The following is a 56,525-nucleotide window of genomic DNA, read 5'->3' as shown; positions in this document are numbered from 1 at the left end:
TCAGATACAATGCCTTTAATATCGTGAAATATTTTAAACTGAGTAAAATCAGGTTTTTCTGATTTGGTAACCCTGTAGCCTTTAATATCTTCCTCTTTTACATCTATTTCATTCGCAATTTGTTTCAATGTAGGCTTTTTCTTCTCTTTGAACACATTTTCAATAATATGAAACTTTTCATGATACTCAAGCTTATGATTTTCATCCCTGTTAATTACAAGGTTATTCAGATCATTCAGAGCATTGAACAAGTCTGCAGAATAAGTGTATTTCACACTACGGAGCTCGTCCGGGAAATATGTACAATAACCCATGAGCATCTCGTACCATTTTTTCGGGTCCTGCCCCCAGCCGTACTCACTGCCTTCTCCCGGTCCTTCATAGTATTCTCTTCTGGTACTCAATAGCTCGATATATTTTTCTACAAACTGTTCATCAATCCCGTGGAACTCTTTCTGAGTCGAGAGCAGCTTTTTTGCTTCTTTAATGTAATCTTCCGTCCGGAACCTGTTCTTCTCCCCCCGTATTTTTTCTTGCTTTGCAACCGTTCCAATTGGAGTTCACAAATGTATTTGGTTTCCAGCTGTTCGGCATTTTTCCTTAACTGTTCTTTTGTAGATAGTTCACTCCCTTTATCATCACCTTCATCTACGGCTTCAACATTGTGGATGCCCCGCCGTTTTGCCAGATGCAGCAAGCTTATGGCCAGTTCATCTTTACCCAGCTTTTCTGATAAACCTTTGACTCTTATCTGATATGGATTGGTACTAGTCGGTATATTTGCTTTATCGATCATACGGTATTCCTCGAGCAAATGTTTAATCCTGTCCAGTCTATGTATCTTTCTTCTTTTCAATCTTCTTGAACCCCTTTTTGCTCTGCGTCCTTCATTGTTTTCAACATTGGCTTCTTTAAATATATTAGTTCCCGCACTAATGATATCCCTGCTATTATAATCAATAATTCCATATCCAACTGATGCTATACCGATATCAAGACCTAGAATGTAATCTTTTTCCTCTTTCATGAGTAGACACTTCCTTCCAGCCAAAGATTTACATATATCCATTATACTTTATTTTTAATTATTATTTGAACATTCAAATAATAATTAACATAAAAAATCCCGCCATTAAAATGACGGGATGAATACGGCATAAAGCTTGTTTTAGTAGATTCTACAGTTTTAGGTATAAGGTTAGTAAGAATCTTGTACTTATCATATTATTATTTATTAGAATATTGTCAATATTATTTCAAAAAAGATAATCAAATAATTTTTCATAAGAAATCTGGAAGCTTTATACTCTCTAGGTTATCGGTGATATAACGTTATGTTTCTCTTCTATATCTCAATCTCCCAGTTGTTTTTCTCCTCTTTTCTCATGTTTTCCGCCGTTTCCTCCGGATAAGCTGTTCGGAATTTATGATGATCCTTCGGGATGGTTTCCACCATCTTGTCGATCATCAATTGAGGATCGAGCTGATTTTCCAGCCCTCTTTCACTTTCTTTCAGGTTTTCAACTGAAGTACGATGCTTGTCTTCATCGAACCATTCCCATTTCTCTTCCACTGCACGATCATTGAAGCCGGTATCAAACGGGCCTGGATTGATTGTAGCAACCTGGACATTGAATTCCTCCATCTCCTGTCTCAGCGACTTGGCGATGGCTTCCAGTGCGTGCTTGGATGATGCATAGAGCCCTTTATAGGCAGAGGCCATAGATCCCGCCATGGAGGACATGAAGACGATTTTCCCCTGTTTCTTCCCAACGAAATGCTCCGCTGCAATACGTGCGGTTTCGAGTGTACTGAATACATTGACTTCGAACAGTTGCCTCAGGGCCGACATCGGCACTTCCCATATCGGTCCACCTTCATTCACCGCAGCATTCGCCACGAATACATCATAGTCATACCGCTTCATGCGTTCCCGGTCATCCGGATTTGTAATGTCCATCTTGAAAATCTCCAGATTTTCACCTGCGTCCTGTGCCGCTTCTTTAAGCGAGGTGATCTGTGGATGATTCTCAACAGCAGCGATGACCTCATGACCCTCCTTCGCCAACGCGATCGCCGTGCCTTTGCCCAGTCCGGAACCTGCACCTGTTATCATAATGGTTTTAGCCATCCTTAACTGCCTCCTCGGTTTTTAATGATGCTTATCATTTTCCCTTTCCGGATTATCGTAAACGGAGGGCAGAATTAGAAGAGCTTTATAAATATTATATCTCAATCTCCCAATCTTTCTTCTCCTCTTCTCGCATATCCTCTGCGGTGGACTCGGGGTAGACCACCCGGAATTTATGATGTTCCATCGGTATGATCTCCACCATCTTATCAATCATCAGCTGCGGATCCAGCTGGTTATTCAGGCTGTTCCCACTGGCTTCCAGCTTATCTTTTGGAGTATGATGTTGATCCTCATCGTACCATTTCCAGTTTGCTTCGACCGCCCGGTCGTTGAATCCCGTGCCGAACCGTCCCGGATTGATGGTCGCAACCTGTACATTGAATTCTTCCATCTCCTGCTTCAGAGCTTTCGCAATGGCTCCAAGGGCATGCTTGGAGGATGAATACAGCCCCTTATAGGCGGAACTCATCTTTTCTGCCTTGGATGACATGAAGATGATTTTCCCCTGCCTCTTTCCGACAAAATACTCTGCTGCGATACGCGCCGTTTCGAGTGTGCCGAAGACGTTTATCTCGTACAACCTTCTGATATCATCCATCGGCATCTCCCAGATCGGGCCGCCCTCATTGATCGCCGCATTGGCCACGAATATATCATATTCATAATCCTTCATGGCTTCCCGGTCGGATGGGTCCGTAATATCCATCTTGAAGATCTTCAAGTCTACATCCTCATCCCGGGCTGCATCCCTCAGTCCATCGGCCTGAGATTCATTTTCAACAGAGGCAATGACCTTATGCCCCTCTTGTGCCAGCCCAATCGCTGCACCTTTGGCGAGACCCGAGCCTGCGCCTGTGATCATGATGGTCTTAGTCATTCGTAACTGCCTCCTTGGTTGTTGGTATTGCTTGTCATCTTCCCTTTAATGATAAATGCAAAACGCATTGATACATATCACCAACCTGGAAATCTTCCAGTTTACTCATACGCATCCTCCACTGCCGGCTGTGAATTTTTCAAATGGCAGGCGAGTTGAATTTTAAGCATATCCTGGCTGTCATTCAAATCAATGTCCAGCAGTTCTTCAATCGTATGAAGACGCTGATAGAGTGTATTGATATGGATGTGGACCAACTTTGCTGTCTTTCCCGGTGAACGGTTCGTTTCCATATAGGCGTCAAGTGTTTTCTCCAGCTCCTTATACCGGCTGTTCTCTACTGTCAGAGGAGACAATGCCTCCTGGATGAAGTGATTAATATCTTCTGCCGGCTGATTGAGGAATAAACGGTTTAGCCCAATATCCTCATACAGAATCACTTCCAGACTGTCGCGGCCGGCCAGATAGGAGATGATTTTGTTGGCTTCATCATAGCATTTGTTTATATATTCGAGCCCTTTATAGACACTGCTTATCCCTCCGCGAACCAGGGTGGATTCCCTCGTTTGTTCCTGGACGCCAATCTCGTTCAGTTCATCCTTTATGTCGTATACCTCCTCTGTGCTCGAGAGGGACAGGAGCAGGATGATCTTATTATAAAATCCATACACTAGCTTTACGCTCTCACCCAGTTTTTTACTGAGCCGGGAAGCTAACTGATGGATGTGGATTTCTAAATATTGAAGATTGTTTTGAGCATTTACAATTTCCAATACCACAACGGTCCAATACCCTTTTAGATCCAGGTTCAATTCCTTTCCGTATTCAGCTAATTGTTCATTATCGTCATAAGTAAGCAGTTTACGGAACTGTTCATAAACCCTGCGATGATAGATTTTCGTCGCGGTCTGCCAGTTGACCAGTTCCAATGCCAAAACAGTGCTGCCCTGCTCAATCGTAATCCGCTCGATTTCCGTCATGGGCCTGTCCAAGAGAATGATTAAACACCCTATAAAAATCTGTCCGTTAAATATTGGATATAGGTAATAGTTATCTCCTTTGTCCGTTACCGTGTAGAAATCCCTGCGGCGTTCCAGGCACAACGCTTTGATTTCAAAAACGCTGAAACAAGCATTTCCATTCTTTCCCGGGGAGTAAAAATCATTTTCCAGCCCATTGAAAAATATCAGTTCCAGATCAATCATGTTCTGCATGCCGTTCACCACTACATTGATACCTTTATGCTGTATGGAAAGCATTGTGAGCGTATGGTGGACTTCCTGACGCTTTTGCAGCTGGTTATTTTTCTCTTTCAACTGTCCGCTCAAGTCAGTAATCTGTTGCAGACGCTCTTCAGTTTCTGTATGGTATTGAGCATTTTCAATGGCTATTGCGGCCTGTCTCGCGAATGCTTCCAGTAATGTGACGTCTTCCTGATCAAGTCGTTTTTTCATCCTCCCCTGATGAATGATCATCACACCAATTCTTTTCTCATCGATGGAAACAGGTACACAGATTGCCCCGTCCACCATACCAGGGGTTCCAGTCGATTGGAGAATACTGTCATAGTTTTCAGGTAAAATGTTGTGTGCACGCATTCCCACGATTAATTCATCAAAGGAGTTATATACTCTGCTGCTGCCATCTTCGAACACTTTCCCTGTAATGGATTCGCCCACCTGTGTTTCAAACTGGTAAATCCGCTCATTGAACCCTACCTGCACTTTTGGTATCAGCTTTTGTTTATACGAATCGTACAGCATCAGGAAGCCTGCATCTGAAGTTGGAATCACATTCAAAGCATGGCGGATGATTGTTTTTAATACTTGGTCGAGTTCAAGACTCGAAGAAATGGAATGCATACTCTCAATCATCACTTGTTGTTCACTTGTCTTCATTTTCAGATCATCTTCCAGTATGATGGAATGCAGACTATGGTACAGATGCTCCATCACCCATTCATCCACTACGTTGATGTGCTTGAATATACGCAGCACGATGCCTTTCTGGTTCAAATAATAGAAATGCAATTCAGTGATTGCATCGTCCCTCTCCACATAATATCTTCCACTATCAGGTTTACATTGTGGCAGCCTCCCGTTTTCCTGGCCGCCGTAACCTTCCAGTATTTCCGCCCTCTCCCCGCTGCCTCTGAACTTCCATATCTGGTGCTCTGCATCCCCAAATTCCTCAACGATAAAATGCCCGATATACTTTTCCAGATTCATGGCTCCACCCTCTCTATGTATGAAACTCCATAATATTGATGATAAGTATGTTCATTTACATATTGTAAACGTTTTCTACCACATTATATACTATAGTAAATTATCTGAAAAGTTAGTCTTTCGTTCTGATAATGTGTTTCCAACATAAAGGGGGAAAAGCAAATGGACATTGTAATGGAACTTGCGAACAGTAAAGTCATGTGGCTCGTGGCTTCTCTTGTCATTGGCCTTGTCATTTTCCAAAGTATTAAATTCATCCAGCTCGCCTCCAGGGCAAGTGAAGATGTCGGGATGAGCAAAAAGGAAGTAAGGAGTGCAGTGAAAACCGGTGCAATCGCTGCAATAGGCCCATCTATCGCCATAGCGATTGTGGCTATTTCACTGATTGCCTTCATCGGTAATCCACTAACAATGATAAGAATCGGTGTAATCGGTTCTGCTCCGATCGAATCTCTTGGAGCAAGTCTCGCAGCAGAAGCATCGGGTGCAAGACTCGGGGGAGAAGGTTATGACAAAGCTGTGTTCACAGCAATCGTCTGGGTCTTATGTCTCGGAGGAATGGGTTGGCTGCTGTTTACTGTACTGTTCACTAAATCGCTCGGGAAAATTCAGGACAAGGTGACCCAAAAAGGGAACGGTCAGAAATTGATGGGGATTTTCGCCACTGCTGCGATGATTGCAGCTTTTGGAAACCTTTTAAGTGCAGAAATACTTAAAGGACTGGCTCCCATTATCGTAATTATAGCTGCCGCAGGAACGATGATCATTTCCATGAAGCTGTCAGATAAGTACAATCTCGCATGGCTGCGTGAATGGGCCCTCGGCTTTTCCATCATAATCAGTTTATGCTTTGGCTATTTCGTTATCTGAAGTAAACATTGATGGCGGGTGTTTATGCTTCAAAACAAAAAGGAGGATTCCTTATGTACACACAAAATGTAAACGAAATCAATGCAGATACTACCATGAAAGACGAAGTGGATACAAAGACATTTACCATGGCAACTTTCCATGAGAAATCACACTTTTGGGGAAGGCTGACAATATGGTCTGTCATTGTTCTAACCGTATTGCTTCCTGCATATCTGTCATTTGGCCTGGGCTATCACCCAGGATGGCAAATCATCCTCTCCGGACTGGCTGCCTACGCTGGTGTGATTGCAGTAGTCTGGGCACTTGAGCCCATCATGTATTTCCCCATGCTTGGTGTTTCTGGAACCTATATCAGTTTCCTGACCGGCAATATCAGTAATATGTGCCTTCCTTCTGCTGCTGCAGCCCAAAGTGCAGTCGGTGCTGAACCGGGTACGGCAAAAGGAGAGATTACAGCAACGCTCAGTATAAGTGCCGCCTCCCTTGTAAACAAACTCCTTCTCATACCGATAATCATCGGCGGCGCAATCATTGTCGCTAACATGCCACCGCAGATTGAAGCAGTATTTCCACTTGTTCTACCTGCAATATTCGGTGCGGTTTTTGCACAGTTTGCAATGAAAAAACCCATCTATGGGGCTATCGCTTTAATCATCGGTATATGCGTCAATCTGATTGCCTTACCCATTTACTTGAAAAGTCTGACGTGTATTGTACTTACAGTCCTGATCTGCATACAGCTGGAAAGAATGAAAGAGAAAAAACTATCCAAATCATAGGAGGAATCAGAAATGAGCATACAGATAAGCAGCAAAGATACTATAATTGAATGGTTCGAACAGAATAAGGAAAAATATGCACAGATGGCGCGCGACATTTGGGAGCATCCACAAACGGCGTACGAGGAGACGTATGCGAGTGAACTTCAGCAAATGGAGCTGCAAAGCCAGGGATTTACGATTAAAAATGACATCGACGGCCTCGATACAGCTTTCATAGCTGAATACGGACAGGGAAAACCGGTCATTGGCATCCTTGGAGAATTTGATGCACTGCCAGGTCTTTCCCAAACCGCGACTCCTACGAAAGAAGAGGTGACTCCAAATGGCCCCGGACATGGATGTGGCCACAACCTCCTGGGCACTGCCGGAGTAGAAGCTGTAGCTGCGCTGAAAGAAATAATGGAGAAGGATGGACTTTCTGGTACGATTCGTTATTACGGATGCCCGGCAGAAGAAGTGCTGAGCGGAAAAACACATATGGCGAAAGCAGGTGTTTTCGATGATCTTGACAGTGCATTGACCTGGCATCCGATGATGGGGAACGCCCCGATGCATACAAGTACACAATCCATGGTCTCCATCAAGTTCCATTTCAAAGGAAAGCCGGCTCACGCTGCCGCTTCCCCGGAAGCTGGCAGAAGCGCACTCGACAGTGTGGAAATGATGAACATCGGGGTAAATTATCTGCGTGAACATGTACCGGACGGCACGCGTATGCATTACACGATTACTGATGGTGGCCTGGCACCTAATATCGTACCAGAAACAGCAAGTGTCTGGTACTTCCTCCGGGCAGGATCGAAGGAAGAGGTGGAAGGAATCCTGGGAAGGGTACAGAATATCGCAAAAGGCGCTGCTCTCATGAATGAAACAGACGTCGAATCTGAAATCATCGGATTTCCTTATGAATCATTACCAAACGACCCTTTAAATGAAGTAATGTACCATAATATGCTAAAAAGTACTCCGCTTGAATATACAAAAGAGGAACAATCATTTGCAGAGGAGCTCGCACAATCATTACCGACAGCCGGCAAATCTGCTGATGAATTACTGCCCGCCTCCATCTCATTCCATCCTTATCAACCCGATGTATCTTCGCCCGGTTCCACCGATGTCGGTGATGTGAGCTGGATCGTACCAACCGGTTCCATCACGACAACATGTACTCCATTAGGTACGGCTTTGCATTCCTGGCAGGCAACAGCTGCATTCGGCACTCAAATTGGGTACAAAGGGATGCACCTGGCAGCAAGTTCAATGGCACTTACCGCATATGATTTGCTTACTGACAGGAATGATATCCTTGAAAAAGCGAAAGAGACATTCGATATGCTCCGTGACGGAAGAGAATATCGCCCTGGAATTTAGAAAGAAACAGGCTGTTATATGACAGCCTGTCTTTATATATTCAAAATACATTTTTGGTATTTTGCGAATGCGCTCCTGTTCGTTGATTGACATACCAGTACACCAATTGAATCTTTTTGCACCTGCGGCCGTTAAGTATAAAATATAGTTGACAGACCATTGAAGGGGGAAAGATATGAATGGCTAAAATTGAAGGCAAGTCTGCAATTGTTACTGGAGCAGCGTCAGGGATGGGCAAGGCGATTGCGAAACTGTATGCAAAGGAAGGTGCAAAAGTCATCGTCGCGGATTACAATGCCGAAGGTGCGGAAGCTGTCAGCCAGGAGATCACTTTTGAAGGCGGAACTGCAAAACCTGTGACTGTGAATGTCGCTGACGCGGGACAGGTCGAGGATATGATCGACGCAGCAATCAGTCACTTCGGCGGGCTTGACATCCTCGTCAACAACGCTGGCATCATGGACAGCTTTGAGCCGGTCGGCAAGATTACCGACGAGAAATGGGACAGGATTTTCGATGTGAACACCAAAAGTGTCATGCGCGCCACGCGCAAAGCGGTAAACTACTGGTTGGACAATGACAGGGAAGGTGTCATCGTCAATACGATTTCAACAGGCGGATTGAACGGTGCCCATGCCGGCGTCGCCTACGGCGCATCGAAGCATGCGGTCGTCGCCCTGACCAAGAACACCGGCTATATGTACGCCAAAAAGGGCATCAGGGTGAACGGCACTGCACCGGGTGCCGTCGAAACAAACATCAGCTCCGGCATGGAGAACATCAGTGAATTCGGCATGGAACGCGCCGGACTGACCCAGGCCCTCATACCAAGGACCGCAAAACCTGAAGAAATCGCAGAAGCTGCACTGTTCCTCGGATCGGATGAATCAAGCTTCATCAACGGCGCTGTCCTCACTGCCGACGGCGGCTGGACAGCCGGATTCTGATACTATTACCCCCCCTGTCCCAGCACTTACGGGACAGGGGGGGATTTTTATCAATGCATGCCGCTAGCTCTCTTTCACCGGCCACGTCTCCATATTTTCCGCCATGTCCCAGAACATATATTCGAACATACTTGTTTTATAGATGATTTCCTCCAGCTCGGCGAGCTCCCTTTCCGGCTTATCTTCAGCCAGTGTGTTCATCAATTGTTTACAGCTTTCCGCAAGATCTGTGAATTCTTCTGATGAGTATGTCTGTATCCAATTGCCGTACAGCTCATGATCCAGAGCCCCCTCAATCTGTGACAGCTTCAGGCCTATGAAATTATAGCTCCACGCACATGCCAGCACCGTGGCGGCAACATGCTCTATGCTCCCCCGCTGCGCCACATTCAGCATGTAGCTAGTATAAGCCGTTGTGGTAGCTGCCGCACCCGTATTTTCCAGGTCCTCCCGGGAGATTCCGAATTTTTCCGCATATCCCCTGTGCAGATCCATTTCCATGAAAAGCGTACCGTGCAGCAGCTTGGAAAATTCATTCATCGTTGCGAGATTGTGTGCTTTGGCACTGCCCAGAGCGAACAATCTCGAATAATCGATCAGGTAGACATAATCCTGTTTCAGCCAATGCCTGAATTTCTCTTCCTCAAGCCACCCTTCCCCGAGCCCTTTGACAAAAGGGTGCTCCAAATAATTGTTCCATAATGGCTCCACGCGTTTCCAGATGCGATCTGTGAACTGACTGTTCATCATAATTTCCCCTTCCTAATTTCACCGGGGGGAAAAGCAGACAATCCCACAACCTGATATGGCCGTGGGATTGTCGATATATACGAATTTCATTTTCCAAGTATCTTCACTCCACTTTCCTACGCCGGTATTACCCGAATCAGGTTCAAAGGGTCGATTGCTCTCTCAGCATCTGCATGCTCCCCCAGTCGAATAAGAATCATATTATATTGTATCTTACACCCACCATCATACATAGGAAAGCAGAAATAGGCAAACAAACATGGCCGGATTAAATACTGTAGCCCTGGTCCAGTTCCCCAATTTCAGATATCACCCTGCACGTCGTTTCAATTCCTTTATAGAAATGCTCCACAACCAGGTTTTCATTCGGTGAATGGTTTGCTTCATCGATATTCGCGTAAGGGACAACGACTGAAGGAACACCCAGTATTTTCGTCCATACTGCATCAGGCAGACTGCCGCCTAAGCTCGGCTGGATGAAAGCTTCCCTGCCGAATGATTTTTCTGCGGACCTCCTTATCGGTTCGATGAACTCAAGTTCCGAGGAAGTCCGCGACGGCTGCATTATGCCGAGTTTCTCCACTTCCACGTCCGGAGCATGCTTTTCCACATGGTTTCTGAGCCTCTCAAAAATCTCATCGGGATCCTGGTCCATGACCAGGCGCATATCCATCTTCACTTTCGCTTCGGCGGGGATGATCGTCTTCGCACCTTCCCCGCCATATCCGCTCGTAAATCCGGCGATATTGAAAGTCGGTTCAAAACAAAGCGCACGATAGTAGTCCGCCTTGGTGAATTCTATACTGTCATCACCGATGTTCCTGCTCACATCATCAAGGTCAAACGGCAGCCTGTCAATCAGTTCAAGTTCCTTCTCCGTCGGCGGCAATACGTTATCATAGAAGCCTTCAATCAACACTCTGCCGTTGTCATCCTTCATCGTGCTGAGCAGATTCATGAGTTCCCAGGCAGGATTGCGGGCGATGTTGCCTTTGTTGCCCGAATGGTTATCGAACTGTGAGCCTCTGGCAGTGAGCTCCACATAGAGGAGTCCCCGTACACCGAGGAGTACAACCGGATGACCGTCCGCAAGCATCGGTCCGTCGGAAGTATAGACGAGATCTGTCTCAAGCTTTTCCTTATGCTGTTCAACAAACGCCGGGAGGTTCGGACTCCCCGTCTCCTCCTCGCCCTCGATTACGAACTTCACGTTGATCGGCAGACTGCCTTCCGCTTCAATATACGTCTTTACCGCAAGTATCTGGGCCATGATCTGCCCCTTGTTGTCCCCTGCACCACGGGCATAGACCCTGCCGTCTCTGATTGTGGGTTCGAATGGCGGGCTCACCCACTCTTCCAGCGGATCGGGCGGCTGGACATCGTAATGGCCGTATATGAGCATTGTTTTCGCATCATCAGAAACATGATATTCACCACAGACCACAGGATTGTATTCTGTTTCAATGATCTCAACGTCTTCTATCCCTGCGCTTTTCAGCTTGCCGGCCATCAGTTCCGCACACTCCGGAATACCCCTGCCCTCGGCACTGATGCTTTCCTGCCTTAATACTTCGAACAATTCCGCCATATACGTTTCCCTGTTTTCATCAATGATTCTTTTGAATTCCATGAAGTTCCCTCCTCATATTTCAGCTTTTATAATTTTCCATCACTTTTATGATCCCTTCTGCTGCATCCGCCATATTTTCATATGAAAGTTCAACAAATGGAGCATCACACATTCCACCCTTCAGTTCGACCTCCCCACTTTGCTTCCCCGTCTGCTCGCGGGCGCATTATCCGCATTCAGTTTTTCAAACAGATCCTCGATCTCTGACACTGTACCTCTCCTCTCTCCATCATTTTTAATGCATACTTTCAAAATACATCAACGTTCTGAATATTTCATCAATATGAATTTGACGTAACATTGAACTAGCCGGGCAATCGGCTTTAATAATGAGATGATGGTCTGTTAAACTTTATTTATATGAAATGGACATCCGACAGAAGCGGGGGCATAAATGATGACAGACACAGGATTGGTTCTTGAAGGTGGCGGCATGCGCGGCCTCTACACAGCAGGCGTACTGGAATACTTCATGAGTAAAGACCTCTATCTCCCCTATGTGATCGGCGTTTCGGCAGGTGCCTGCATGGGCGCTTCATACCTTTCCAGGCAGCCGGGCAGGAACAAAAAGGTCAACCTGGATTTTGTAGAAGACAAACGGTATATCTCACTGGGGAATTATATAAAGAAACGTGAACTTTTCGGCATGGACTTCATCTTCGATGAGATACCGAACAGACTCGTCCCATTTGATGTAAAGACACTGGTGGACAGCCCGGAGCAGTTCACGATCGTCACGACCGACTGCGGAACCGGAGAGCCGGTCTACTACAAAAAGACGGATAACCAGGATCACATTGCTGAACTGCTGAGAGCATCAAGCTCCCTGCCCTTCGTCGCCACCAGCGTGCAGTATGACAACCGTCACCTCATGGACGGCGGCATCTCCGACCCCATACCGGTCAGAAAGGCACAGAGCGACGGATTTGAGAAGAATATTGTCATACTTACGAAACCCCGGGGATACTTCAAAAAGCCGAGCCGGATGTCGAAAGTCATCAAATATAAAGACCATCCGATGATCCATGAAAAACTCGGCGTCCGCTACAGACATTACAATGACACACTCAAATACCTCTATGACCAGGAAAAGAGGAACAATGCATTCATCATAGCACCGAGCAAACCTTTGAAGATAAGCAGGACCGAAAGAAATAAGAAACGTCTCGAAGACCTCTATGAACTCGGCTGGAGGGATGCCGAAGCGCAGTACGGGAAACTGCAGGCGTTCCTTGAGTCAGACTGAATATATGCAAAAATACCGCAGACCGTCGTTTCGGATGGCTGCGGTATTTTATTGCGCTGTGATTCAACTTATTGAGATTGACCAGATGCATTTATCAGAGGGCTGTGATGCCGCCGTCCAGTACGAACTCGGAACCTGTTGCATACGTGGAGTCATCCGACGCAAGGAATACGATCAGATTGGAAACTTCCCCGACTTCCGCCACTCTTCTCATCGGAATCGTCCTGATGAACTGTTCCACCTGCGCGCGAACGTCTTCCTGTTCGAGCATCGGTGTGCGAATGACGCCCGGATGGACGGAGTTGACCCTTATGTTATGCGGAGACAGGTCTTTCGCAGCCGCTTTCGTCATGCCACGCACCGCGAATTTCGTATCCGTATAGCCGGCAGCACCGCCGACCAAGCCATTGATTGAAGAAATGTTGATGATGTCGCCGCTTCCCTGCGCCTTCATGATTTCCGTCACTGACTTGATGCCGAGGAATACAGACACCTGGTTGATATTCACCACTTTCATATAGTCTTCAAGAGACAACTGGTCAATCGGTGAATACAGTGTGATGCCTGCATTATTGACAAGACAGTCGATCCTGTCCCACTTTTCCTTGACTGTACTTACAACATGGGCCCAGTCCTCCTCACTCGTTACATCGTGTTTGATGAACAGTGCACGCTCCCCGAGTTCTTCCGCTGTCTTGATCCCCGCTTCTTCGTTGATATCGGTAATGACCGCGAATGCGCCCTCCTCTACACATTTTTCGGCATGAGATTTCCCCATGCCCTGCGCGCCTCCTGTGATTACGATTACTTTCCCTTCAAGTCTTGTCATTTAGCTCACTCCTATATAGTTTACAAGTATATATCTTAGTAATAAGATAATTTTCGTAAAGCATAAAGTCAAATTTAATGGATTGAGGTGCACAATGGATAAAGATACATTACTCGAACTGATTCACACAACCGAGATGATAAACAACGAGACGGTACTCAGGTTCATGAAGCGTTTCGACGGCAAACTGAATATTTCTCAGATCATGGTCCTGTATCTGCTGAGAAAGAACGGGGCATCCATGCCGTCTAAGATTTCCAAAAGTCTCGGCTATACGACGGGGGCCATGACGGGCATTTCGGACAGGTTGATAAAGGATGGCTACGTGGTGAAAAAGACGAGTCCCGAAGATCGCCGCGCCGTACTGCTGGACATTACGGACAGCGGTATAAAGCTTTTGGATGATGCCCGGGAACATGGTCAGAAAATCAGCGAAGAGATCTTTTCTATCCTGTCGGATGAAGAAGTCCGGCAGTATACGGAAATCCAGAAAAAGATACTGGATTATTATGAGGCGAATGAATGAGCAGAGTTCATCCAGAAAGTGCACATGGAAGCTGGCCGGTTATGACCGGTCAGCTTTTTGTCTTTATTAACAGAACATATACCTCCTTATTTACAAAAGAATCTCACCTCGGCTTGACACCAGTGTATATATTATATATATTGAGTATACACACTATATACGGAAGAGGTGTTCCCGTGAATATCCAGATTTCGAACAATACGGACACTCCCATTTACGAACAGCTGAAGAATGAGATTATCCGCGCCATCATGACAAGTGAAGTCCAGCCGGGGGAAGCGCTGATGTCGATGCGGGCGCTTGCGAAAGAGCTGAAGATCAGCATCATCACGACGAAGCGTGCCTATCAGGACCTTGAGCAGGAGGGATATGTGTACTCCGTTGTCGGCAAAGGGACTTTTGTGAGTGAACAGAATGCGAACATACAAAGGGAACGGGTGCTGCTCGAAATTGAAAAGAATATCGAGGAATTGCTTAAAACGGCACATCAGATCGACCTTTCCGCCGAGGAACTGATCGACATGATCCATGTCATTGAGGAGGATAAGAAATGAATGCCATAGATGTCAAAGGACTTCATAAGCAAATAGGAAACTTCGAAATAAAGGACCTGGACATTGAGATTCCGAAAGGCTACATTACAGGCATGGTCGGCGATAATGGCGCCGGAAAGTCGACGCTGATCAATCATTTCACCGGCCTGTTGAAAGCGGACCGGGGTGATGTAAAAATACTCGGTTCCGACGATATCGAGCGTGACCGCGAAAATCTGCTGAACCGTATCGGCATGGTTTTCGCCGAGGATAATTTTCCCGAACACCTCTCCCCCGCCAAGCTGGAAAAATTGCTTACCGTCTATTTTGAAGCGTGGGACAGCGCTGTCTATCACAAATATCTTGATGACTTCAAGGTACCGGAAAACACCAGAATTAAGAAATTGTCCACAGGCGAGAAAGTGAAACTCTCCCTGGCTGTTGCCCTGAGTCATAACGCCGAGCTGCTGATACTGGATGAACCGACATCGAACCTCGCCCCGACTTTCAGGATGGAGCTTTTGGATATACTGCAGGAGCTGATGATTAACGAGGAGATCACCATATTGTTCAGCACCCATATCACCAGCGACCTGGAACGTATTGCGGACTATATCATGATGATCGACGACGGGGAGATTTTATTCAACATGGAAAAAGAGGCCCTGCTCGATACCTACAAAAAGGTCAAAGGGCCGAAAGGTATGCTCGATGATGAAACCAATGAGCTGCTGATCGGCAAAAGGGACAATTCCCTCGGCTTTGAAGCGATGAGCAATTCATGGGATACTCTGCAGGAACTGTTCGGAGACAAAGTGATCGTTGAAAAACTGAGCGTGGACGAAGTGATGTACTTCATCAAAAACAATCGGAGGGATGTCTGATATGAAGAAACAGCTCTATTTGAATCTGATGTACTCCAAATGGATATGGATGATGGGCGGCATCATGATCGTCATCAACCTGCTGGCCGCTTTCAGCCAGTCCCTCATCAATTTGCAGCCGTTCATGCCATTTGTGAATCTGCTCAACCTCATCGTCATGGTCTATACCATCTCGAGTATCCAGAACATTCATACACTCATCACAAAAAACGACAGCCATCATTTCCTGTACTCACTGCCCATCCGGAAGACCGACATACTGAAGGCTGATTATATCTATCACGCCCTGATGCTCGTGTTCACGGTGGCAGTCTTCTCGACCTACGTGATCATCGGACATGACTATCATCTGTACTACGGCCTTGTGATGATCATGGGCGCCAGCCTGATCATGATGAGCATCTATCTCATAATATTTGCAAACTCGTGGTTGGACAGTGCCATCTTAAGGTACATCATCTATTTCCTGCCGTTGTTCATCATCTATATGTTCCATTTCATGCCGCTCAATAATACGGTAATCCACAATATAGACCTCGGCATCGGATGGGACATCTACCGGTTCGTCTTGCCGTTCATCGTGCTTGGTGCCGGCATCATCGTTTACGCCGCTTCCTATTTATATGGAAGGAAAAAGATTGTGAAATCGGATATTGTTTAAAGGTGAATATGAATATAGAACGCCCTTCCGTCATCGGAAGGGCGTTCTCGTTTCTGCGTCTTTTATCCTCGCCGCGCCTGTTTTCCTGTGCCGTCGGACATATTCATGATGACGACACCTGCGATGATCACCAGAAGCCCGATGATATTGGCCGGGGACAGTGTTTCACCGAACAGAAATATACCGATCAGACCGGCTCCGGCTGTTCCAAGGCCTGCCCATATGCTGTAGGCGAGGCTCAGTGGTATGGCTTTCAAGGCGAAGATCAGACTGGTGAATGAAAGGGCAAAACATATCGCCATCGCTATTGTCGGCATGAGATTGGAAAAACCTTCCGACAGATTCAGCATCGTTGTCCCGGTCACCTCGAACAGGATTGCACTGCCGAGAAAAATATATTTCTTCATAATCCATTTCTCCTTTATATCCTCATCAGCACAAGACCGATGATGAGTACGATGATGCCGACCACCGTTTTTGGGCGCAGCTGTTCCTTGAAAACCCCGAAACCGATCAGGGCGGTCAGCGCAGTCCCCACTCCGCTCCATGCGGCATAGGCGAAACTGAGTGGTATCGTCATCAGAGCCAGTGACAGAAGGTAGAATGCCATTCCATAGCCCAGTATTATTCCAACCACCGGCAGTCTGTTATTCGTAACCGCTGTAACTTTCAGCATGCTGGAGCCAAAAACTTCAGAGAGTATGGCGCCGCCTAAAGTCAGGATTCCCATTTAACTTCCCTCCTCTGACAAAATTCTGCATTCCTCGTGTATCACCTTTTCTATCTCACGCTTGTTCACATCATCCCTGTAGTACAGTACATGGAACCATATGCCGTCAGCAAGCAGACGGAGTTTCATGATCTTCGCCCGGTCTCCGGTATCAGCCAGGAATGCATCATTCCACTGGCCTGAAAAGTGCTGCCAGAGGTCCAGGCTGTCCTTATCGGCATATGAAGCGATGAAGACTGCGGGCAGAAAACTCTGCTGGTCCTGGTTTAAATAGTCAAGCGTAGCCAGTGCATACGCCCGGGTGAACTGGTAGTTGCCAGTCATATCCTTCTGATGCTTCTCCACTTTTTCATCGAAGTTGTCAATCACCATCTGGTTCATTTTCAAAAGCAGGTTCCCTTTGCTTTCAAAATGGTAGAGCACACCGCCTTTTGTGATATCCGCCTTCTGGGCAAGATAATCCATGCTCAGTGCCTGTATGCCTTCGTTCTGTATGATTTCAGCCGCCATCAGCAGCAGTTCTTCTTTCTTCCTCATTCTTTCACCCCAAATTCACTTTACTGACCGTTCAGTATAGTAATTATAACATCCTTTTTCTCTGCTGTGCAATAAAAAAAGTATGGAGGCTATCCATACTTTTCTAATAAACAGCTTTCCTATTCCATTCTGTCCAGTTTCCCATTTCTGATTTCATACACCAGATCCGCCGTCCGCTCGACGAAGTATTTGTCGTGGGAAGTCAGGATGATGGTCCCCCTGTACGCTCTGATGAATGTCTCCAGAGCTTCAATAGTGTTCAGATCTATGAAGTTCGTCGGTTCATCCAGTATGATGACATTGGACGGCCTGACGAACATCAAAGCGAGCGATACTCTCGTCGCCTCTCCGCCGCTCAGATCATGGAGCGGCTTTGTCACTTCATCCTGGCTGAACCCCAGGTTCTGCAGTATGCTCCTCACCAGCGGTTCCCGGAATTCGGTCTGTTTCATCAGATATCTGATCACCGGTTCATCAGTGAACATCTTATAGTCCATCTGCCGGTAGCTTTCAATCTTCACTTTCGGTGAAATGTCCATGCCTTCGGCATCTTCCATGATTTCATGCAGCAGACTGGATTTCCCGGAGCCATTATTTCCGATAATGGCGACCGTCCGGCCCAACGGGAACTGGAAACTCACTCTGTCGAGCAGTACCCTGTCTCCGCGTTTCACGGTCACATCCTGTCCCATGACCGGGAATTTGTTGTGGATTTCCATCGCTTCAGACATCGGGAATCTCAGTGACGTACCGTCTTCCATACGCTCCACTTCATCCAGCCGGCCGAGCCTCGATTCAATGGATTTGGCGGCTTTGAATGCCTGCTTCTGCACGGTGTCCTTCTGTTTGCTCGAACTCAGCCGGTCCGGTTTGATATCCTGTTTCCTGGCTTTGTCCCCGCCCATCTTCGCAGCCTTTTCCATCTGCTTCTGTGCTGCAGCCTCAAGCCGCTTCTTCTCACTGACAAAACTCCGGTACTGGCGCTCATGCTCCAGGTTTTCCTGTTCTTTCTGCTCCTCATAGTCATCGTAGTTTCCGGTGTATTCACGGACACTGCCGTCGGACACTTCCCATATCTTATCCGCCATACTGTTGATGAAATGCCGGTCGTGGCTGACGAATATCAAAGTGCCGAAATAATATTCCAGTTCATCGATCAGCAGATTCACACTCTCCTGGTCCAGGTGGGTCGTCGGCTCATCCAGCAGCAGACCGAGCTTATACTCGGAGAGCGCCTGCGCCAGACGAAACTTCGTCTCCTCCCCGCCGCTTAGATTCGTATTGTCGGGGACATTCAGCCGGCTCAACAGTTCAAAGTTGAAGCTGTCATCCACTGCCGCATCCAGCTCGTCGATCTGGGCAAAGTAATTGAAATCCATCTCACGCTGCACAGTCCCTTCAAACCCTTTGAAATCTCCCGCGATGATCTTGAGCAGCGTCGACTTGCCGGCACCATTCGGCCCGATGATGGCAATCCTGTCATTCATATACGCCGTCAGTTCACCAATCTTCAATACGTCCTTGTTGCCAAAACTCACATCAATGTCCTTCAATTTCACTGATAGTTCATTCATTATAATTTGCACTCCTTATGAGTCTGCAAACTATATTTTTACACACACAAAAAAGAGACAGCCTTATGCTATCTCCGCGCGTTTTCAGGATCATCCTAAAAATGGATACACCCGTCCCTTCAGAATATAGTTATAGCAAGACTTTTGAATATTAATATTAAGTTAGTTATTCAAAAGTGATTGCCAAATTCTAGGGACACCCATTTTTAAAATCTCCTTCCGTACAATATTTATAATGTTATTCTACCACATTTCCAGCTGGAAATTAAGAGCTTTTCATCTTATCCGGTCTCCCTCTTCAAGGCCGGTGACATCAAATGCCTGCTCTTTGTCATCAAAGCGCCCCAGAGCGCCCACCTTTTCCCTGTCGAATACAAGCACTGTGTATACATCCTGCTCCCCTTTGACAGCGCCGTTTGTGTCCAGCCAGATGCCGTGCTGCCCCATGACGACTTTGTTGTCCCTGGCGTAATGTTCAAACGTTTCAAGTTTCAGGTTCGCCCGTTCCATCCACTCTTTCAGCCCTGTCTTATCGATTGTCGCCGTACCTTTCGGTCCGTGGACTTCAAGCTCTTCCGCTGTGATTCCAGCCAGGCCTTCGAGGTCCTGCTCATTGCAGTATTCAATCCACCTGTCTGCGGTATCTATCATTTCATTGTTATTTGTCATGTGTGATCAGTCTCCATTCTAAAGCTGGTTGCCTTCTACTAATAATTTACCCAGAGCCCTCCCCAGGTAATCAACCAGCGATTTCATGTCTTCTCCCTTATAGCTGCCCCTGTCGTCGTACTCACCAAGATAACCCGAGATTGCACATTGCAGCAGTTCCTGGTGATTTTCAGGAAGACTATTTTGCACTCTCTCTGCCGCATGGTGTTTCGGTATGATTTCACCTGTTTTCACAGTCACTATCATCCGGCACAGTGTGAGCAGCGTATTCCTTTCGTCACCTGCATAGCTTTCCATCAGTTCCGGCAACGTATCTCTGATTGCTTTCTTAACATCTGTATCCGGTATTTCAGGAATAAACTCCTCCGGCTTATCGCCATACAGTATGTAATGGTTATCCAGAAGCTGTTTTAAAACAATGACGAGATCGGGATTCTCCTCTTTTACCGGAACTTCTCCTGCCTCAAAATCCTGTCTGAGCCATTCACCGTACAGGACTTCCTGTTTGGGCGGATAATGCCATGGTGAGATATCGGATTCATCCACAATTGTAATTTCCATATACCTCTTATTTTCAGGATTACCAATTTCACCTGATATTTTCATGTACGCATCTATCAGCTGTCGCTTCTCGCAGGCTCTCAGCTCTCTTTTGCACATGATGAGTATATCTATGTCACTGTCTTTCTTTAATCCACCTGCTGCAGTCGAGCCGAACAGATACGCCGCTTTCATTGACTGGCCGATCACCCTTTTGGACACTTCAAGAACTTCATCAATCTGCCGTCTTGCCTTCTTATCATATCCATTCACTGTCAGTTCCCCTTCCCGTACAGCTTGTACATATCTTCGGTGAACCTGGAGATGTTTTCATCGTAATACGGATATGTGCAGCCGATTAGTTCTGCCACTTCACAGGAAGCCTCCCTGAACAGTTCATGGATGATGAACAAGCTTTCCCAGCACTGCCTTATTGACCCCATATTATAGGAGTCAAGCAGTTTATCCCACGTTGCTTCAGCCATATACCGGTCGATGAATTTATAATTTTTGCCGACACTCAGCGAAAATCCGTTCTCCACGCATGCTTTCCATGACAGCATGCGCAGCAGTTCGGGACGGAGTATCCCGTTCAGATGATCGATGGCATACAGTATTTCGCCACGGCACAATCCTTTGACCACATACGAAGTCACATGCCAGAACTCGTTGCAGCTGTCATCGAATTCGGCAGCGGTCGGTTTCCTTACATGGAATGCTTCATCCGTCGGGATGATTTCCTCAGTCATCCTGCCATCCTTGTCGATCAGCACTTCCGTGAGGCCGGCCTCTGCGAGATATTCCTCCAGATCTTCAAGCTCCATCAGTGTCAGATCGACCTTGCTGTAGTCATCCAGCATCATAAGATAGGAATACCCCTTTTCCTCAGCCGGAAACAACTCCATGGCCTCCGGTGTCTGCATCATGATTATTTCCCCGAACGCTTTCAGCCATGATTCATCCTGCAGAAAAGAAGCGATATCATCAGTAAAAAATGTAATATCATAATCCTGCCATTCATCTTTCTGGATATTTACATTGGTCCGTGAACCTTCAAGCATCAGCATCCTGACGCGCGCATCCTCGTTTACGATGGCTTTTATCAGAGCCATCATTTCCTCCTCTGTCCGCATCCCTGTCCCCTCTTCCAAAATTTTGTCATAGTTTCATGGTATCACGCCTGTACAGTTCATAAAGTCGTTATATTCACGGAGTCTTTTAAACCCAGGCGTTGATATAATGGAGGAAAAAGGAGGGATATGCATGAAAAGATATCTATGGGTACCACTTATCGGAGTGCTCGCAATCCTCGCCGGGTGTTCCGGCAATGCGGAAAGTGATGCAGGCAGCACCAAGGAATATGTTGCGGAACTCAGTGCAGGCAATATTGCAGAGTCCGCTTCCATCGACTCTGAATCACTGATGGTCACCGATGACAGCGGAGAGCAGATATATGACCTGCCAAACGGTGAATTCTTCGTTTCAATCGCACCGTTCATTACATACACCCATCCCTGCAGTATCCACAGCCTGACCGGCTGCCAAGGCGAACTGGTGAATGCAGATATGGATGTGAAGATCACCGATGATGAAGGCAATGTCCATGTCGACGAAACTGTCACTACACTCGATAACGGCTTCATGGATTTCTGGCTGCCGAGCGACAAAAATTATACGATAGACATTTCATATGATGGTAAGGGAGGCAGCTACGAGTTCTCCACTTTTGAAGGGGACAGCACATGCCTGACCGACCTGCAGCTGAAATGAGGATATTAAAAAAGCTCCGGAGTTGTTATCCGGAGCTTTTTCTGTCAGGCTGCCCGCCTTGCCTTCTGCTGACCGCCATGACAGCGGCAGCCAGCAATGCCAGGGCAGTTATCAGCAGTGTCGTATCAAGACTCATATACATACTGTCATTTTCTGCATAGATGCCAAAATACGGCCAGATGAATACAAGCGGGTACAGCCAGTCCTCAAAGCGCAGTGCCACTGTTATGCCGGCCAGGGCCGCAAAAACCAGCATGATGATTGTCCAGGGAAGCTCGTTCAGACCGATGAAAGTTTCAACATCATTATTCACTGCCAATGCAAAGATATTCACGAGAGCCGCTATCGTCACCCAGCCCATGTATACGGATAATGGCAGCCGGTCAAATCCGTAACGACCTGCACCCGTCAGAACTGCATACATTTTAACGAGTGTATATAACAATCCGGCGATAACGATGACCGATTGACTGTGCGGGGAGTGGATAAACCCTCTGTTGCCAGGGATTTCTTTTACCCGGGTACATCAGAAGATGAAATGGAGCACCGTAAGACAGAACATTGAAATGCCAAGACCGATGTGCAGCCTCCTGATCTTCAAGCTGGAATCGAACAACAGCCGGTACCAGCCGGACAGTACGAGAATAAGCAGGTTCAGAGCTGCAAGCATCCCGGTCAATATCTTCATGTTCGACAGATCGAAACTATAGAAACTGATCACAGACATACCGTGCAGCATGATGAGGATCAGGGCAGTCGTCCCTGTCCATCTGTGATAAGGGACAATGCGTTTCGACATCCGGGCAAGCTTCACTTTGACTGCCCTGCTTTCAACGTTGCGGATGGTTGAAAACACCGCGTTCCGTGTCCAGTTGAATATAAAGAACAGGAAGCCGGCGAATCCCAGTATTATATGAACATATGTCGTATGGGTCGAAAGCCCCGCCGTGACATTCCAGACTGCCCATAAGAGCAGCGCGGCATTAAACAGAAACCAGACACTCATGTGACGCCTCCAGCATTATATTCTTTGTGATATATTCCTTGTCATTCATTATTTTCCCTGAATCTCTTCGCATCTTTCAAGTAGCCGATGACTCCATCTTCAGCATACTCCAGCTCCCTCGTGATCGGCTTGAAACTCACATTCCCATTCACATCGATATGGTAGAGAACGACGTCATTTTCATTGAGGGTTTCCGCTTCGCTGCCGGGCATTTCTGAGATTTCTGCGTCTTCGATATACTGATTCAGCCAGTAATAGGTGAGCGTCTCTTCGAAGAGCATATGATGACGGAGTGATTCTTCGGGACGGAATTTGACGATCCGATCCATGGAGGAGATCGGCAGCATCTTGACATTCCTCAACCCGAATTCGGCGGACATTTCATTGAAGGCAAGGTTGTTCAAAACATAGGACCGGGTCATCAGGAGACACCTGTCATAACTGGTCAGATCAGTATAGATGCGGTCTTCTTCCGACAGAAGGTTCCCTCTGTATGTTTCAATACCGAACTCCTCCGCCCTGCTTGAGGTGAAATGCAGCAGGTCCGACATCATGACAGGTATGCCGTGGTCCTTCAATTTTTTTGCCAGCTGCAGTGAAAATTCATTTTCCCCGATGATGATCACCCCCGGCGGACTGGTGCTCGAGAGATTCATCGCCTGGCTGAGGGGCTTGAAACCGAAGCCGTAGACAACAACGGTGACGAAAACGAAGCCGAATGTTACAGGTGTGATCATTTCAGCCATCGGCACACCGGCATCGATGAAAAGACCCGCAAAGAATTGGGCGACTGTGAGGGCGACGATGCCGCGCGGTGCAATCATTCCGACGAATGATCTTTCCCTGAGGCCGATTTCCGTATTGATCGTGGACAGATGGATGGATAATGGACGCACGATTAGAATCATCACCAGACAGAATATGAACAGTTCCCAGTTGAGCACGTTGATCAGCACATCCCGTGTCAGGGAAGACGTGATCAGGATGAATACCGTGGAAACCAGGATCAGAGAGATTTCCTCGATGAATTCGTCAGACTGTTTGTAGATGAGATTCCGGTTTTTCATCCTCGCCATCGCCAGCCCGAAAATCGTCACTGACAGCAATCCGGATTCGTGGAGCACCGCCTCGTTGATGCTGAATATCAGCAGGATGAAAGCGAACTGTACAGGCGGCATCAGATGCTGCGGTATATACTCTTTCCTGATCAGCAGACGGAACAGATAAGATCCACCGAGGCCAAGCACTGCCGCCACAGTGAAGCCGATGAGGAATTCAAATATATAGGTGCCGCTGAAATTGTTACCCACGACCTGGAAGACATAGAATGAAAACAGTGCAAGCAGCGGTCCCACCGGGTCCAGTATGATTCCTTCCCATTTCAATATGGAATTTACAGAGTTTTTGATTTTTGCCTGCTTGAGCAAAGGTGTAATGACCGTAGGTCCCGTGACGATGAGCAAACCGGCCATTACCAGTGAAGCTGACAGCGGGAAGCCCAGTATATAGTACATTGACAGAGTGCCGAATATCCAGGCAAGGGCAGCACCGATTGTGATCACCCTTCTGACCGCCTTGGATACCCCTTTCAATTCACGGTAGTCCAGGTTGCTGCTGCCTTCGAACAGAATGACGGCAACAGCCAGGGAGACGATGGTGCTGAACAGATCGCTGCCCATCATCTGCTCCGGATTGGCAAACTGGAAAACCGGACCAATCAGAAGTCCGGCGATGGACATGACGACGATGGCGGGCCATCTGATCAGCCCCGCCAGCCACTGGCTGAATATGCCGAGACTTATGAATAAGACGATGACCAGCATTATTGGCAGATCCATATATACACCCCTCAGACATTTTATTAGTGCAATTATATCAGTAAACGAAGTACCGGTAATCCATGAACGTTCCGGATCTGTAAAATGACATTTATGTGAAATGAGCCGGTGGAATGTTTGCAATGACATAAAACGGATAGAGACATATGTATGCAAACAGCATTAAAATAGATTTGGAGGTCTTTTCAAATGGCTAAATATGTATTCCAATCCCCGGGAAAATATTTACAGGGACAAGGTGTCCTTGAAACACTGGGAGAAGAAACAGGAAAACTGGCCGGGAAACCATTGGTCATATCGGATGAAATGGTCTGGTCGATCACTGAGGAAAGAATTACCGAAAGCTTCAAAAATGCGGATATCGATTTCAAATACGAGGAATTCAAAGGTGAAGCTTCAGAAGCTGAAATCGACCGACTGACTGAAGTTGCCAAAAACAATGACGCCGACGTCGTCATCGGCGTCGGCGGCGGCAAGACGCTGGATACGTCCAAAGCGATTGCCGATGACCTCGGCTCACCGGTCATCATTGTACCGACCACTGCATCGACGGATGCGCCGAGCAGTTCCCTGTCGGTCATCTATTCGGATGAAGGGGCATTCACAGGCTACAGGTTCTATGACAAGAACCCGAACCTGATCGTCATCGATTCAGGCGTCGTCGTCAATGCGCCTGCCAAACTGTTCGCCTCCGGCATGAGTGACGCCATGGCTACCTTGGTCGAAGCGAGGGCGGCACAAAAAAGTAACGGCGACAACATGGTCGGCGGCCAGCCGACACTCGCATCCATGGCGATTGCGGAAAAATGTGAGGAAACAATCTTCAAACACGGGCATGCTGCGTATAAAGCCGCTTCAAACGGCATCGTGACACCGCAGGTGGATGCAGTCATCGAAGCAAACACACTGCTTTCCGGCCTCGGCTTTGAAAACGGCGGACTGGCTGCAGCCCACGCTATCCACAACGGTTTCACCTCACTCTCCGGTGACATCCACCATCTCTCCCACGGCGAGAAAGTGGCCTACGGCACACTCGTACAGCTCGTCCTTGAGAACAGTCCGGATGAAACGCTGGAAAGGTATATCGGATTTTATAAAAAAATCGGTATGCCGACGACACTCAAAGAGATGCATCTTGAAGACACAAGCTTCGAAGACCTTGTGAAAGTCGGCAAACTCGCAACAGATCCGGAAGACACATTCGCCAACCTGAGCGACAGAATCACACCGGAAGAGATTGCGAACGCCATACTTGCAGTAAGCGAAATCAGTGAAGCCAGCAAATAATACACGGATCAAAGATGAGGTTCCCGTCATTTTCCGGGAACCTCATCTTACTGTTACATAATATAGGCAAAGAATGAAATCACCAGTGCAAGCCAGAGCAGTACGGCAAGCACAAGGAAGAACACACTCCATTTGGACACACGGTTATTCTCCCGGTATTCTTTGCGTATCGTCGAAATGAGAGGGATTGAGAACAGTATCAGTACCACTGTACTCACTATTATCCTCAGGATCATAGTATCACCTGCCGACCTTTTTATAGAAAGACATGTAATTACAATACCCTGAATAGTGGTCTGCTATGCCTTCATTACGGTTGCATCCGGGATATTGATCTCCATATATCCTTTAGGATTGACCTTTCCCTGGATTCAAGTAAAATGTAACCAATGAACAGCTGCAATGCAGCATATCAATATAATCCAGGTGATTCTATGGACAGAAAAGTATTCAAATGGATATTGACTGGCGCTTCTGCCGCTATTATATTGGCCGCCGCCATATATTTCACCGCCGGCTATTTCAGGTCCCCCGCCCCCGGTGCCGGCAGTACATCAGAAGGAGACCACGATGACATCAAGGTGGCGGCGGTCGGTGACAGCACAACATACGGGCTGCTGATAAACAATAGATCAGAAAATGCATATCCGGCAAAGCTGGACTCCCTCTTGGGCGGGGGATACTGGGTCGGCAACTTTGGAGCGAACAACTATGCCGCCATGAAAAGCGCAGACTTTCCCTACGATGTGACCGAGGAGTACCAGAACAGCCTCGATTTCAACCCGGATATCACTGTGATCATGCTCGGCACCAATGACTCCAAAAGCACAAATTGGAACGGCCGCGAACAGTTCAGGGAAGAGTATTCAGAACTGGTGGATACCTATGCCGAACATAACCCGGATACAGAAATCTATCTGGCCACCCCGCCTGCGGCATTCAACGAAGCGGACAGACCCGGTGATATAAACAACGAAAATATTGATAAGATCACAGAAATCATCAAAGAGGTCTCAGCCGAAAAAGATGCAGGGCTCATCGACATCAACCAGCATACAGAGGAGAGGAGAGACTGGTTCCAGCTTGACGGCGTGCACCCCAATGCAGACGGTGCAGAAGGCATTGCCAGGGAAGTGGAAAAGAATATTACCGACTGATAACACTATCAGAATGGTGTTTCAATTCCATATTATATGTCAATTGCATACAATCCGGCCATGGGTATAATCAACGATATACAAAGTTTTCCAATAGAGTAGCCTACAGGTGGTGTAAAAGATGATTTTATATACTGAAGATTTTGGTCACGGAGAAGAAACGGTCATTTTCCTGCATTCAGGGTTACAGACCGGTCTTACAGATTTTGAAAAGCTCCTCCCCTATTTCGATGACAGGCACCGCATTCTACTTCCCGATCTGCGAGGTCATGGGAAATCCGTCTGTGACAGTCTCGAAAATTATTTCGAAAACGCTGCTGATGACCTGGCGGAAACCGTTAAACATTTAAAGATTAAAAACATGCATCTGGTCGGTGTCTCTGTCGGCGCTTTGGTTGCAGTTCATTTTGCATTGAAATATAAATCATCAGTTAAATCACTGACACTCTCGGGGCTCATGTTCAAAGAACCCCATAATTATATCGAACTCCATAAAAATGAAGTTGAGATGCAAAGCAAAGTATTGGAAAGCAAAGAAACAGCATCATATTTTGATAACATCCATCCTCCGGACTGGAGACAGTTCCTTGATATAACAAGGAATCAATCATGGTATCCATTCAGTAAAAACGCTGAGGTACTGGAAGAAAACCTCCCCGTCCATATAATCACAGGAAGTGAAAGCGATCATGAGCTCGAAACAATTGATGAATATGTAAATGAAAGGGCTGAGGTTTCAGTGATAGATAAGGGCGGGCATCTGCTCAACCATGATAATCCCGAAGCATTTTCCAAGTCGATAATGGAATACATACAGGGCATGGGTTAGACGTATTGAAAAAAAGCAGCCAATGGCTGCTTTTTTGTTCATGAACCTATTTCCTTCTCCACAATTCAAATGTATGCTCATACTTATTCTTCTCATCGACAATCCCTTTTTCGGTTTTCACCAGTTCAAATGCCTCGTAATTAAAGCTCTCGGGAAAGTATGTGTCCCCTTCAAATGAATCATGGATTATGGTGCGGTACAGTTCATCCACTTCCTCCTCAAAAATTTTGAAGAGTGCTGCCCCGCCGATGATGTACAGATCTTCATCATTCTTCTCTTCAAGTTCCAGCACTTCCTCTTTCGTATGGACCACGATTGCCCCTGGTGCCTCGTAATCTCTCTGTGCCGTCAAAATGATATTGCGACGGCCAGGCAGCGGCCGGTTCGGGATCGTCTCATAGGTTTTCCTGCCTGTCACCATATCCCCGCGCATTGTTACCCTTTTAAAGAAGGCGACGTCCGCCGGCAGGCGCCACGGCAGCCCGGCCCCTTTTCCAATCAATCTGTTTTCATCTTCCGCCCATACATAAGCAAGCATTCGATTCACTCCTTCGGTGTCCGTTCATAGTTGTCTTTACCCAATTCCCGGGACTGATAAAAAGAAAGTCCATCCGGCGTTGTCGGACAGACTCATGAAAGTCTCTTCATTTTTACAGTGACAACTTAACATCTTCAAATTCATCGTCATTCATTATCTTGATGGCACTCGGCGTAATTTTCAGTGCTTTCAGGTGCGGGTTTTCCTTGGAATCAAAAAATTCCTTATCCGCTTCTTCCCACAGCCAGTCGATCGTCTCCTGATCGTCTATCCTCTCAACCTCACCGTAAAATTCCACAAAAGCATGAGTCGGTGAGTCATGGAAACCGAGCAGCACATGCGCTTTCGGATTATCCTTCAGCTCATCATATTTCTGCGATGCATCATTGGTCTTCGCATACAATGTCAGACCGTCATTGTAGAACCACATGTAGCGCGCATTCGGCTCATTGTTATGTGCCGTGGATAAGACACCGATTTTCGATTCACTCAGTATTTCAGTGATGCGTTTTACAGCTTCAGAACGTTCCACGTGATCACCTGTCCCTTTTATCGATATACATATCAATACCACGGGATTGACAGGATGAACCATTAAAAGAGAATGAGGGATTCACGTCCGGATGAGATTCATATCTCTGAATGTAAGTTGACAGATTGTTTGAAAACAATAAGTGAAAAGTCCATATCATTATCAATTTTTGTTTTTCTTTTGAAACCTGCATACCTTCCAGTGCTGAGTTTTGTGCGATTTGCTTATTAATTTTTGAATCCATAGTTAATATCAAAACCGCCTCCTGACAGTAATGTTACACCCTGTTTTCATAGAGGTTTCACACGCAGAGTGACCCGGTTAAATTATATTCAGATATGCCTGTACATCCAACTGCTGACACAATCCAAGACATATTCTGCTTTGCTTTTTTCAGCATCCAGGCAATTGAAAATATGATCTGCATCTTTAATGATCTTCAAATCCCTCATTTCTGCCTTGCTGCATGCGTCTAATATTTCATGCACATGCCTATAAGGGACCAGTTCATCATCTGTCCCTGAAACTGCCAGAATGCACCCTTCATATTTTTTGAGTTCCTCCATTGGACTGGACGATTTGATGTCATCAAACCATTTTGCTGAGAGGATGAGATCCTCTCTCCATCCCATTGGAATCTCTGCATATCCGTTCTCTTCGAGCTCATCATGGTATCGTTCAAACCAGCCTCTGAAGACCCCTTCACCGTTATGGCATGCTCCGGACAGGCTCACTGCAGCTTTGATGGAGTCCGTATGCCCCCCAAGAAACTCCGCCATCACGCGGGCCCCCTGACTGAATCCCACAATGCCGATTCTGTCTGAATCGATGCTTTCATGGCCAACGAGATATTCATAGACTTTTTCAGTATCGGAAACTTCTCCGTAAAAAGTGAGATCTGTCTGATCCGCCTTGCTGTCGCCGCACCCGGCAAAATCGAAACGGATGGAGGCGATGCCGGCTTCAGCCATTTTATCCCCCAATTTTACGAATAAATCCCCGACTTCATTTTTCTGCGATGCAGTGCCATGACATAAGATCACTGCAGGAAAAACACCATAATTCGTATCCGGAATATTGATTACAGCCGGGATATCGTAAATTTCACTGCTTATATTTAAATTCGACTCCATAATAAGCCTCCTGTTATTTTGGATCTCTGATAGTACATTTGCCATTCACTTCGAAAAATTCTTTTTCGCAGGATTTTCTGGTTTCTTACGCTTCCCGGCCATTTCCATATTGTCATTGTATCCCCATATATATGTCAGTCCGAATGCCAGGAACAGTGTCACAGCGGTCACAAGTATTGCGTACCAGAAGTTTGCGGTAATGCCATGTTCCGGGTCGATGAATGATGGCAGACCGATGATCGATCCGATGATGCTCCACATGTTGACGCCGAGCAGGCCTGTAAGCAGCCCGCCCACTGCACTGGCGATGCTTGCACAGATGAACGGTCTGCGGAAGCGCAGGTTGATGCCGTAGATCGCCGGTTCTGTAATGCCGAAAAATGCCGAAAATGCACCGGCATAACCGAGTTCCTTGATATCCGCTTTTTTGGTTTTCACCGCGACCCCCAGCGCGGCACCGGCCTGCCCCACTATGGTCGCACTGACCATTGCTGACAGATAGCTGTAGCCCAGAGTCGCAAAGTCATTCACATAGACCGGGATGATGCCCCAGTGGAGGCCGAAGACGACCAGCAGCTGATAGAACGCATTGATGACCGCGCCGAAAACCGGAGCATTCAGGCTCAGCATGGCTTCCAGTCCGTTGGCGAGCAGCGATGAGAAGCCGACCAGCACAGGCCCGGTGACGATTAGTGTGACAGTCGACACGACTCCGATTACAGCGATGGGGATGAAAATCGCCTGGATATAGGCGGACACCCATCTTTTCAGCCAATTCTCCAGTACCTTTACCATCCAGGCAGCAAGTATCATCGGGAAAATGGAGTATGTATAGGCCATGAAGGGAAAGTCGAAACTGCTGAGCGTAAAGATGCTCGACTCGCTGTTCGCCGCTTCCAGTATGGTCGGATGGATGATGACACCACCGATGACGGCAGTCAGCAGCGGGTTTCCGTTCAGACGTTTCGCAGCATTGAAGCCGACCAGCACAGGCAGGAAGTAGAATACCGCATCCGCCATTGCATTGAGAATCAGATAGGCAGTACCGGAATCGGAAATGATATCCGCTGACGTCAGCACGGCAAGCAGACCTTTGATGATCCCAGCTGCGGCGAGAATGTTTATGATCGGCATGACCGAGCCGGTGATGACACCGATGAATTTATTGAAATTGTGACCCATTATCCCCCAGAAAGTTTTGTGTTCTGGTTTAGATGAAACTCCTTCATCATCCATAGGTTGATCCTCATTTTCAGGCAGCCGGGCCATGACCTCTCTGTAAATGTCATCCACGGCCGGACCCACGACCACCTGATACTGACCGCCCGCTTCCACCACACCCATGACGCCGTTGAGCGCTTTTATCTTTTCAGTCTCAGGCCCGGCATCATCCTTTAAGTAAAAACGCAGACGTGTCACACAATGGATTACATTGTCGATGTTCTCTTCCCCACCGAGCAGTTCGATGACCTCTTCCGCCAGAGACTGGTAATCTTTCTTCTTCTTGGACATGAAAATCCTCACCTGACTTCCTTAATTCTTAAAAATGACAAAGTGCATCCAAAAGGATGTGTACTTCTAAATTTCACATACTGTAGATGAATACCCTGAAAATCTGATTAAATGCAGCAATATATCCATGTTACATATAAAACAATGAGTTTCATACCCTGATCGTAATAACGAAATATAGTAATGGATAGGTCCAATTTTTATACACTCTCACTGATACTCCAGTTCATTATTTTCAATTTCAAGGCATTTACTTTGACCTAAAGCCTGCTTCAAGCCTTATGCTATATTAATATTCAACCACAAGGAGAAATACGAATGAAGTCGGAATCATCGGAGCGAACGGCAGCATTGGACAAAGGCTCGGCAAAATACTGACAGACTGCGGTGAGGAGGTTCTTGGTTTCATATGCAAAAAGGGACAGGCTGAAAAACTAGAATCCCTCGGAGTAGCATCGAAACTGGCGGACATCATAGATACGCCGGTTGAAGAATGCATAAGTGCATTTGATGGGCTGAATGCCATTGTTTTCTCTGCTGGTGGTGCAGGAGTGGAATACACAGAAAAGATTGATGGCGACGGGGTTTCCAAGATGATTGAAGCAGCCAAGGGCGCCGGTGTCGAGCGCTTCATTCTTGTCTCTGCATTCCCGGATGCATGGAGAGATAAAGATATGCCGGACAGCTTCGAATTCTATATGAAGATGAAACGCAAGGCGGATGTCGCCCTCGTAAACTCAGGACTTGATTGGACCATCGTCCGGCCTGGCACACTGACCGATGAAGCTGGAACCGGCCAGGTTACCATCGGACCGGCAATAGAGTACGGAGATGTCTCCCGTGAAAACGTAGCAGCTGTGATTGCAGAACTGTTGGGGCAGGACGAAATATTGCAGTTGATCATTGAACTGACGGATGGCAATATACCTGTAAAAAATGCGGTGGAGGGCCAGCGCCGACCGTTCAAATAATTATTGAAAATTTAAAAGTAACAGCCGGAAAAGTCCGTCTGTTACTTTTTCTCGTCACGGACACTGATGTTTCCGGGCTATGCTAAAATATAGGCATAAACTATTGTATGTGAGTTCATTGACCAACCAAAGTTATGAAGGAGTTGATATGATCATGAAAATCCAGCAGCTTGAATATTTCATCGCTGTAGTCAAATACAACAGCTTCACACAGGCAGCGAAGATGATACATATCAGCCAGCCGTCGCTTACGGCAACCATTAAACGGATGGAAAATGACCTGGGCTACGAGTTGTTCATCCGTACGACGAAGGCGATAAAGATTACGGAGAAAGGGATACAGTTCTACCATCATGCCGTGAAACTGGTTGAGGAATACCATCAGACCATGGAGAAGATGTATGATCTGAATGTCAGCCAATCCCCGAAGATCAAGATATCCATCCTGGAATCCATGAGCCGCTGGGTGCCCATTGTCATACAAAAACATAATCAACAGCATCCGGGCCAGCATTACCAGATTCTTGAAATTTTGGACCACGCAAGTATCGTCAATTCTCTTTTAAATTTCGATATCCATATCGGACTGACCAATGAACACGTGAAGCATGAGGATATCGATTCAGTCGCCCTCTATGAAGAGGATTATGTACTGATCACACCGTCTGATGACTTTTCAGATCAGGAATCCATCTCCATCAAAGACCTCCCACTGATACTGCCCAACAACGAGTATCAGGTGAGAAGGCACCTTGATGACTACTTCCAGCTTATGAATGTACGTCCGACAATCGTCCTCGAGGTCGACCGTTTTGAAGCCGCCACGAATTTCGTGCACCAGCGCATGGGCTACGCCGTCATCCCGAGGATGTATTATCAGTCATTCAACACGGACGGTCTGAACGTAATAAAGATCGAGCCGGCCATCAAACGGACGATTTATATGAACACATTAAAAAAGAGAAAACACTCCGGGGAAGTGCTCTCTCTGATCGATTACTGTAAAGATTACTGGAACATCGGCCAATAATTTTACAGGAAGTGGTACATCTCACGTTTCCTGCTGTCAAATATGGGGACTTCCTTCCTTATCCGGTCCACTTCCTTGCCCTCCGTCGCGCCTGTTACAACAGCTTCTGAGCTGTCATCCGCTTCATCCTCCACATCACCGAACGGCCCGATGATCATGGAGCGGCCGGCGAATGTCTGATCCGCTATCTCTCCGTAAGTGTTCGAAGCGATGATGTATCCCTGGTTTTCAATCGCACGGGCCTTGAGCAGCGTCTCCCAGTGTTTTTTACGGGCAAGCGGCCACTCTGCGACGACGAATATCGCCGTCGCCCCCTTCATCGTCAGATCCCTGAACAATTCCGGGAACCGGAGGTCATAACAGATGACGAGTCCGAATGTTTCACCCTCCAGTTCGAAAGTATCCACTTTGTCTGTGCCGCCGGCCAGATATTCAGGTTCGTTCAGCATCGGGACGAGGTGTATTTTTGAATACTGATAGACCAGTCCCCCGCTGCGGTCGATGACGAATGCTGTGTTGTATATGTCGCCGGTATCGTCGATGGCATTCGCCACCGACCCGGCCACGATATTGACATTGTACTTTACAGCCAGCTCTGAAATGACGGCTTTTGCCGGTTCAAGGCTGCGGCAGGCAAGCCTGTCCACATTTTCCAGGTCATAGCCGGTCGTCCACATCTCCGGCAGTACGACAATATCCATTCCGATAAGATCCTCTTTTTCAAAAAGTGTTTTCACCTTTTCGATGTTACTGTCGACATCACCATATGTCACTTTAAACTGAAGTATTTTGATGTTCATATCGTCACCCCTTCATAGTCATTCTGCTGCTATCTGTTCGAGCTTGTTGACCTGATTGTCCAGCACCCTCTTGATCACCGGTTTGGCACCTCTTAAGATCAGGTTGTATTTCCTACCCGCACCTTCGAAATTGCTTGTCACAGTCACCTGGGTTTCATTGTTGCTGGATGGAGCGAGTTCGAAAGCTGAGGTGATCGTGCCCTGCTTAAGAGTCGTCCGCACTTTAACATACCGATTCTCTTCATATTCTGTAATCTGTGAACGGAACTGATAGGTTTTATTCAGCACTTTAAGTCTAGTCCTGAATTTTGTGCCCCTCGCACGTTCTTCCTCTGTAAAATAGTCGTTACCCTCAAATATGGGACTCCACTGTTTCAGTTTTTCATCATCATTCACCACATCAAAGATTTCCTCCGGTGAAGCTTTCATCTGCTTATCATATCTGTAAAGTTCCATACGAAGACCACTCTTTCCTCAAAGAAATTGGATATTATGTAATAATCATATCATTTTTCTTTCATTTATCCATGCACTCGATTATCATGATTTAAAAAGGATGAAAGAATGTTGGAACTAAGAAAAGATAGAAGTTTCACTTCAAAAGATATCAACAGCCTGTATATGAGCAAAGGCTACAGCTCATATGAAGGCAGACTCGATGCACTCTATGATGCAGCCGTCACCTCAGATTACATAGTTACCGCATGGGACGATGCGCAGATGGTGGGCATCATACGCTCCTCCGGGGATATGGAATTCACCCAATATATCGCAGATCTGATCGTCCACCCTGAATATAAAAGCATGGGGCTCGCCTCGAAATTGATGGATGCATATATAAATGAGGCTTCCGGAGTCGAGGAAATCTATCTGATGATGGATACAGTCCCTAAAAATTCATTCACCAAAAACTGGCTTGCCTACAAAGGCTTTGAGATTCTCGCTGAAACTGATAAACAGATCATCTACGTGATGAGGAGAGATGGAAGTGAGGAATGATTCCATTTTAGGCGGCACCGCCCGTTTTCCCGTGTCCCGGAAACACATAATAGGTATTAAGTGTCTCAAAACGCAAAGACAGGGCGAAACCTAAAGATTCCGCCCTGTCCCAATAATTTATTCAACTGATCCCTCTACGTCCCCTTCGTCCTCCGGAGCTGTTGTAATTTCATCCGGATTCGGCTTTTTGACCTCAGTGTCATCAAACGCACCATAATCCGAATAATTCAGGATGATTTCAATTTTGATTTCCTGCTGCGGATCCTGCTGTGCAGGTGCGGACGCAATCAGGTTTGCACTTTCCAGTTCACCTGATTCTTTGTTTATGAATGCAACCAGCCCTGTTTCCAGTTCTTCCATGTTCGCTCCTGTAAATTGCACCTGGAAGTATTCCTGATAGAGGTCATGTACTTCGTCATCATCCCCTGTGTAATAGAGAAGATAATAATTACCGGCTTCCTTCACTTCCATAGAATCCGGAATCTGTCCGATAAGTTCATGTACATTCGAGTATATGCCGTAGACCAGCTCATCAGGGGAATACTGGCCGGAATAATCCATCCAGCCTTCCTGACTGTTGAGAATCACTTCACCTGTTTCACTGTTTGCATAACCGTGGGGCTGGGTCACATTGAAATTCTCATCGATATAGTCTGAGGCAACTTCAAGTCCTCCGTCACTTTCATTCACTTCAGCCCTGTTTCCAGTGAATGATTCATCAAGGACCTGCTCGCCATCAGTGACTTCGATGGCAATTGCTGTCTCCTGAATGTATGATGTCACCTCCGATGGATCCTGAAGGACCTCCTCCACGGACATATCCGTATCTTCGGCGCTTTCAATCATATCAGCCTTATCCTGACCAAGATCATATGCCTGTTTCATATCCGCTTCATCGACATCCCCATCAGAAGTGTCTCCAGATGATCCGTCTTCCGAACTTTCCTCATCAGATCCGGAAGCATCGGCATCAGATTCACCATCATCGCTACCTTCGCCACTTTCTCCGCCGGATTCCTCTTCTGAACTATCCTCCTCCGTCGACTCCTCTTCCGTACTTTCTTCCTCTGTCGACTCTTCTTCTGAACTATCCTCTTCTGCACTCTCTTCATTTGTGCCTTCTGAGGTTTCCTCTGTTGTCGTCTCTTCGGTATTTTCCTCTTCACCGTTTTCTTCTCCGCCACCGTTGCATGCTGCTAAAAACAGCGTTCCGATAAGTGTAGCTGACAATAATCTCTTCATATGATCCACTCCACCTTAATGTAAAATATGAAAATCTCATTATCATGGTAACATTTTCGTTATTATTTTGTAACATTTTATACAAAAAATGTTCATTAGACATCTTTCCCTCGAATAAAATACAGTCCGGTTCATCCACAGATTATTCAAGTGATCCTTCTATACCTTCATCCTCACCTTCTTCTGACGTGCTGCCCATGTCATCAGGATTGGGCTTTTTGATTTCTGTATTACCGTCAAATATTCCGTATTCCTGGTAGTTCAGGATGATTTCAATGGTGAGGATCTGCTCCGGATTCTGCTGCCCGGGCGCTGATGCTATCAGATTGGCGCTTTCCAGGTCACCGGATTCTTTGTTGATGAATGCCACGAATCCCAGTTCCAGTTCATCCATATCCGCTCCCGTGAACTCCACCTGAAATGTATCCTGGTACAGCTGATGGACGACGTCATCGTTCCCTGTATAGTATAGGATGTCATAATCGCCCTCTTCCAGCACCTGCAGTGAATCGGGCATCTCTTCTATGATTTCGTGTGTGTTGGAATAAGTACCGTATATCAGCTCTTCCACTCCGTATTGTGTGGAATAGTCCTCCCATCCCGTTTCTGAGTAAATGAACAGCTCGTCTGTCTCACTGTTTCCGTATCCATGCGGCTGGATGATTTCATAATTTTCATCGAAGTAGTCTGACGCCACCTCGAGTTCCCCATCCGTTTCATCGACTTCTGCTGTGATGCCCTGGAATGACTGATCCGTGATTTCCTCACCTTCTGTGACTTCGATGATGATTGACGTGTCCTGTATATATGATGTAATTTCAGAAGGTGCTTTAAGCACATCATCGACAGTATTATCCGTTTCCGTCGCATTTTCCACCATGTCCACTTTGTCCTGATCGATATCATACGCACTTCTGAGCTCTTCCTCGTCAATCTCCGCTTCTGTCAAATCCTCAGGCTGATCTTCAGATGATGTTTCCGTGGTCCCGGGTTCTTCGGTTGATTCATCATCCGCTTCTGCCGATTCTTCATCTGTGGCACTCGCAGAATCATCTTCTGTCGTCTCTTCTTCTGTCGCTTCTTCCCCAGTCATCTCTTCGGTCGTTTCTTCCTCGCCCCTGTCTTCTCCCGTATTTTCTTCCTCCGGATTCTCCTCTCCGCCGCATGCCCCAAGTAACAATACTCCAACCAGCGTCAGCGGGAACAGCTTCTTCATAAAATTCCACCCACCCAATCTGCAAATTTAAACTAACGGAATTTTCGGATTACCGTAATATTTTTGTAACATTACTCTATTACCCATAAAAAAAGGATTGAAAGCATAAATCTTCCAATCCCTGATATTTTATATGAAATAGTTCCCGAGAACACTGTTCACATCGTGTACGACGACGAATGCGTTATCATCATATTTCTTGATGAGCCGCTTTATCCGGGTCAGCTGGTTTTTGTTGATCACGACATAGAGGATGTCCTTATCCTCCTGCGTGTAGAAGCCTTTGCCGTTCATGGATGTCACGCCGCGGCCGATTTCACTGTTGATCATCTTGCCAAGCAGTTCCGGGTGTTCGGAAATGATGGTGATCGCCTTTTTCGGGTTCATGCCCTCGATGATGAAATCCATAACTTTTGCTGCGATGTACAGCGCGATGACCGTGAGCAGCACCTGTTCGAATGTCATCACTGAAAGTCCGATGGTGATGACGATCATGTCAAAGAACAGCAGTGCATAGGATACGTTGACATCGAGATACTTGTTGGCGAGCTGTGCCAGTATCGTCGTTCCGGCTGTTGTCGCCCCTATTCTGATGATCAGCCCGATGCCGAGTCCCACGAACATGCCGCCGAATACGGTGTTGATCAGTATTTCATCTGTTTCGATATGCCATGTTTCCGTCATCCACAGGAAGAATGACATGAGGAACACGACGAATATCGTATAGTACATGGAGCGTTTGCTCAAAAATTTAAAACCGACCGCCAATAAAAGTGCGTTAAGTACGAATGTTGAAATCGCCGGTGATATATCAAATGCATAGAGGAGTATAATCGCGATACCAGTGACTCCGCCTTCACCGAGATTCCCTGCAATCATGAAAGTGTTGACCCCGATCGAAAATATGAAAGAACCGAAGATGACTGTCGCGAGGTTGATCAGTGTCTGCTGGGTGATCCGCGGACGGATGGCCAATTTCCTTTTTTCAAAGTTGATTTTCTTGAGTCTGTCTCTGATTTTCACAATTATTCCTCCTTCTCTTCGTTTAAGCCACCGATATATGATAAATCAAAAAGGGAAATATTTCAACTTGGCTGTTTCATTTTTCATTTCCTTCTTTTTCAGGAATGCTGACTCTGACCCTCCCTTTCAGAAGGCTGATATCAAGCGGCTCAAACGGATACGGGTCACCGTCAACATCCATCACAGAAAGCCGGTCCGCCTCTACCTTCAGCCATTCGGTTTTTAAGTACCGGACGTTTTTGTGCTCTGTAATCCTGTTTTTCAATGCCAGCCATATGATTTCCAGGATTTCCTTCGGACTGGATTCTCTGATATTCAGTACATGCAGGTTTCCATCATCGAGGGACGCTTCCGGCAGAAGCCTTTCAAAACTGCCGACAGATGATGCGTTGGCGACGATTGTCAGCAATGACTGCTCCATTATTTCCTCATCCGCCAGCGTTATTCTGACCTCATAGGGTTTCATGGTCACAAGCGCCCGAATTCCGGTATGCAGATAGGCAATCGAACCGAAACGATTTTTAGTCTCTGACTTGACGCGGGTGAAGGATTCCATGAAATCGCCGAGTGCAATCAGATAGCCGGCATACTGATCATTGTACCTGATGACGTCCGCTTCGATGGTTCTCTGTTTTTCAGAAAGGGCACTGATTGTATCGTTCAGATCCAGCGGGAGACCGAGTGTACGGGCATAATCATTCACAGTGCCCGCCGGCAGTACGGACAGCAGCGGTTTACAGCCGCTTTCTGTGATGCCGCCGATGACTTCACCGATGGTACCGTCTCCGCCGGCCGCCACGATCAGGTCGCTCCCTGCCGCCTTTTCCTTTGCAAGCTGCCTTGCCCCTTCCGGTGGCGTATACAGAATTTCCACATCGTAACCGGCTGAGCCGAGCTGTTCAATGATTTCATATTCCATCGGCCGGTCCTTCGTCCTGCCGGACTTTTTATTGAAAATCACCGCTGCCTTTTTCATATTCCCCTCCACATTAAAAAAGATTCTGGATGATAATCCAGAATCAATGACTTATATTCATTCTATTATATTTTTATGGATGACGCCATCTTTCGCGACAAGCTTGATGTTGTCATTGTCTTTCAGGGCGCCGATGTCTTCAAGCGGATTCTCTTCTGAGAAGATGAAGTCCGCCACATACCCTTCCTTGACGAGACCGATGTCCGTATACCCGAGACATTCGGCAGAGGTTTTTGTGGACGAGACAATCGCATCCATCGGAGTCATGCCGCACTCGACCATGAGTTCAAGTTCACGCAGGTTCGTACCATGCTTGAACACCCCGGCATCTGTGCCCATCGCAATCTTCACACCGGCGTTATAGGCTCTCGTGAAGCTCTCTTTATGGTAGTCCAGCACTTCCTTCGATTTATCGATTGCCGTCTGTGCCATGCCGAGCTCTTCGGAGAATTCAAGGACGGAGACCGGCGCAAGGAGTGTCGGCACGAGATATGTGCCCTGGTCCTTCATCTTGCCGCACACTTCATCATCAAGGAATATGCCGTGCTCTATGGAATGGATGCCCGCTTCCACACACTGCCTGATACCTTCAAGCCCCTGGGCGTGCGCCATGACTTTGACACCGTTACGGAACCGTGCCTCCTCGACGATCACTTTGAGCTCCTCTGGTGAGAACTGCGTGAATTTCGGATGGTCCGTCGGACTCGAAACGCCGCCGGTGGCATGGACCTTGATGACATCCGCCCCGGCACGCAGCATCTCACGCGTCTTCTTGCGCACTTCCTCCACGCCGTCACACACACCGTGCGGCATCCCCGGATGTGCCTGCATCAGGTCGGCCACAACACCTGAGTAGTTGTAACCATCGCCGTGGCCGCCCGTAATCGTCAGTGCATTGACACTGATCTGCATGCGTGGTCCTTTCACCAGTCCATCGTCAATCGCCTTTTTGAGTCCGAGGTCGCTGCCGAGCGCATCCCGTACTGATGTGACTCCCGCATTCAGCGTACGTTTCAGATAGTCTGCTGCAGCATAGAAATTATACGAGAACGGTGTGGTGAGCCTTTCTTCCAGCGGCTTGAATTCCGTCATCATATGGACGTGGGCATCAATCATACCCGGCAGCATGTACTGGCCTTTACCGTCCACCACTTCAGCATCTTCCGCCGGTGTGACGTCAGGACCGACAGTACTGAATCTGCCATCCTCCACATAGACATTCGTATTCTTTACCATGTCACTTCCTGTTCCATCGATCAGATTTACATTTTTAATGAATAATCTATCCAATATAAACACTCCTATTTTAAGATGAATTAAATGAGACTCATGACGAATGTAGCAATGAAGACAGAAGCGACGGTCACTGTGACAAACCCGCCAATCAGCATCGGTGTCACAAGTTCCTGAAACAGCTTCTTCTCATCTGCCGGGTTGTCCGTCTCACTGCGGGCAACTTCCTCACAGATCAGGTAATCCCCGGGGAAACCGATCAGTGCCGTCAAGGCCACAGGCATTCCTTTGTACGGGTGCCAGCCAACAACCTTCGATGCAATGAGGCCGCCCGACATGATACCGAAGATACCGAGTGCGAGAATCATGATGACGGCCAGAATGTTTTCTGCTACATCCTGCGGCGTAATGCCGCCCATCGTGCCGATGATGACAAAAATCAGTGCAACCATCATGAAACTGAATGAATTTGCGGACTCCAGAGCGCTCTTCGGCAGCAGGTTCGTATTCAGTGCCAGTATACCAAACAGCAGGCAAAAGAGCGTATAGTGGATGCCTGTGAGTTCTCCGAGCACAACGCCCACGGCAGCAAGAACAAAGATGGCGAACAGTTTGATTGTGTTGTTCTTCATCAGGCTGAATCTCACCCGTGCGATATCCCCTTCGTCATCGAACGGTATTTTCCCCGCCTCTTTGCCGTCAGCCATGAAATTCCGTCCGTATTTCTTCATGAAGGCAGCCGCCAGCGGCATCCCGATGACACCCTGGAACGACTGGACCAGAACAGGAACGACAATAAGTCCGGTCATACCGATTTCAGTCAATTTTTCATTGGTGATCAGAAGGGCCACGACTCCGCCGGAAACCGGACCGACGCCACTCGCCGCTGTCGGGAAATCATATACGAAAGTGACAATGCCCAAAATCAGGACAAGCGCCCCAAACAGTCCGGACAGCGCAATGACGACCGCCCGCCACTGCTTTTTCAGAATCCTGAAGCGCATCAGTGTCCCCATATGTACAATCAGCGGTCCGATTAATATCGCTCCCAGCGCAGGGAGAGTGGACAGTTCAAGAATATTTTCAGGAAAGACGCCGATCCATGTCAGGACCAGAAATCCAAGCATCGCAGTCATCAGCATCGGAATCCGCGCCCTGGTGTAGATGGAAATACATTCGCCCAGAGCAATCAGTGCGAAAAGCACCACTGTGGCAACTATCGGTTCCTGCAACATGATTTTTCACTCCTTTTTTATAAGTGGATTAAGTCATTATACAGCCAAACCACCGATAAAGAAAGAGATTATTCAGAAGTGAAAGAGTTTTCAGAATAAATATACACAAAAAAAGACTGCATCTGCAGCCTTTTGATGAAATTAATCTTTAAACGCATCCTCCGCAATACTGAGCGACCTGAGCATCGCGGTCTTCTTATACTGATGGACTTCGAATTTCTTGAGGATATCAGAGACGACTTCGACACCGTCGACGATATAGTCCCCTTTGTTGAGCATGATGCATTCTGCCCTGGAACCAGCAACGACATCGGAAATTTCAGAGCGGGTCGGAATCCCGGTCTTGACCAGTGATTCCACGACCTGTGTAGCCCAGATCACCGGCACATGGCCCGCTTCGCATATCCACAGCAATTCCTCCTGCACCTCGCTCAGCCGCTCGTACCCTGTCTCCACAGCAAGGTCCCCGCGTGCCAGCATGACGCCGAAGGGCCGTGCTCCGGCTGCCTGCTGGATGATTTCCGGCAGATTCCTTATGCCTTCGGTCGTCTCGATCTTGGCAATCGCCGGCAGGTCCCGCCTTTCATCAGTCAGCCTGTCACGGAGCGCCGTTTCGATCAGGTCGATGTCACTCTTATCCTTGATGAATGAAAATGCGATGGCATCCGCATGCCCGGCGGCAAAATCCAGATCTTTGTAGTCCTGTTCGGTCAATACGTCGAGCTTATAGTCCACATCCGGAATATTGATGCCTTTTTCGGTCTTCACCTTCACACCATTTTCCTTGACGGTCCGCACCACTTCACAGATGACGCCCCCGTCAACCGTTTCCGTCACTTCTGCTTCGATATGTCCGTCATCGAGCTTCACGACCTGGCCTTTTTTCATTTTCCCAAGCACTTCGGGCACGGATGTGTTCACAGCAAGTTCGATGCCTTTCGGCAGCGTCATGGATGTCTGCCCCGATATCAGGAAACGTTCGCCCTCTTTCACTTTCGGATTCCTCTTTGTTGTGAGCAGTGTCTTCGTGCGGATTTTCGGGCCGCTGATATCCATGAGCACACGGCATGTATGTCCGGTCTTCTTTTCCGCTTCCCGTATATTTTCGATCATGCCCCCCCATACTTCCGGATCGTCATGAGCACAGTTTATGCGCGCCATATTCATGCCTGACGAAATCAGCGATTCCACCAGACTGTAGTCCGATCCGGCCGCCGCCGGCATGGTGACCAGTATGCGTTCATTCCTGTCATGACGGTTCCCGCCGAATATTTCGTCCGTGTTATTCCTGAGGGCTTCATTGCGCTCCCGGAACGATGCCTGGGAACGGTAGTCAATGCCTCCGACATCCTCCCCGGTAATGCTTCCGAGTGTCTTCGTCAGCGCATTCAGTGTGCCAAGGACATCCGCCTCCAGCCGGCCGAGGGACGAGACACCCCACGGTATCAGGCGTTCCTGCAGTTCCCGGAGATCCATTTTGCGGAACGCCATATAATGGGCCAGGTTCTGAGCGCTGTTCTCATACGCCTTTCTGATCGGCGTCCGGTTCCAGCGGCCATACAGTCTGTCCCCTTCCTCTATCACGGATTTTCTCACTTCCATCACTTTTTCAAGCAGTGCCCTGCCTTCTTTCATATCCATTGATACCACTCCCCGTCCGTTCATATATATTGTATGTATACCCGGGATGACGAGGGTTTATTTACGCCGCGAAAAAAGCACGGGCCCGGGCCCGTGCTTCGTTTAGATTCGCTTTTCATAGCAGATGTGGAGCACTTCAAGATAGCCGATGTGGAAGATCGACCACAGTGTCCAGCCGATGTAGCTGTGAAGTTCCATCGGTTCCTCGGCCTGCGTTGACAGAATGTAATACAGCATCGTCGTGATGAGCCAGATCATCACCATTGACGGCATGTAGAGTTTGCTCCGGTTTATGTAGACCCATTTCAGAATGGTTGCCATCACGACGGATACGAGCAGATGAAGCATTATCTGGATGACGATATGCGGCTCTTCTGTGCTGATGAAATCGAGGTTGAGCAGCAGATCCAGAAGCTCTATATCAGTGGATAACTGGACATATAAAAATGCACCGGCCAAAAGCAACCCCGCCACAGTACCGCTGATGAGACCGGAGAGTAGTATTTTGCCCATAGCACCTGTTCCTTTAAAATATTGGTGAGTCGAATTTCACAATTCCATTATATCATATGCAAAAAGGTAATTTAAGACTGTTATTGCAGTGCAAAACCTTATATGATGGATTTCCTATCAAAAATGAGGGGGATAAGCATTTGGCACACTTATCATTGGAAGAAGAAAAACAGCACCTGATGCTGACAGTCGATTTTTTAAAGGCCTATAACACTAAACTCTCACTCGAACGCGATAACCTCAAAAAGGGTATCCGCTCAAACCGTGAAGCAATAAACGAAGAGGTTGCATCCATCGATGCCGATTTCGAATCCGGAAACATCCATCAGTTCATACAGATGCTGCCGGAGCTCCGGACTACCGAGGTGAACTTCAACTTCATCGATGCCATGTACAGACGGACAAAACGCATGATTCCGAAACCCTACTTCGGCAAAATCACAGTCGATGGTGAAGACATATATATCGGCACCGGAACGATAAGGAATAAGGATAACGACCTCCTGATATACGACTGGCGTACACCGGTTGCCAGCCTCTTCTATGAGAACGAGACCGGCGCGCTTTCCTATACGATACCCGACGGGAGCCGGATTGACGCAAATGTTGCCGGCAGGAGGCAGTTCATTGTTGAGGACTCGAAGCTCCAGAAGATGTTCGACAGTGACATGTATATCGGGGATGAGATCCTCCAGAACATGATAACCGACTCCTCCCAGTCGAAACTCAGGAACATCGTCTCCACAATCCAGCAGGAACAGAACGAAGTCATCCGCCAGCCGCTCAGGCAGGATACTCTGGTATACGGGCCGCCGGGGAGCGGCAAGACCTCCCTTGCCCTGCAGCGGATTGCATTCCTGCTCTATCAGCATAAGGATATCCTGGAACCCGAAAACATCCTGCTCATCTCACCGAATGAAGTGTTCAACGACTACCTGTCGGACGTGCTGCCGGAACTCGGTGAAAAACACGTCAAAAACATAACCTTCTACCGTCTGCTCGGCCAGTTCCCCTATTTCAAGGCACGCCGTTTTGAAACGGTCTACGGGAACATCAGGAGGCTGCGTGAGGACGCCCGGGCGCAGGACATCTATGAATACAAATCCTCTCTCCGGTACTTCAGATCACTGCATGCATTCCTCGGCAGTCTCGCCGATCAGGGAATGGAATTCAGGGGTCTGAAGGATAGAGACGGAATCTTCATCGGCAAAGAGAAGCTGCATGATATTTTCTACAAAGAACTCTCCCACCACCCGGTCACTAAACGCCTGCTGAAGATAAAGGAACGCCTGCTGTCCCTCTACTCGGCACGTGTGGCTGAAATCAGGGAAGCCAGATTCATGGAACTCAACAGCCAGAACAAGTATATCGGTGAAAAGCACCAGCTCAGGGAAGAGGCCCACTCCTATGCGAAAAATCAGCTGAAACAGGCACACAAACAGATTATGCTTTTCAGGTTCATCCACATCGAGAAGCTCTATATCAATTCCATCGAGGATAAAGGCTTCAGGAACAGGACCGTCCGTTCGATCAAGGAGAACGATTTCAAATATGAAGACATCGCACCGATGCTCTACATCTATATCCACCTGCTCGGGGCACATGACCGCTCCGTGCAGCATGTACTGATCGATGAAGTGCAGGACTACTCGAATATACAGTATTATGTGATGCGCCATTATTACAGGAAGGCATCATTCACGAGCCTCGGCGATCCCAACCAGCAGATCCACCCCGCTGACAAGGACGCACTCGTCGCCAAAAACCATGTGCAGAAGCATCTGGAACGTTCATACCGGTCCACCAACCAGATCAATGCATTCCTGAACAGCCTTGTACCGGATTCGATCCAGTCCGTTTCCGTAGACGGAGAGGAAGTACAGAAACTCCATGCCCGGGACCATACAGAAAAGATAAGGGAAATACTGCGGGCACAGGACAGGCCGCAGGTCGCAATCATCACACCGTCAAAGGAATCCGCCGACGCACTTTACAGCGAACTTTCAGATGAATTCCCGCAGTTCCGCAATCTTCAGGAGAAGGATACACTCTACAACCAGTCATTCATCATCCTGCCCTACTATCTGTCTAAAGGATTCGAATACAACACGGTCGTCCTGACCGGGACGGCGGAATATGAAAACGAGGACCACATCATGTATGTACTCTCCTCCCGGGCGACCAGACATCTGTACATCATCGAATAGATGAGTGAATATTGATTTTTTTCAACACCGACTTTACAACCCGGATTAAATCCTATATAATTACTCTGCTTTGATTTTAAAAAGAGGAGTTATTGTCATGGATATTTTGCTTATCATTATCAATCTTGTCATCTTTCTGACATTGATTGGAGCACTCATGCTCCTGAAAAAACGCAATGTCAAATTCTCATACCGTGTCATGATCGGTCTATTGGTCGGTCTTGTATTCGGAGCGATGCTTCAGCTGATCTACGGCGTTGAAAATACCGTCATAACAACTACGACCGACTGGATGGCGATCGTCGGCGACGGTTTCGTCCGTCTCCTGCAGATGATCGTCATGCCGCTGGTCTTCATCTCCATCCTCGGAGCTTTCGCCAAGATGGACATGCAGGAGAAATTCCTGAAATCGGGGGTTAAGATCATCCTGATACTGCTCGGCACAACGGCCATAGCCGCTGCAATCGGTATCACTGCCGCCCTGCTTTTCAATCTCGATGCTTCAAGCCTCAACCTTGGTGAAGCGGAGAATGAAAGAGCTTCTTCCCTTGAAACGAGCGCCCAGGAAGTCGAAGACCAGACACTGCCGCAGCAGCTGGTTTCACTACTTCCGGCAAATCCATTCCTTGATTTTACAGGTGAACGTGCAACATCAACGATTGCGGTAGTATTCTTCGCGGTATTCATGGGGCTCAGCCTGGTCCGCCTGGTCAAGAGCAATCCTGACACAGGTGAGAAAGTCAGGGGCGGAATCGTAGCCGTCAACGAATGGGTCATGCAGCTGGTGAAAATCATACTTGCACTGACACCATACGGAATATTCGCCATCATGGCAAACACAGTAGCCACTTCGGATTTCCAGGCCATCTACGACCTCGGATTGTTCGTAATCGCTTCCTATGCCGCATTGATTGCGATGTTCCTGGTTCATCTCGTCATCATCTCACTGACCGGTTTGAACCCTGTCCAGTACTTCAAGAAGACATCTGAAACGCTGTTATTCGCATTCACTTCCCGTTCCAGTGCAGGGACGCTGCCCCTGAACATCCAGACACAGAGAATCCGTCTCGGCGTGCCATCAAGCATCGCCAACTTCTCCGGAAGTTTCGGACTGTCCATCGGACAGAACGGCTGTGCAGGAATCTATCCGGCAATGCTTGGCATCATGATAGCACCGGCGGTCGGCATTGAAGTCAACGCGACATACATCATCACATTGATCGCCGTTACAGTCATTGCCTCCCTAGGAATCGCAGGCGTCGGCGGCGGTGCGACATTCGCTGCAATCGTGGTACTTTCAACAATGAACCTGCCGATTGCACTCGCAGCCGTACTCATCTCGGTCGAGCCACTCATCGATATGGGACGTACAGCACTCAACGTCAGCGGGTCCATGGTTTCGGGCACAGTAACTGCCAAGACTAACGGTCAGATCGACAAAGATGTCTACAACTCCCATAACCTGGATGAACTGACTGCTGAAGTCTAAAATGATTATCGATGCCGGATCCTGACACAGGGATCCGGTAATTTTATACTCGCATCCATATATTGAATGATAGTGATTAAGGCATTCTGGTATAATTGGACAATGCAGATAGGAGGATGAATATGAAGTCAATGACACCCTTTCTGATGTTCGAAGGCCGTGCAGAGGAAGCGATGAATTATTATATGGAGGTTTTCAAGGATGCGGAAATCCGCTATGTAAACAAGTATGGTGAAGACACCCCTGAAATGGAAGGTAAGATCATGCAGGGGGTAATCCGCATCCACGACCAGCTCATCATGATGATGGACAGCAATGTCCCTCATGAATTCACATTTACACCAAGCATGTCTTTCTTCATAGAATGCAGATCGATGATGGAAATCGAAAACTATTACCGGAAGCTCAAGAAAAAAGGGGCCATTCTGATGCCTCTGGACGAATACGGTTTTTCCGACAGCTTCGGCTGGATTCAGGACCAATTCGGTGTTTCCTGGCAGTTGAACTTTTCCAGATAGATAAAAATGCCGCCCCTCTTCTTGTCAGGGGCGGCATTTTTCAGTTCATTCATGCAGTCTTTCTGTTAAAGATTCTGCCGAAGAAAGATTTTTTCGCTTTAACATCTTTCTTGTTTTGGGAAATGTGGCTGTAGCTTTCAGCAATCCTTTTGTACTCTTCCATGCGAAGGTCTGCAGAAATACGATCTGTTGAGAACATTTTGTTCCCTCCTGTTTTGTAATTTATACTTATATAAATATCATTATTACCGTTTGTCTACAGTTACATAATACCATTATACCAATATCTCATCAATGATTATGTGAACATTTTACCAAAGTAAATATATTGATAATTTTTAAATAATTCATTATTTTATTGTAGTTATTTATTTAAAATTTCATTGGTTACTTCAGTTGAGATTTAAAATACTCATATTTGCATCATTATGCCCGATGTTTCCGTTTTCACAAATTACTTCTGCATAATCATTTTCAGCACCTGAAATCAGTTCAATACTGAACTTAAAACTTTTTATCCTTTAATGGCATAAAGTGTTAAAATGAGATTAGGTATTCTTCACACGGGGAGGGATCATTTTATGTGGTGGATAGTGGCCATAGTGATTTTCGCTTCGATCGGCGGCTTCGGAAGTGAGTATTTGAAGCACTTGAGGAAGATGGAAAAGATCAAGGTGGAGGCCGTAGACAAGCAGCTGGAACTCGAACGCTTGAAGCAGGAGAATTTCCTGCTCGAAAACCAGCATATGAAATCAGAGCTTGAACGGATCAAAGAGGAGAACAAAAAGCTTCTTGAATCGAAACAGAAAGATAAAGAAAGTCCCTGGCTCATAGAAGAGACAAGGACTGATAAAGAGGAGTGAACAAATTCACTCCCCTTTTTTATATTCCATATGGTAATGCGGTATATTATCCTCGAGATGCCTCTCAGACACCGCCCTAAAGCCGAATGACTCATAGTATTCCCTAAGGTGGGCCTGGCCGTGCAAATATATCAGTTCTCCGGAGTGATGCGCATCCACATATTCCATCGCCTGCACCATCAGCTCCCGGCCGAGTCCGGTTCCCCGTCTGTCACTTCGGACAATCACCCTGCCGATTGAAACAGGCTCTTCCCGGATGATCCGCAGATAGGCGGTGATTTCCGACGCATCAGTTTTATAAAGATGGAGTGAAGATTCATCCTTCCCGTCTATTTCCTGATAGGCGCACTCCTGTTCCACTATGAATACAGCAACCCTCAATCTGTATATTTCTTCAAGTGTATGTATATCAAGGTCTTCAAATTCTCTGAAATGCCACATCATTGTCCCTCCCCCAGGAAATGTATTACCAAAATATTATCATAAAAATACCCGGCACACCGTTGTGCCGGGCTCATTTCAGAAAAAATACTTCCATATTAAAGTTTTATGCAAACTCGCTGTTCAGTTCCCTTGCTGATTCACGGACGCTTTCAAGGCCTTCTTCGATGATCCGTGCCGCATCCTGAGGCATTGCATTATGGCCCTCAATGACGATTTCATCAATGATGTCCATGCCGAATATGCCGCCGAACACATTCTTCATGTAGTTCATGGACATATCCATGCCTGCAGCTTCAGGTGCGCTGTATACTCCGCCGCGTGCATTCAGCAGTACGACTTTCTTGTCGGCCATCAGCTGTGCCATGGAACCGTCAGCATTGTATTTGAAAGTGAACCCTGCAGCATACACGTAATCGATGAATGTCTGCAGACGTGCCGGGATGGTCAGATTCCACAGCGGGAATGCAAATACGAGTACATCCGCTTTTTCAAAAGTATCCATTGCCTTCTGCTTCGCATCCATCAGACGCTGTTCATCCTCATTCAGAGCTTCTTCGTTTTGAAGCTTGCCGAAGGCGCTGAAAAGCTCCTGGCCGATATACGGCATATCTTCTGTGAAAGTGTCATATACTTCGACGTTCATTTTGTCACTTTTTCTGATCGTTTCCATGTACGCATCATACATTTTGGTTGAAATCCCGTCGGGACGATTGTTCGCTTTAACCACGAGTACGTTTGTCATTAATATGTTCCTCCAAAAGTCATCATCTTTTAACACACAAAATATATGATAACGAAAAGTAAGTTAATTGTAAATGTTTAACCACGCTTTTTGAAGGAAGTTTCCATAATCATACTTTGGACTGACTATTTCTTCTTATTCCTGTTTTCAAGAATGGCGATGCTCAGCACATGAGGGATTTTATGTGTATCCTTCGAGAAGTTCTCCTTGATGTACTCATCAATCTCCCCGAGTGTCCGTTTGCGCTTCTTCTCTTTGAACGCTGCAAGCCAGGAGACTGTAGCAAGGCGGCCCAGCCATTCTTCATTTGTGAATTTGACTTCGTAATCCATCTTATACAGTTCCTGCAGATCGAATCGGGAATATTTCCATTCGTCGAACCATTCGACAGGGAAACTGTTGATCATCTGGGTGGCATCCTCTTTTGCACCGGCTTTCTTGAGCTGTTTGTCGCTTGCGTTGTTCTTGATGATCTTCAGGGATTTTTTCACTATTTTCACGCCGGATGTGAACCCCGAGTCCATGACAATCAGATGCCCCCCCGGTTTCAGGATCCGTTTGATTTCCTTGAGCACTTCTTCTGTGTCAAACCAGTGCCATGCACGCATGACGGTGACGATGTCGTATGTGTCCGCCTTCAGACCCGTGTCTTCGGCATACTTCTGCCTGAATTTTATGCGGGGATCATCCCCCACGAATTCCCTCCCGGTTTCAACCAGTTTTTCGGACGGTTCCACTGCATCGACGATTGCGCCCCGGTTGCTGAGCATCTTGCTCAGGAGCCCCGGTCCCGCACCGAGGTCGACCACTTTGCTGCCGCTGATCTCCACGCCCCTCTTCTCCAGCCCTTCCAACAGACTTTCAGGTATATCATCCCTGTATTTCAAATATTCTTCCGCTACGCTTCCGAAGTCTACTGTTTTCATTCCGAACACTCCATTCAATGAAATTTACGCCTTTGATTCCTGATTGGAATTTGATTAGATTACTTTATATCTGTTGTGGGTAAAACAGATGTAAAGGAGAGTTGATATCAATATGAGTAAATCTGTACTTATTATCGCAACGAACCACGGAACAATCAACAACGACAAAGACAGACCGACAGGTGTGTGGCTGAGCGAAGCTGCAGAGCCGTATCAAATCTTCCAGGGCGCAGGACTGAAAGTGGACATCGCATCACCGAAAGGCGGCGAAGTCCCGATTGATCCCGCTTCCCTTTCAAATGGCCAGGATGATGAAAAGTTCAATGATGTCATCCGTCTGCTCCAGAACACGCAGAGTCTGAAAGATGTCGTCTATGAAGGCTACGATGCAATATTCTTTGCGGGCGGCCACGGGGCAATGTACGATTTCCCCGGCAATCCGGAAATCCAGAATATCACTGCATTCTTCAAGGATGACGGCAGGACAATCGGTGCCGTCTGCCACGGCCCCGCCGCTTTTGCTGATCTAAAGACGAAAGACGGCAGCTATGTCGTGGACGGCGTCAAAATCACCGGCTTTACAAATACAGAAGAACAGTCCATGAATCTCATGGATGACATGCCTTTTGCGCTCCAGACAAAGCTTGAGTCCCATGGCGCCGGTTTTGTTGTCGGCGGTGAGATGGAGAGTAATGTCGTCAAAGACAGGAACTTCGTCACCGGCCAGAATCCCGCTTCTGCTGCAGACGCTGCACAGGCAATCGTCAATCAGCTCACTTAAAGATTATATAACATTTGAAGATATAAAAACACAGAACATCGGTACGATGTTCTGTGTTTTTTGTTATTTGATGAGTTTTGACATTTCCTGTATTTTCCCTGCATGAAGTGCTTCATGGATTATCATGAATGACAGCTGTTCATATCTTTTCGTCATGCCCATGAATTCACGCGGGAGGTCTTCATCCAGGCTTTCTTCTGTAATATCTTCAAGCCGCGGGACCTGGCCTTCGAGCAACGCCTTAATCTCGTCGATTGAAGGTGTTTCATCATCGAAATCATCCGGACTTGTGCCGTATCCGAAATATTTCTGGAACCTTTTGCCGTCATCCGGCTTGGAATCTGTGAGCGCTGCAGTCGGCAGTTCCATCATGCCCGCCACGTGGCCCAGCTGCCAGTGGATATTGTTCTTGAATCCTTCCGGAATCTTAGTCATATCTTCCACCGATACTTTATCAAACGTTTCCAATATCCACTCTCTGGATGTTTTCACCTGGAATAATAGTGTTTCTTTCGCCACTGATAAAACTCCTTTCAAATTTGAATTCCTTATCCATAGTATCCATACCCTGTTTTTCGGTTGCTTATTCAGGGCATTAAGTATAATGTGGGCTTGAAAATATTCGATAGGAGGCTTCATTCATGACCAGATTTCTTCTCAATCTCATTCTCATGGGAATCATCACCATTGCCATCTACTGGCTGATTGCCACATTCATCCCCGCTCTTTCGGTCTATTCAATCCCAATTGCTCTGCTTTTGGGCATTACGATCGGTTTCTTCATATATATACAGATAGATAACAGGATGGGACCATAACCAGGATAAAACACTTGCTTATTTCGGAAATCGGAATATAATAGTATAGTACTGATTTCAGAAACAGGGGTAATACTATGGAAACAAACATTAATAACAGGCCGGATTACAGACTGATAGTCATCCTGCTGTCCGGCGCTTTCGTCGCACTTCTGTCAAATACATTCCTGAATGTTGCACTTCCGTCCATAAAGAATGATTTCGATATATCCACCTCCACTGTACAGTGGGTATCCACCGCCTACATGCTTGTAAGCGGTATCGTCATTCCGACCACCGCCTTCCTCATGCAGAGGTTCAGCGCCAGGAAGCTTTTCATCGCGGCGATGGTCCTGTTCCTGACCGGCACCATGGTCGCGGGTTTTTCCCCGGTTTTCCCCGTCCTGCTTTTGGGACGTATGATCCAGGCATCCGGTTCCGCGATCCTCATGCCGCTCTTGATGAACGTGATGATCACGAGCTTCCCGCCGGCGCAGCGGGGAACCGCAATGGGCCTGTTCAGCCTGGTGATGTTCTTCGCACCGGCCATCGGCCCCACACTCTCAGGGTTTGTCGTCCAGCACTATTCATGGCATATGCTTTTCTTCATGATGGTGCCCATACTCCTTGTCGTACTGTCCATCGGATGGTTCAAGCTGCCCGAGACGGACACCCATTACACTACGAAACTGGATATCCCGTCCGTCATCCTGTCGACACTCGGTTTCGGAGGCATCCTCTACGGATTCAGTGCCGCCGGCAACAGCGGCTGGATGCGTGCCGATGTACTGATCGCGCTCCTTGTCGGTTTTGTCGCGGTCTTCTTCTACATAAGGAAGCAGACCCGGATGGACAAACCGATGCTCGACTTCAAAGTATACAAATTCCCGATGTTCATGCTCGCCTCGCTGCTTATCGGCACAATGAACATGGCGCTCTTCTCAGGGATGATCCTCATGCCGATATACCTGCAGGACATCCAGGGGATTTCACCGCTGGAGACAGGGGTCCTGTTGCTGCCCGGTGCACTGATCATGGGGTTCATGAGCCCCGTCTCCGGCCGGCTGTTCGATATGTTCGGCCCGAAGGTACTGGCGATCACCGGGCTGGTGCTGACCGTTACAACAACATTCTTCTTCAGCCAGCTTGAAGTGGATACCAGCTATACCTTCCTGATCATACTCTACTCCATCAGGGCGTTCGGTATGACACTAGTGATGACGCCGGTCATGACCAACGGCATGAACCAGCTGACACCTGAACTCACGCCTCACGGCTCATCCATCAACAGCATGCTCAACCAGGTTTCAGGTGCTATCGGAACCGCACTGCTGATCACTGTAATGCAGAACAGGATGAACCAGAAACTCTCTAGTGTTGCACCGTCGGATACCACCGCTGTGAACCAGGCAATGCTCGACGGCATCAACTTCGCCTTCCTCATTGCTACCCTGCTGCTCGCTGTGGCGCTGATGCTCGCCTTCTTCCTGAAACGCGTGACATCCGACGAAGTCATCGGCAACGACATGACCAAGGCAAGACCAATCGAATCGGACGAATGAAAAAAAGGACGGCGGAGCACTGATATGCTCCGCCGTCCCTTTCATTTAATTGTCATATGCTTCATCATATTCAGTGATGTCCGGATTTTTAAGTCTGAAGGCAAGGAAAAATCCGATCAGGGCAAGACCTCCGGCGAACATGAATGAAATGTTCACCCCATGGATCATACCTTCGGCGCCCTGCTCCGGAATCATCGTATTAGTCATGATGGAGACAAGCAGCGCGGTTCCCACGGCACCGGCAACCTGGCGCATCGTATTGTTCATCGCGGTGCCGTGCGGCACCAGTTTTTTAGTCATCTGGTTCAGTCCGGCGGTCGTCACCGGCATCATGACCATGGACACGCCGAGCATCCTGAAGGCGTTGACTACGGCAAGATACGTGAATGTCGTTTCAGTATCCAGGGTTGTAAACATCAGGGAAGTTACCGCGACGATGCCGAGACCGATGATGGCAAGCCACCTTGCGCCGTATTTATCGAAGAGCCGGCCGGTAATCGGGCTCATCACTCCCATGATGATCGCACCCGGGAAGAGCATCATGCCCGATGCCATTGCCGAGAACCCGAGCATGTTCTGCATCAGTATCGGCAGGATGACCGCCCCGCCGATCATAGCCATGAAGACGATCATGCCGAGTGCGGTCGTCAATGTGAAAATCCTATCCTTGAACACTGCAAATTCCAATATCGGCTCTTCCAGGCTGTTCTGACGCCTGATGAAGATGAACAGCGTCACTGCACCGATGATGAGCGATATGATGACTGCCGGGCTCAGCCAGCCGCTGTTGCCGGCGACACTGAATCCGTAGAGCAGCCCGCCGAAGCCGAGTGTCGACAGGATGATGGACATCACATCGAGCTTCGGATTCGTCTGTTCAGTGACATTCCTTAAGATGAAGTAGGCGATGATCAGATCGATGATGACGATCGGAATAAGCATATAGAAGAGCCCGCGCCACGGATAGATGTCGATGAACCACCCTGACAGCGTCGGACCGATGGCCGGGGCAAAGCTGATGACGAGACCGAACATGCCCATCGCCTTGCCCCGCTGATCCCGCGGATAGACGAGGAACAGGATCGTCTGCATCAGCGGCATGATGATGCCGGCGCCCGCCGCCTGCAGCACCCTTCCTGCCATGAGGACCGGGAAGTTCGGCGATATGCCGCATGCCAGAGTCCCGATGCCGAACAAAGACAGCGCCGTAAAGAACAGCGCGCGGGTCGAGAATTTACTTATCAGAAATGCTGTGACAGGTATCATAATGCCATTGACCAGCATGAAGACGGACTGCAGCCACTGGGCCACGTCCGCTTCCAGATCAAGATCCGCCATGATGTGCGGGATTGCTGTGGCCAGCAGCGTCTGATTGAGTATCGCGGCAAATGCGC

Annotated in this window: 62 protein-coding genes and 1 riboswitch (2 of these 63 cut by a window edge); of the genes, 23 read left to right on the top strand and 39 right to left on the bottom strand. The window is 47.5% G+C overall.

What is annotated here, in order from left to right; genetic code table 11:
* The 5 genes from cas9 (WN59_RS13420) to WN59_RS13040 all read right to left on the bottom strand — a co-directional run.
* A protein-coding gene (cas9, locus tag WN59_RS13420) for a type II CRISPR RNA-guided endonuclease Cas9 (protein ID WP_231577246.1) crosses the window boundary here: on the bottom strand, positions 1 to 470 show its start. It extends 1,495 nt beyond the left edge of the window; 470 of the gene's 1,965 nt are visible here — the first part of the coding sequence; it begins with the start codon at positions 468 to 470; its stop codon lies off the left edge, out of view.
* The gene (gene cas9, locus WN59_RS13855; RefSeq protein ID WP_046580811.1) at positions 422 to 1,027 is read right to left on the bottom strand and encodes a type II CRISPR RNA-guided endonuclease Cas9; all 606 of its coding nucleotides are present in this window, start codon (positions 1,025 to 1,027) and stop codon (positions 422 to 424) included. Before cas9 (WN59_RS13855) ends, cas9 (WN59_RS13420) begins: the two co-directional genes overlap by 49 nt.
* Positions 1,028 to 1,345: 318 nt before the next feature.
* Positions 1,346 to 2,131: an SDR family oxidoreductase gene (locus tag WN59_RS13050; RefSeq protein ID WP_046580809.1), complete on the bottom strand. Its 786-nt coding sequence runs from the start codon at positions 2,129 to 2,131 to the stop codon at positions 1,346 to 1,348.
* Positions 2,132 to 2,225: 94 nt separating this feature from the next.
* Positions 2,226 to 3,011 carry an SDR family oxidoreductase gene (locus WN59_RS13045; protein WP_046580807.1) on the bottom strand — a complete coding sequence of 262 codons (786 nt, stop codon included), beginning with the start codon at positions 3,009 to 3,011 and terminating at the stop codon, positions 2,226 to 2,228.
* A 101-nt stretch (positions 3,012 to 3,112) separates the two neighbouring features.
* Positions 3,113 to 5,239 (bottom strand): helix-turn-helix domain-containing protein, encoded by a 2,127-nt coding sequence (locus WN59_RS13040; RefSeq protein ID WP_046580805.1) that lies wholly within the window; start codon positions 5,237 to 5,239, stop codon positions 3,113 to 3,115.
* A 162-nt stretch (positions 5,240 to 5,401) separates the two neighbouring features.
* Here WN59_RS13040 and WN59_RS13035 point away from each other — a divergent pair, with 162 nt between their 5' ends.
* The 4 genes from WN59_RS13035 (at position 5,402) to WN59_RS13020 (ending at position 9,212) form a co-directional block, all read left to right on the top strand.
* Complete coding sequence (locus WN59_RS13035; RefSeq protein ID WP_046580804.1) at positions 5,402 to 6,109, top strand: DUF5058 family protein; 708 nt, start codon at positions 5,402 to 5,404, stop codon at positions 6,107 to 6,109.
* 53 nt (positions 6,110 to 6,162) lie between these two features.
* Positions 6,163 to 6,891: a small-conductance mechanosensitive channel gene (locus WN59_RS13030; protein ID WP_197073427.1), complete on the top strand. Its 729-nt coding sequence runs from the start codon at positions 6,163 to 6,165 to the stop codon at positions 6,889 to 6,891.
* Between the two features lie 12 nt (positions 6,892 to 6,903).
* A complete protein-coding gene (locus WN59_RS13025) occupies positions 6,904 to 8,265 on the top strand; it encodes an amidohydrolase (RefSeq protein WP_046580803.1) in 1,362 nt (453 codons plus the stop codon).
* Between the two features lie 179 nt (positions 8,266 to 8,444).
* The gene (locus WN59_RS13020) at positions 8,445 to 9,212 is read left to right on the top strand and encodes an SDR family oxidoreductase (protein ID WP_046580801.1); all 768 of its coding nucleotides are present in this window, start codon (positions 8,445 to 8,447) and stop codon (positions 9,210 to 9,212) included.
* A 63-nt stretch (positions 9,213 to 9,275) separates the two neighbouring features.
* On the opposite strand, the gene tenA is transcribed toward WN59_RS13020, so the two are convergent.
* Both tenA and WN59_RS13010 read right to left on the bottom strand, forming a co-directional pair.
* The gene (gene tenA, locus WN59_RS13015) at positions 9,276 to 9,959 is read right to left on the bottom strand and encodes a thiaminase II (protein WP_046580893.1); all 684 of its coding nucleotides are present in this window, start codon (positions 9,957 to 9,959) and stop codon (positions 9,276 to 9,278) included.
* A 99-nt stretch (positions 9,960 to 10,058) separates the two neighbouring features.
* A riboswitch (TPP riboswitch) is annotated at positions 10,059 to 10,155 on the bottom strand.
* A gap of 75 nt (positions 10,156 to 10,230) precedes the next feature.
* Positions 10,231 to 11,592 (bottom strand): M20/M25/M40 family metallo-hydrolase, encoded by a 1,362-nt coding sequence (locus WN59_RS13010; protein WP_046580799.1) that lies wholly within the window; start codon positions 11,590 to 11,592, stop codon positions 10,231 to 10,233.
* Positions 11,593 to 11,989: 397 nt separating this feature from the next.
* Between WN59_RS13010 and WN59_RS13005 the strand changes: the two genes are divergently transcribed.
* Positions 11,990 to 12,838, top strand: a complete 849-nt coding sequence (locus tag WN59_RS13005; protein ID WP_046580798.1) for a patatin-like phospholipase family protein — start codon at positions 11,990 to 11,992, stop codon at positions 12,836 to 12,838.
* A 94-nt stretch (positions 12,839 to 12,932) separates the two neighbouring features.
* On the opposite strand, the gene WN59_RS13000 is transcribed toward WN59_RS13005, so the two are convergent.
* On the bottom strand, positions 12,933 to 13,667 hold the full coding sequence (locus WN59_RS13000; protein ID WP_046580795.1) for a glucose 1-dehydrogenase: 735 nt from the start codon (positions 13,665 to 13,667) through the stop codon (positions 12,933 to 12,935).
* Between the two features lie 94 nt (positions 13,668 to 13,761).
* Here WN59_RS13000 and WN59_RS12995 point away from each other — a divergent pair, with 94 nt between their 5' ends.
* The 4 genes from WN59_RS12995 to WN59_RS12980 all read left to right on the top strand — a co-directional run bounded on the left by WN59_RS12995 (position 13,762) and on the right by WN59_RS12980 (position 16,271).
* Positions 13,762 to 14,193: a MarR family winged helix-turn-helix transcriptional regulator gene (locus WN59_RS12995; protein WP_046580793.1), complete on the top strand. Its 432-nt coding sequence runs from the start codon at positions 13,762 to 13,764 to the stop codon at positions 14,191 to 14,193.
* 176 nt (positions 14,194 to 14,369) lie between these two features.
* The gene (locus tag WN59_RS12990) at positions 14,370 to 14,747 is read left to right on the top strand and encodes a GntR family transcriptional regulator (RefSeq protein WP_046580791.1); all 378 of its coding nucleotides are present in this window, start codon (positions 14,370 to 14,372) and stop codon (positions 14,745 to 14,747) included.
* Positions 14,744 to 15,610: an ABC transporter ATP-binding protein gene (locus tag WN59_RS12985; protein ID WP_046580789.1), complete on the top strand. Its 867-nt coding sequence runs from the start codon at positions 14,744 to 14,746 to the stop codon at positions 15,608 to 15,610. Before WN59_RS12990 ends, WN59_RS12985 begins: the two co-directional genes overlap by 4 nt.
* Before the next feature lies 1 nt (position 15,611).
* On the top strand, positions 15,612 to 16,271 hold the full coding sequence (locus WN59_RS12980) for a hypothetical protein (RefSeq protein WP_046580787.1): 660 nt from the start codon (positions 15,612 to 15,614) through the stop codon (positions 16,269 to 16,271).
* 62 nt (positions 16,272 to 16,333) lie between these two features.
* Here WN59_RS12980 and WN59_RS12975 read toward each other — a convergent pair whose 3' ends face one another.
* From WN59_RS12975 to ant(6), 7 genes are all read right to left on the bottom strand, one after another.
* Positions 16,334 to 16,678 (bottom strand): DMT family transporter, encoded by a 345-nt coding sequence (locus tag WN59_RS12975; protein ID WP_046580783.1) that lies wholly within the window; start codon positions 16,676 to 16,678, stop codon positions 16,334 to 16,336.
* A 14-nt stretch (positions 16,679 to 16,692) separates the two neighbouring features.
* Complete coding sequence (locus WN59_RS12970; RefSeq protein ID WP_046580781.1) at positions 16,693 to 17,001, bottom strand: DMT family transporter; 309 nt, start codon at positions 16,999 to 17,001, stop codon at positions 16,693 to 16,695.
* Entirely contained in the window at positions 17,002 to 17,538 is a 537-nt protein-coding gene (locus tag WN59_RS12965) for a TetR/AcrR family transcriptional regulator (RefSeq protein ID WP_046580778.1), read from the bottom strand. It lies immediately after the preceding gene.
* 119 nt (positions 17,539 to 17,657) lie between these two features.
* Complete coding sequence (gene abc-f, locus WN59_RS12960) at positions 17,658 to 19,112, bottom strand: ribosomal protection-like ABC-F family protein (RefSeq protein WP_046580775.1); 1,455 nt, start codon at positions 19,110 to 19,112, stop codon at positions 17,658 to 17,660.
* A 276-nt stretch (positions 19,113 to 19,388) separates the two neighbouring features.
* On the bottom strand, positions 19,389 to 19,781 hold the full coding sequence (locus WN59_RS12955) for a hypothetical protein (protein WP_046580774.1): 393 nt from the start codon (positions 19,779 to 19,781) through the stop codon (positions 19,389 to 19,391).
* An 18-nt stretch (positions 19,782 to 19,799) separates the two neighbouring features.
* Positions 19,800 to 20,594 (bottom strand): aminoglycoside adenylyltransferase family protein, encoded by a 795-nt coding sequence (locus WN59_RS12950; protein WP_046580773.1) that lies wholly within the window; start codon positions 20,592 to 20,594, stop codon positions 19,800 to 19,802.
* A 2-nt stretch (positions 20,595 to 20,596) separates the two neighbouring features.
* Positions 20,597 to 21,454 (bottom strand): aminoglycoside 6-adenylyltransferase, encoded by an 858-nt coding sequence (gene ant(6), locus WN59_RS12945; RefSeq protein ID WP_046580772.1) that lies wholly within the window; start codon positions 21,452 to 21,454, stop codon positions 20,597 to 20,599.
* Between the two features lie 130 nt (positions 21,455 to 21,584).
* Here ant(6) and WN59_RS12940 point away from each other — a divergent pair, with 130 nt between their 5' ends.
* Positions 21,585 to 22,091, top strand: a complete 507-nt coding sequence (locus WN59_RS12940; protein WP_046580771.1) for a CueP family metal-binding protein — start codon at positions 21,585 to 21,587, stop codon at positions 22,089 to 22,091.
* Between the two features lie 25 nt (positions 22,092 to 22,116).
* On the opposite strand, the gene WN59_RS12935 is transcribed toward WN59_RS12940, so the two are convergent.
* The 3 genes from WN59_RS12935 to WN59_RS12925 form a co-directional block, all read right to left on the bottom strand.
* Positions 22,117 to 22,515: a hypothetical protein gene (locus WN59_RS12935; protein ID WP_197073426.1), complete on the bottom strand. Its 399-nt coding sequence runs from the start codon at positions 22,513 to 22,515 to the stop codon at positions 22,117 to 22,119.
* A gap of 102 nt (positions 22,516 to 22,617) precedes the next feature.
* Complete coding sequence (locus WN59_RS12930; protein WP_046580769.1) at positions 22,618 to 23,097, bottom strand: hypothetical protein; 480 nt, start codon at positions 23,095 to 23,097, stop codon at positions 22,618 to 22,620.
* 41 nt (positions 23,098 to 23,138) lie between these two features.
* The gene (locus WN59_RS12925) at positions 23,139 to 24,935 is read right to left on the bottom strand and encodes a cation:proton antiporter (RefSeq protein WP_046580767.1); all 1,797 of its coding nucleotides are present in this window, start codon (positions 24,933 to 24,935) and stop codon (positions 23,139 to 23,141) included.
* A gap of 189 nt (positions 24,936 to 25,124) precedes the next feature.
* On the opposite strand from WN59_RS12925, the gene WN59_RS12920 reads away from it, so the two are divergent.
* Complete coding sequence (locus tag WN59_RS12920) at positions 25,125 to 26,222, top strand: glycerol dehydrogenase (RefSeq protein WP_046580766.1); 1,098 nt, start codon at positions 25,125 to 25,127, stop codon at positions 26,220 to 26,222.
* 53 nt (positions 26,223 to 26,275) lie between these two features.
* On the opposite strand, the gene WN59_RS12915 is transcribed toward WN59_RS12920, so the two are convergent.
* The gene (locus WN59_RS12915; RefSeq protein WP_046580764.1) at positions 26,276 to 26,458 is read right to left on the bottom strand and encodes a hypothetical protein; all 183 of its coding nucleotides are present in this window, start codon (positions 26,456 to 26,458) and stop codon (positions 26,276 to 26,278) included.
* Positions 26,459 to 26,656: 198 nt separating this feature from the next.
* Between WN59_RS12915 and WN59_RS12910 the strand changes: the two genes are divergently transcribed.
* Both WN59_RS12910 and WN59_RS12905 read left to right on the top strand, forming a co-directional pair.
* Complete coding sequence (locus WN59_RS12910; RefSeq protein ID WP_046580763.1) at positions 26,657 to 27,379, top strand: GDSL-type esterase/lipase family protein; 723 nt, start codon at positions 26,657 to 26,659, stop codon at positions 27,377 to 27,379.
* Positions 27,380 to 27,500: 121 nt separating this feature from the next.
* Positions 27,501 to 28,208 carry an alpha/beta fold hydrolase gene (locus WN59_RS12905; protein ID WP_046580762.1) on the top strand — a complete coding sequence of 236 codons (708 nt, stop codon included), beginning with the start codon at positions 27,501 to 27,503 and terminating at the stop codon, positions 28,206 to 28,208.
* 46 nt (positions 28,209 to 28,254) lie between these two features.
* Here the strand turns inward: WN59_RS12905 and WN59_RS12900 are convergent, their stop codons facing one another.
* The 4 genes from WN59_RS12900 to WN59_RS12880 form a co-directional block, all read right to left on the bottom strand.
* On the bottom strand, positions 28,255 to 28,746 hold the full coding sequence (locus tag WN59_RS12900; protein WP_046580761.1) for a dihydrofolate reductase: 492 nt from the start codon (positions 28,744 to 28,746) through the stop codon (positions 28,255 to 28,257).
* Between the two features lie 112 nt (positions 28,747 to 28,858).
* Positions 28,859 to 29,278 carry a pyridoxamine 5'-phosphate oxidase family protein gene (locus WN59_RS12895; protein ID WP_046580756.1) on the bottom strand — a complete coding sequence of 140 codons (420 nt, stop codon included), beginning with the start codon at positions 29,276 to 29,278 and terminating at the stop codon, positions 28,859 to 28,861.
* 332 nt (positions 29,279 to 29,610) lie between these two features.
* Positions 29,611 to 30,411, bottom strand: a complete 801-nt coding sequence (locus WN59_RS13360) for an alpha/beta hydrolase family protein (protein WP_052747453.1) — start codon at positions 30,409 to 30,411, stop codon at positions 29,611 to 29,613.
* A gap of 45 nt (positions 30,412 to 30,456) precedes the next feature.
* Complete coding sequence (locus WN59_RS12880; RefSeq protein ID WP_052747450.1) at positions 30,457 to 31,923, bottom strand: PTS transporter subunit EIIC; 1,467 nt, start codon at positions 31,921 to 31,923, stop codon at positions 30,457 to 30,459.
* Positions 31,924 to 32,252: 329 nt separating this feature from the next.
* On the opposite strand from WN59_RS12880, the gene WN59_RS12875 reads away from it, so the two are divergent.
* Positions 32,253 to 32,894, top strand: coding sequence for an SDR family oxidoreductase (locus WN59_RS12875; protein ID WP_046580750.1), 642 nt, complete (start codon positions 32,253 to 32,255; stop codon positions 32,892 to 32,894).
* Between the two features lie 154 nt (positions 32,895 to 33,048).
* Entirely contained in the window at positions 33,049 to 33,924 is an 876-nt protein-coding gene (locus WN59_RS12870) for a LysR family transcriptional regulator (protein ID WP_046580885.1), read from the top strand.
* A 2-nt stretch (positions 33,925 to 33,926) separates the two neighbouring features.
* Here the strand turns inward: WN59_RS12870 and WN59_RS12865 are convergent, their stop codons facing one another.
* Both WN59_RS12865 and WN59_RS12860 read right to left on the bottom strand, forming a co-directional pair.
* Positions 33,927 to 34,724 (bottom strand): carbon-nitrogen family hydrolase, encoded by a 798-nt coding sequence (locus tag WN59_RS12865; RefSeq protein ID WP_046580749.1) that lies wholly within the window; start codon positions 34,722 to 34,724, stop codon positions 33,927 to 33,929.
* An 18-nt stretch (positions 34,725 to 34,742) separates the two neighbouring features.
* Positions 34,743 to 35,180: an SRPBCC family protein gene (locus WN59_RS12860; protein ID WP_046580747.1), complete on the bottom strand. Its 438-nt coding sequence runs from the start codon at positions 35,178 to 35,180 to the stop codon at positions 34,743 to 34,745.
* A gap of 108 nt (positions 35,181 to 35,288) precedes the next feature.
* Between WN59_RS12860 and WN59_RS12855 the strand changes: the two genes are divergently transcribed.
* A complete protein-coding gene (locus WN59_RS12855) occupies positions 35,289 to 35,723 on the top strand; it encodes a GNAT family N-acetyltransferase (protein ID WP_046580746.1) in 435 nt (144 codons plus the stop codon).
* A 117-nt stretch (positions 35,724 to 35,840) separates the two neighbouring features.
* Here WN59_RS12855 and WN59_RS12850 read toward each other — a convergent pair whose 3' ends face one another.
* The 8 genes from WN59_RS12850 to WN59_RS12815 form a co-directional block, all read right to left on the bottom strand.
* Positions 35,841 to 36,965 carry a hypothetical protein gene (locus tag WN59_RS12850; RefSeq protein WP_046580744.1) on the bottom strand — a complete coding sequence of 375 codons (1,125 nt, stop codon included), beginning with the start codon at positions 36,963 to 36,965 and terminating at the stop codon, positions 35,841 to 35,843.
* A 142-nt stretch (positions 36,966 to 37,107) separates the two neighbouring features.
* Positions 37,108 to 38,181 (bottom strand): hypothetical protein, encoded by a 1,074-nt coding sequence (locus WN59_RS12845; RefSeq protein ID WP_046580743.1) that lies wholly within the window; start codon positions 38,179 to 38,181, stop codon positions 37,108 to 37,110.
* Between the two features lie 129 nt (positions 38,182 to 38,310).
* Positions 38,311 to 39,150, bottom strand: coding sequence for a YitT family protein (locus WN59_RS12840; RefSeq protein ID WP_082099325.1), 840 nt, complete (start codon positions 39,148 to 39,150; stop codon positions 38,311 to 38,313).
* A 130-nt stretch (positions 39,151 to 39,280) separates the two neighbouring features.
* Positions 39,281 to 40,180, bottom strand: a complete 900-nt coding sequence (locus WN59_RS12835) for a diacylglycerol/lipid kinase family protein (protein ID WP_046580742.1) — start codon at positions 40,178 to 40,180, stop codon at positions 39,281 to 39,283.
* 57 nt (positions 40,181 to 40,237) lie between these two features.
* Positions 40,238 to 41,470, bottom strand: a complete 1,233-nt coding sequence (locus tag WN59_RS12830) for a metal-dependent hydrolase family protein (RefSeq protein WP_082099319.1) — start codon at positions 41,468 to 41,470, stop codon at positions 40,238 to 40,240.
* A gap of 26 nt (positions 41,471 to 41,496) precedes the next feature.
* Positions 41,497 to 42,648, bottom strand: coding sequence for a hypothetical protein (locus tag WN59_RS12825; RefSeq protein WP_046580741.1), 1,152 nt, complete (start codon positions 42,646 to 42,648; stop codon positions 41,497 to 41,499).
* A 141-nt stretch (positions 42,649 to 42,789) separates the two neighbouring features.
* Complete coding sequence (locus WN59_RS12820) at positions 42,790 to 44,289, bottom strand: pyruvate kinase (protein ID WP_052747449.1); 1,500 nt, start codon at positions 44,287 to 44,289, stop codon at positions 42,790 to 42,792.
* A 102-nt stretch (positions 44,290 to 44,391) separates the two neighbouring features.
* Positions 44,392 to 44,802, bottom strand: coding sequence for a hypothetical protein (locus WN59_RS12815; RefSeq protein WP_046580738.1), 411 nt, complete (start codon positions 44,800 to 44,802; stop codon positions 44,392 to 44,394).
* 140 nt (positions 44,803 to 44,942) lie between these two features.
* Between WN59_RS12815 and WN59_RS12810 the strand changes: the two genes are divergently transcribed.
* The 3 genes from WN59_RS12810 (at position 44,943) to WN59_RS12800 (ending at position 49,016) form a co-directional block, all read left to right on the top strand.
* The gene (locus WN59_RS12810; RefSeq protein ID WP_046580737.1) at positions 44,943 to 47,009 is read left to right on the top strand and encodes a HelD family protein; all 2,067 of its coding nucleotides are present in this window, start codon (positions 44,943 to 44,945) and stop codon (positions 47,007 to 47,009) included.
* A gap of 97 nt (positions 47,010 to 47,106) precedes the next feature.
* Positions 47,107 to 48,498, top strand: a complete 1,392-nt coding sequence (locus WN59_RS12805) for an L-cystine transporter (RefSeq protein ID WP_046580736.1) — start codon at positions 47,107 to 47,109, stop codon at positions 48,496 to 48,498.
* Positions 48,499 to 48,620: 122 nt separating this feature from the next.
* Positions 48,621 to 49,016, top strand: a complete 396-nt coding sequence (locus tag WN59_RS12800; protein WP_046580734.1) for a VOC family protein — start codon at positions 48,621 to 48,623, stop codon at positions 49,014 to 49,016.
* A gap of 49 nt (positions 49,017 to 49,065) precedes the next feature.
* Here WN59_RS12800 and WN59_RS13675 read toward each other — a convergent pair whose 3' ends face one another.
* Complete coding sequence (locus WN59_RS13675) at positions 49,066 to 49,215, bottom strand: hypothetical protein (protein ID WP_156172448.1); 150 nt, start codon at positions 49,213 to 49,215, stop codon at positions 49,066 to 49,068.
* Positions 49,216 to 49,597: 382 nt separating this feature from the next.
* Between WN59_RS13675 and WN59_RS12795 the strand changes: the two genes are divergently transcribed.
* Positions 49,598 to 49,879 carry a hypothetical protein gene (locus WN59_RS12795; RefSeq protein ID WP_046580733.1) on the top strand — a complete coding sequence of 94 codons (282 nt, stop codon included), beginning with the start codon at positions 49,598 to 49,600 and terminating at the stop codon, positions 49,877 to 49,879.
* A gap of 6 nt (positions 49,880 to 49,885) precedes the next feature.
* Here WN59_RS12795 and WN59_RS12790 read toward each other — a convergent pair whose 3' ends face one another.
* From WN59_RS12790 to WN59_RS12780, 3 genes are all read right to left on the bottom strand, one after another.
* The gene (locus WN59_RS12790) at positions 49,886 to 50,320 is read right to left on the bottom strand and encodes a GNAT family N-acetyltransferase (RefSeq protein ID WP_052747446.1); all 435 of its coding nucleotides are present in this window, start codon (positions 50,318 to 50,320) and stop codon (positions 49,886 to 49,888) included.
* 106 nt (positions 50,321 to 50,426) lie between these two features.
* Complete coding sequence (locus WN59_RS12785) at positions 50,427 to 51,065, bottom strand: FMN-dependent NADH-azoreductase (RefSeq protein ID WP_046580730.1); 639 nt, start codon at positions 51,063 to 51,065, stop codon at positions 50,427 to 50,429.
* Between the two features lie 125 nt (positions 51,066 to 51,190).
* Entirely contained in the window at positions 51,191 to 51,991 is an 801-nt protein-coding gene (locus WN59_RS12780; protein WP_046580729.1) for a class I SAM-dependent methyltransferase, read from the bottom strand.
* Between the two features lie 112 nt (positions 51,992 to 52,103).
* On the opposite strand from WN59_RS12780, the gene WN59_RS12775 reads away from it, so the two are divergent.
* Positions 52,104 to 52,772, top strand: coding sequence for a type 1 glutamine amidotransferase domain-containing protein (locus WN59_RS12775; RefSeq protein ID WP_046580727.1), 669 nt, complete (start codon positions 52,104 to 52,106; stop codon positions 52,770 to 52,772).
* A gap of 63 nt (positions 52,773 to 52,835) precedes the next feature.
* Here the strand turns inward: WN59_RS12775 and WN59_RS12770 are convergent, their stop codons facing one another.
* Entirely contained in the window at positions 52,836 to 53,291 is a 456-nt protein-coding gene (locus tag WN59_RS12770) for a DinB family protein (protein ID WP_046580726.1), read from the bottom strand.
* 122 nt (positions 53,292 to 53,413) lie between these two features.
* Here WN59_RS12770 and WN59_RS13780 point away from each other — a divergent pair, with 122 nt between their 5' ends.
* Positions 53,414 to 53,590: a hypothetical protein gene (locus WN59_RS13780; protein ID WP_197073425.1), complete on the top strand. Its 177-nt coding sequence runs from the start codon at positions 53,414 to 53,416 to the stop codon at positions 53,588 to 53,590.
* A gap of 77 nt (positions 53,591 to 53,667) precedes the next feature.
* Positions 53,668 to 55,131, top strand: coding sequence for a DHA2 family efflux MFS transporter permease subunit (locus WN59_RS12765; protein ID WP_046580724.1), 1,464 nt, complete (start codon positions 53,668 to 53,670; stop codon positions 55,129 to 55,131).
* 45 nt (positions 55,132 to 55,176) lie between these two features.
* Here the strand turns inward: WN59_RS12765 and WN59_RS12760 are convergent, their stop codons facing one another.
* Positions 55,177 to 56,525, bottom strand: the 3' portion of a protein-coding gene (locus WN59_RS12760) for a DHA2 family efflux MFS transporter permease subunit (protein ID WP_046580723.1). Its footprint extends 76 nt past the window's final position; 1,349 of the gene's 1,425 nt are visible here — the last part of the coding sequence; the start codon falls outside the window, past its right edge; its stop codon occupies positions 55,177 to 55,179.

This window comes from Salinicoccus sediminis (assembly GCF_000986795.1).
Classification (GTDB): domain Bacteria; phylum Bacillota; class Bacilli; order Staphylococcales; family Salinicoccaceae; genus Salinicoccus; species Salinicoccus sediminis.
Note: the sequence above shows the minus strand (reverse complement) of the source record. Positions and strands in the feature narration are given on the sequence as shown.

What these genes read in the sequence shown, in the direction of transcription:
- cas9 (WP_046580811.1), bottom strand. Translation starts at nt 1,027, where the DNA reads ATGAAAGAGGAAAAAGATTACATTCTAGGTCTTGATATCGGTATAGCA.
- WN59_RS13050 (WP_046580809.1), bottom strand. Translation starts at nt 2,131, where the DNA reads ATGGCTAAAACCATTATGATAACAGGTGCAGGTTCCGGACTGGGCAAA.
- WN59_RS13045 (WP_046580807.1), bottom strand. Translation starts at nt 3,011, where the DNA reads ATGACTAAGACCATCATGATCACAGGCGCAGGCTCGGGTCTCGCCAAA.
- WN59_RS13040 (WP_046580805.1), bottom strand. Translation starts at nt 5,239, where the DNA reads ATGAATCTGGAAAAGTATATCGGGCATTTTATCGTTGAGGAATTTGGG.
- WN59_RS13035 (WP_046580804.1), top strand. Translation starts at nt 5,402, where the DNA reads ATGGACATTGTAATGGAACTTGCGAACAGTAAAGTCATGTGGCTCGTG.
- WN59_RS13030 (WP_197073427.1), top strand. Translation starts at nt 6,163, where the DNA reads ATGTACACACAAAATGTAAACGAAATCAATGCAGATACTACCATGAAA.
- WN59_RS13025 (WP_046580803.1), top strand. Translation starts at nt 6,904, where the DNA reads ATGAGCATACAGATAAGCAGCAAAGATACTATAATTGAATGGTTCGAA.
- WN59_RS13020 (WP_046580801.1), top strand. Translation starts at nt 8,445, where the DNA reads ATGGCTAAAATTGAAGGCAAGTCTGCAATTGTTACTGGAGCAGCGTCA.
- tenA (WP_046580893.1), bottom strand. Translation starts at nt 9,959, where the DNA reads ATGAACAGTCAGTTCACAGATCGCATCTGGAAACGCGTGGAGCCATTA.
- WN59_RS13010 (WP_046580799.1), bottom strand. Translation starts at nt 11,592, where the DNA reads ATGGAATTCAAAAGAATCATTGATGAAAACAGGGAAACGTATATGGCG.
- WN59_RS13005 (WP_046580798.1), top strand. Translation starts at nt 11,990, where the DNA reads ATGACAGACACAGGATTGGTTCTTGAAGGTGGCGGCATGCGCGGCCTC.
- WN59_RS13000 (WP_046580795.1), bottom strand. Translation starts at nt 13,667, where the DNA reads ATGACAAGACTTGAAGGGAAAGTAATCGTAATCACAGGAGGCGCGCAG.
- WN59_RS12995 (WP_046580793.1), top strand. Translation starts at nt 13,762, where the DNA reads ATGGATAAAGATACATTACTCGAACTGATTCACACAACCGAGATGATA.
- WN59_RS12985 (WP_046580789.1), top strand. Translation starts at nt 14,744, where the DNA reads ATGAATGCCATAGATGTCAAAGGACTTCATAAGCAAATAGGAAACTTC.
- WN59_RS12980 (WP_046580787.1), top strand. Translation starts at nt 15,612, where the DNA reads ATGAAGAAACAGCTCTATTTGAATCTGATGTACTCCAAATGGATATGG.
- WN59_RS12975 (WP_046580783.1), bottom strand. Translation starts at nt 16,678, where the DNA reads ATGAAGAAATATATTTTTCTCGGCAGTGCAATCCTGTTCGAGGTGACC.
- WN59_RS12970 (WP_046580781.1), bottom strand. Translation starts at nt 17,001, where the DNA reads ATGGGAATCCTGACTTTAGGCGGCGCCATACTCTCTGAAGTTTTTGGC.
- WN59_RS12965 (WP_046580778.1), bottom strand. Translation starts at nt 17,538, where the DNA reads ATGAGGAAGAAAGAAGAACTGCTGCTGATGGCGGCTGAAATCATACAG.
- abc-f (WP_046580775.1), bottom strand. Translation starts at nt 19,112, where the DNA reads ATGAATGAACTATCAGTGAAATTGAAGGACATTGATGTGAGTTTTGGC.
- WN59_RS12955 (WP_046580774.1), bottom strand. Translation starts at nt 19,781, where the DNA reads ATGACAAATAACAATGAAATGATAGATACCGCAGACAGGTGGATTGAA.
- WN59_RS12940 (WP_046580771.1), top strand. Translation starts at nt 21,585, where the DNA reads ATGAAAAGATATCTATGGGTACCACTTATCGGAGTGCTCGCAATCCTC.
- WN59_RS12935 (WP_197073426.1), bottom strand. Translation starts at nt 22,515, where the DNA reads ATGTATGCAGTTCTGACGGGTGCAGGTCGTTACGGATTTGACCGGCTG.
- WN59_RS12930 (WP_046580769.1), bottom strand. Translation starts at nt 23,097, where the DNA reads ATGAGTGTCTGGTTTCTGTTTAATGCCGCGCTGCTCTTATGGGCAGTC.
- WN59_RS12925 (WP_046580767.1), bottom strand. Translation starts at nt 24,935, where the DNA reads ATGGATCTGCCAATAATGCTGGTCATCGTCTTATTCATAAGTCTCGGC.
- WN59_RS12920 (WP_046580766.1), top strand. Translation starts at nt 25,125, where the DNA reads ATGGCTAAATATGTATTCCAATCCCCGGGAAAATATTTACAGGGACAA.
- WN59_RS12915 (WP_046580764.1), bottom strand. Translation starts at nt 26,458, where the DNA reads ATGATCCTGAGGATAATAGTGAGTACAGTGGTACTGATACTGTTCTCA.
- WN59_RS12910 (WP_046580763.1), top strand. Translation starts at nt 26,657, where the DNA reads ATGGACAGAAAAGTATTCAAATGGATATTGACTGGCGCTTCTGCCGCT.
- WN59_RS12905 (WP_046580762.1), top strand. Translation starts at nt 27,501, where the DNA reads ATGATTTTATATACTGAAGATTTTGGTCACGGAGAAGAAACGGTCATT.
- WN59_RS12900 (WP_046580761.1), bottom strand. Translation starts at nt 28,746, where the DNA reads ATGCTTGCTTATGTATGGGCGGAAGATGAAAACAGATTGATTGGAAAA.
- WN59_RS13360 (WP_052747453.1), bottom strand. Translation starts at nt 30,411, where the DNA reads ATGGAGTCGAATTTAAATATAAGCAGTGAAATTTACGATATCCCGGCT.
- WN59_RS12880 (WP_052747450.1), bottom strand. Translation starts at nt 31,923, where the DNA reads ATGTCCAAGAAGAAGAAAGATTACCAGTCTCTGGCGGAAGAGGTCATC.
- WN59_RS12870 (WP_046580885.1), top strand. Translation starts at nt 33,049, where the DNA reads ATGAAAATCCAGCAGCTTGAATATTTCATCGCTGTAGTCAAATACAAC.
- WN59_RS12865 (WP_046580749.1), bottom strand. Translation starts at nt 34,724, where the DNA reads ATGAACATCAAAATACTTCAGTTTAAAGTGACATATGGTGATGTCGAC.
- WN59_RS12860 (WP_046580747.1), bottom strand. Translation starts at nt 35,180, where the DNA reads ATGGAACTTTACAGATATGATAAGCAGATGAAAGCTTCACCGGAGGAA.
- WN59_RS12855 (WP_046580746.1), top strand. Translation starts at nt 35,289, where the DNA reads ATGTTGGAACTAAGAAAAGATAGAAGTTTCACTTCAAAAGATATCAAC.
- WN59_RS12850 (WP_046580744.1), bottom strand. Translation starts at nt 36,965, where the DNA reads ATGAAGAGATTATTGTCAGCTACACTTATCGGAACGCTGTTTTTAGCA.
- WN59_RS12845 (WP_046580743.1), bottom strand. Translation starts at nt 38,181, where the DNA reads ATGAAGAAGCTGTTCCCGCTGACGCTGGTTGGAGTATTGTTACTTGGG.
- WN59_RS12835 (WP_046580742.1), bottom strand. Translation starts at nt 40,180, where the DNA reads ATGAAAAAGGCAGCGGTGATTTTCAATAAAAAGTCCGGCAGGACGAAG.
- WN59_RS12825 (WP_046580741.1), bottom strand. Translation starts at nt 42,648, where the DNA reads ATGTTGCAGGAACCGATAGTTGCCACAGTGGTGCTTTTCGCACTGATT.
- WN59_RS12820 (WP_052747449.1), bottom strand. Translation starts at nt 44,289, where the DNA reads ATGGATATGAAAGAAGGCAGGGCACTGCTTGAAAAAGTGATGGAAGTG.
- WN59_RS12815 (WP_046580738.1), bottom strand. Translation starts at nt 44,802, where the DNA reads ATGGGCAAAATACTACTCTCCGGTCTCATCAGCGGTACTGTGGCGGGG.
- WN59_RS12805 (WP_046580736.1), top strand. Translation starts at nt 47,107, where the DNA reads ATGGATATTTTGCTTATCATTATCAATCTTGTCATCTTTCTGACATTG.
- WN59_RS12800 (WP_046580734.1), top strand. Translation starts at nt 48,621, where the DNA reads ATGAAGTCAATGACACCCTTTCTGATGTTCGAAGGCCGTGCAGAGGAA.
- WN59_RS13675 (WP_156172448.1), bottom strand. Translation starts at nt 49,215, where the DNA reads ATGTTCTCAACAGATCGTATTTCTGCAGACCTTCGCATGGAAGAGTAC.
- WN59_RS12795 (WP_046580733.1), top strand. Translation starts at nt 49,598, where the DNA reads ATGTGGTGGATAGTGGCCATAGTGATTTTCGCTTCGATCGGCGGCTTC.
- WN59_RS12790 (WP_052747446.1), bottom strand. Translation starts at nt 50,320, where the DNA reads ATGTGGCATTTCAGAGAATTTGAAGACCTTGATATACATACACTTGAA.
- WN59_RS12785 (WP_046580730.1), bottom strand. Translation starts at nt 51,065, where the DNA reads ATGACAAACGTACTCGTGGTTAAAGCGAACAATCGTCCCGACGGGATT.
- WN59_RS12780 (WP_046580729.1), bottom strand. Translation starts at nt 51,991, where the DNA reads ATGAAAACAGTAGACTTCGGAAGCGTAGCGGAAGAATATTTGAAATAC.
- WN59_RS12775 (WP_046580727.1), top strand. Translation starts at nt 52,104, where the DNA reads ATGAGTAAATCTGTACTTATTATCGCAACGAACCACGGAACAATCAAC.
- WN59_RS13780 (WP_197073425.1), top strand. Translation starts at nt 53,414, where the DNA reads ATGACCAGATTTCTTCTCAATCTCATTCTCATGGGAATCATCACCATT.
- WN59_RS12765 (WP_046580724.1), top strand. Translation starts at nt 53,668, where the DNA reads ATGGAAACAAACATTAATAACAGGCCGGATTACAGACTGATAGTCATC.